Raw genomic sequence first — 57,671 nt, forward strand, 5'->3', positions numbered from 1 at the left:
TCGATACCGAAGTCACGCCGGCAGAAGATGAAGTGCCGATCCATGAGCAGCAGGAGACACGCTTAATCTTCAAGAATCCTTACGGAATTCAGTTGCTGCGCGAACCGATCGACGACCAGCAGATGGCCTGCGACGACGCATTGACCCGTAACGGCTTCACCTTGGTCGGGCGTCCTTCGCGCGCAGCGATTCGTTTTTTGGCAGAACACTTTGGCTACGCGACCAGCCAGTATGACTGGCCCAAACACTTTCTCGCCAACCCGGCACATGCCGAAGCAATGCACGACTATCACAAGGGCTGGCGAGAAACGTTTTATTTGCGCAAGCCTTGACCGTCTACAGCGCTAACGACGCCATCGGCCGGACGGCCTGCTCGGTGACATAGCATACGTCGCCATCCCAGGAAACAAAGCCGACCGAGCGGATGTGCCATTTGAAAACGCCGGCAGCCACCTGGTCTTCGGACGTCACGACCGGCGCGTGGAACCGCACTTCGGAGGCGAATTCCTGGGTGAACTGAAGCACCCCGTCGACTTCGCCGCACTTGGTCAGTACGCGCCATGGCAAGGGATTGTCATTGTCGTTGCGGTTATTGAAGCGGATGTGGATCTGTTTCTTTTCCATGATTATTCTTCTTTCGGTTGAAATGCGGGCCACGCGGCCGGCAAGCCTGGCGCCACAGCGATAAAGAACGGATTCAGCACTTCCGGTTTGCCATAGCGCAGCGCCTGGCCGGACAAGGTGCGCACCGCGCCCCCTGCCGCTTCAAGCACGGCCTGCGCGGCGGCGGTGTCCCATTCGCAGGTCGGTCCCATGCGCGGATAGAGATCGGCCGCACCTTCGGCAATCCGGCAGATCTTCAGCGAACTGCCCGCCTGCACCACTTCACAAGCGCCAAGACCGGCGATGAAGGCCTGGGTCTCTCCGTTCATATGGCTCTTGCTGGCAACGACACGCAGCGGCTGGCCGGCGACCGGATGCGCGGCCTGGATCGCAGCAATCCCGCCGGCATCGGCGCGCCAGGCACCAATCCCTTCCGCCCCCCAATAGGTCTGCTCCAGGGCCGGCGCGACAACCACCCCGAACACTGGCTGGCCGTCATCGATCAACGCAACATTGACCGTGAATTCATCGTTCCGCGAGATGAATTCCCTGGTTCCATCCAGCGGGTCAACCAACCAGAAGCGGCCGCTGTTCGGGCGCCTACCTGCCGCATCGCCATCCTCTTCCGACACGATGGCCAGGTCCGGCGTCAATGCCAGCAGGCCACTGCGCAGCATTTCATGCGCCCGCAGGTCCGCCTGGCATAGTGGACTGCCATCGCCCTTCAACGTCGTTGCCAGCGAGTCTGCCCGGTAAATATCCATGATGGCCATGCCTGCTCTTCGCGCCAGAGCAAGCACAGATCTCATCATGCTTTCGGACAGATTTTGTCGCATTGTGCAGTTTGTCGGAATTTGTTTCTGATATGCTATCATCAGTCACGAAAAAAACAAGCAAAAAAGCAATACGATGCAAATTGCGACAAACGAGGAGTGCATGAGCACATCACCGACCCTGCTGTTCAACCTGGATGCGGATGGCCCCTGGGATACCGCACGCGCCTACCGTCACCTGCAAGAGCTAGGCGCTGCCGACACCAAGCGCACAGCGGAGCGTCTGTTGCACAAGCTGGAGTTGCTGCCGGAATCGCTTGCGCCGGCAAAACTGCGCGATGAAGAAGGCTGCCAGCCTACCCCGGCGGTACTGGCATGGGAAATCAACCAGGCGCGCAGCAAGCGCATGCTGACCGTATTCGCGCAACTATCCCGCCTGCCAGACGGACAATGCTGCCTGCACTTCAATGACGCGCGCGGCGCCCGCTACTGGCTGCCGCTGGGCCACAGAGAAGCCGATGCGGCCACGGTGGCAGCCGGCATGGCCAGGCTTCAGTCGCATATCGGCAAACCCCTGGCATTGTTCCCGCATGGCTGCCTGGCCGCCATCTGCCGGGACTTGCCAAGCAGCCAGGCGATCCAGTTCTGCCTGCTTGGCTACCGGGCAGCCAGGCCAACGGTCAGCCGCGGCCCCGTGCTGGGCGTATCGCCTCACCTGAAGCGCCTTGAAGCCGAAAGCATCGAGATCATCCGTGAAGCCGTCGCGGCCGGCGGCAATCCCTGCATGCTGTACTCGCTTGGCAAGGACAGTTCCGTCATGCTGCACCTGGCGCGCAAGGCTTTTTATCCGTCGCTGCCGCCGTTCCCGCTGCTGCACGTCGACACGCGCTGGAAGTTCCAGGAAATGTATGCATTCCGCGATGCGATGGTGCGCGAGAGCGGCATGGAGATCCTGGTCCACACCAATCCCGAGGCGATCGAAAAGAATATCAATCCATTCGACCATGGCTCGACGCTGCATACCGACATTACCAAAACGGCCGGTCTGAAGCAGGCACTGGACCAGCACAAGTTTGACGTCGTGTTCGGCGGCGCGCGCCGGGATGAGGAAAAGTCGCGCGCCAAGGAACGCATCTTTTCATTCCGCTCGGCCAGCCATTGCTGGGATCCGAAAAACCAGCGCCCGGAACCGTGGAACCTGTACAACACCAACAAGAACATGGGCGAAAGCGTGCGCGTGTTTCCGCTTTCGAACTGGACTGAACTCGATATCTGGCAGTACATCCACCAGGAAGGCATTGCCGTGGTCCCGCTTTACTTTGCCAGGGAACGGCCCGTGGTTCAGCGCGACGGCATGTGGCTGATGGTGGACGATGCCCGCATGCCAATCGGCCCGGACGAGCCGATCTATAGGAAGCGCGTCAGGTTCCGCACCCTGGGCTGCTACCCGCTCACCGGCGCGATCGAATCGAGCGCGACGACCTTGCCGGAGATCATCATGGAACTGGTCCACGCGCGCAACTCGGAACGGCAAGGCCGCGCCATCGATAACGACGCAGCGGCCAGCATGGAGAAGAAAAAACAGGAAGGATACTTTTGATGGCCCGCCCAAGGAAAACGCCTGCCACGCCCGGCCAGCCGCACCGCAGCGCCAGCCCGCTCACCAGCCTGGAAACGCTGCAACGGCAACAGGACGGCCAGGACCTGCTGCGTGTGATCACCTGCGGCAATGTCGACGATGGAAAAAGCACCCTGATCGGACGCTTGCTCTGGGAATCGCAGCAACTGCTCGATGACCAGCTTGACGCGCTGCAGCGGGAGTCCAGGAAATTCGGCACGCAGGGCGGCCAGATCGACTTCGCGCTGCTGGTCGATGGCTTGTCGGCCGAACGCGAACAGGGCATCACCATCGATATCGCCTACCGCTTCTTTGGCACCAGCCGGCGCCGCTTCATTATCGCCGACACCCCGGGCCACCAGCAATACACCCGCAATATGGTCACGGCAGCATCGACTGCCGATGTCGCCGTGCTGCTGATTGACGCCCGCAACGGCTTGCAGACCCAGAGCCGCCGCCACGCCTACCTCGCCTCGCTGATGGGCGTGAGCCACATTGTGCTGGCAATTAACAAGATGGACCTGGTCGGCTACGCGCAGGACGTCTTCACCAGGATCAGCGAGGACTTCGCTGCGTTTTCCGCCCCGTTCAAGTTCGCCAGCCTCACCGCCATCCCGCTCAGCGCGCTCAAGGGCGACAACCTGAGCGAGCGCTCGCTGAACATGGCCTGGTACGCGGGCCCGACCCTGCTTGGCTGCCTGGAGACGGCAAAGATTGAACTGCCTGCAGGCGACAACGCGGTATTCCCGGTGCAGTGGGTTAACCGCCCGGACGCATCGTTCCGCGGCTTCAGCGGGACAGTGGCGCAGGGATCGTTTGCTGTCGGCGATGAGATTCGCGTCAGCGCATCGGGCCAGACCAGCCACATCGCCGAAATCGTCACCATGGACGGTTCGTTGCCGCGCGCCGCGCGTGGCGATGCGGTCACGCTGCGCCTGGCGACCGAAATCGACGCCTCGCGCGGCGACGTGCTGTCACTGGCCAGGGCGCCGCTGGACCTGTCCGACCAGCTGGAAGCCACGCTGATCTGGACCGATCCCGAACCCGGCCTGGTCGGCCGCAGCTACCACATCAAGCTGGCGACCCAAAGCGGCGCCGCCTCGGTCACCAAGATCAAGCACGAGATCGACGTCAATACGCTTGCGCACCACGCAAGCAAACAGCTGACGCTGAACAGCATCACCGTCTGTACGCTCGCGCTCAGCAAGCCGATGGTGTTCGAGAACTACGGGAAATCGAAACCGCTCGGCAGCTTCATCCTGATCGACCGCCATACCAACGCGACCATCGCTATCGGCATGGTGCGGCACAGCCTGCGCCGTGCGCAGAATGTGCACCGGCAGGCATTGTCGATCAACCGTGCCGCACGCGAGAAACTGAATGGCCATCGCGGCAAGGTGATCTGGCTTACCGGCCTGTCCGGCGCGGGCAAGTCGAGCATCGCCAATGCACTGGAAGTGGCGCTGCACGCGGACGGCAAGCGCACTTACCTGCTGGACGGCGACAATGTGCGCCAGGGCCTGAACCGCGACCTGGGATTCACCGATGCCGACCGGGTCGAAAACATCCGGCGCATTGCCGAAGTTGCCAAGCTGATGCTCGATGCGGGCATGATCGTCATCACCGCCTTCATCTCCCCGTTCCGCCGCGAACGCGAGATGGCGCGTGAGCTGATCGGCAGCGATAATTTCGTGGAGGCGTATATCAGCACGCCGTTGGCGGTGTGCGAACAGCGCGACCCGAAAGGCCTGTACCGGAAGGCACGCGCCGGCCAGTTGCCGAACATGTCGGGCATCGGCAGTCCTTACGAAGCGCCGCTGGTCCCCCAAGTCACGATCGACGGCAGCGAACAGACCATCGATCAGAGCGTCGCGCTGTTGCTGAAGGCGGGCCTGTCCTGAGGCAGTCCCATGCTGGCAGCGGCCGCTGCGGCGACGGCCCTGCCCGCCATCGCGCTCGCTTCTGATTCCCCAAGCGTGCGGCGAATAGCCTGCAGCCGGTCAACATACTTCAATCCGATCGGGCGGTAGGCAAACCGGTTCTGCATGTGCTGGCGGGCCAGCGCGCCCAGCGCCCGCCCCTTCCCCGGCGAGTCGACCAGTTCAACCATGTAGCCGACGGCCTGCTCATAATCCGGCTCGGCCCAAACCTGGTTTTCATGATGCGGATACTCGCCTTCCTGTACTGGAATCAGCCTGTAATCAACGCCGAACGAGACTTCCGGCGCCATGAAGTCCATATTGCCGGAATAGGCGGTGGCAATCACCGGGTGGCCGAGCGCCATGGCCTCGGCGCAGCCGAAGCCATAGCCTTCCGAACGGTGCAGCGACAGGAAGCAATCGCAGCAACGCACCAGATTCTTCACTTCATCGCCGGTCATGACGCGCTGGATCAGGGTGACGCGATCGTGCAGGTCGGCCACTTCCTGCTGCAGTTCGGCAAATGCGGCCGGGTTGGTGTCGACGCCGTTGACCTTGATGACCAGGTGCGCCTTGGCGTACGGGCGCCTGGCCAGCAGGCCGCGGAAGGCTTTCAGTACGCCGGCCGGATTCTTGCGCGTCGAGTAGGAGCGCAGGTCGTAGAAGAACAGGAAGGCGTAATCGGCTTCCGGGATGCCGAAGAAGCGGCGGCCAATGAAGCTGGTCAGCGCCACTTCGCACGCCATTGGCATGTAATGGATCGGCTTGCTGCACGCCTGCTGCAGGCTCTCCTGGATGAAGCGGGTCGGTGCCCAGATCTCGTCGAAGCGGTCCAGCTGCCGCGCCCACACTTCCGGATAGCGCGGCAGTTCCCACAGCGGGTAGATGACGTTGTAGCCCTCCCATTGGCCGTGGTAGCTCAGGTGCTTCCACACCTGCTCGACTTCACCGCCATTGATATGGAAGACGTTGATCGGCGACAGCGTGTTCCGGCACGAAGGCCCCATTTCTGACTGATCGGCCGCCGACGGCTGTTCCAGCTGGAAGATATCGAGCAGCTGCGGCGCCTGGCCAGCTGCGCGCATGGCGCGGAACGTGGCACGCACATGCTCGCCCATACCAATCGGCGTGTAGGGGTGTCCGACCAGGCAAACGTCGTTTTGTGTGGATGTAGTCATGCTTACATGGCCTTCCTGTTTTTGCGCAGCAAACGACCGGCCTCGCGCGCATTGCGCACCGCTTCCAGATAGGTGTGACCGAAGCGGCGGTCCGGTTCCAGGTATGCGCCTTCCGCCCATTCGTTCCAGGCGTTGACGAAGACCAGGCGCTCATCGCCGTAATGCTGCTTGCGCGTCTCGTCGATCGTCTCTTCCAGCCAGCCCTGGAACGCGCCCGGCGTGGCATGTTCGAAGCAGAAACTGTTGCCGGCACGGCGGGCAGTATTGTCCCAGCCCGGCATCACGCCTTTGAAGCGGGTATAAGCAGGCGCCTCACGGGTGGCATAGCGTAACGCAAGGTCGCGGTAGTCGGCTACACTGCCGGCGAAGGCCGGGTTCAGGATGTCGCCGCTTGGCCCCTTCTGTTCGGCCAAGCCCTGCGGTGGGAACTCGACAGCCGCATCGCAGCCATACTTCGACGGATGCGTGTTGGCATGCACCATCTCGAACGATTCGACCATGGCCAGGTAGATTTCACCGATACCCAGTTCGCGGCAGACGCTGCGCCAGCGCTCGGCCGTCGCGGCAAAATCCGGGAACAGCGTCACGCGGTAGATCAGCAACAGCGGCTTGCCATCGATGCGGATATAGCGCTGGTCCCTGAAGAAGCGGATCAGGTCCTTGATCACTGCAATATCATCGTCGACCGAGTGCGACTGCGCCATCAACACCTCGTGCTCCTGGCCGTCCCAGCGGCGGCTCCAGTTCTCGTTTGCCCAGCACAGACAGAACGGCAGCTTGGGTTCGTCCGACAGCAGCAACTGCTCGACCGGACGCTCGAGCAGGCGGTGGCCATCGAACCAGTAATAGTAATAGCAGAAACCGTGCACGCCGTAACGCTGGGCAAGTTCAGCCTGCTGCTGCATCACTTCGATCAGGCGCAGGTCGTAATATCCCAGGTCGGCTGGAACGCGTGGCTGGTAGTGGCCGACAAAGTTGGGTTGCGCCTTGCTGACGTTGGTCCATTCCGTGAAGCCCTTGCCCCACCACTGGTCGTTCTCCGCGATCGGGTGAAACTGTGGCAGGAAGAAGGCGATCAAGCGCGGGTCCATCTGGCTGTCCAGCTTGCTTGTCCATTTCTGGCGCAGCGTGACCAGGTTGGCGTTGATGGCGCGCTGCTTGAAGCTGTCATCGACGTTCGCCGTGGTTTTCGACAGGTGATGGATAATCGTGGCGGCCGGGTTGTAGTAGATGTCGAAACCGGCATCGCGCACGCTCAGGCACAGGTCCGCATCTTCGCAATAGCACGGCAGGAACTCTTCGGAAAAGCCGCCGATTTTCATGACCAGCTCGGTCGGCAGCAGCAGGCAGGCCCCCGATACGTAGTCGACGCGGCGCAGGTAGGAGTAGCGTGGCTGCTGCGGATGTTCGTTCAGGCCAATCATGCTGGCTGCCCCGTCCGGCGTGAATGCCACGCCGGCTTCCTGCAGGTGGCCGCTCGGGTAGACGAAGCGCGGGCCGACTGCGCCGACATTGGGCTTCTGCGCGAAGGTTGCCAGCAGCGCGCCGAGCCAGCCGGCGGTCACCTGCACATCGTTGTTCAGGTACAGGACGTAACGACCGCTGACCTCGCCCAGGACCCGGTTGCAATTGCGCAGGAAGCCCAGGTTGTTGTCACTGCGGCTGTAGCGGATGTTCTTGACCAGCGCCAGCAACTGTCCAGTTTCATCGGTCGAGCAATCGTCCGCCACGATGATTTCAAACGTATGCGCCGGCTCCGCGTGCTTGGCGATCGAGGCCAGGCACTCCAGCGTCAACGCGATATTGTTAAAGACCGGGAGGATGATCGACACCTCCGGGCTGGCTACCAGCGGCGGGAATGCCAGCGCTTCGGCGGCGCGCCGCAAATTGCCTTTGGCGATCTTGATCATGTCGTATGGCGTGACTTCGGCATTAGCCAGCCGGTTCGCCTTGACCTGCGCGATGTTCGCTTTGAGCGGCGCATAGTCCTGCCATTCCCAGACGCCGTCAGCCGCCGGCAGCGGCGGATTGACGGCTGCGCCATGCACCGCCAGGGCAGGCATCTGGACGGCGAGTGCATCAGGCTGTGGAATGCTCAAGTTACGCTGGATCGCCTGGTTCTCCATCCAGCGCTGGTAGGCCGGCGCGCGCTTGAGGGCAAATCCGAAGTACTTGAACACGCCGCCTTTCAGTTTTTCTTTGCCCGATGGCGATACCGGCAGTGCGCGGTAGGATGCTATCGCAGCGCCGAACAAAGCCCGCCCGCCAACGCGTGGCACGGCGCTGATCATGCGCAGCGGCGCCGTAACGCGCCAGCTGTTGGAGGCGTACAGGCGTTCGATATGGCCTTTCATTGCCAGATTGCCGGCACGCATGGCGTTATGCTCCGACTGGAGCACGGCATACTCCGCCGAGAGGGCATCCACGCGCTGGCCAAGGGCCTGGTGTTCCTTCGCCAGCAACTGGTGCTCGCCGGCGAGCGCCTGGTACTCATCGGCACGCGCCTGCGTATGCTGCTCCAGGTGTATGATGTGCGCACTCTGCGCCATCAGGGAACGCTCCATTTCCATGCACCGCTGGTCATAATCGGCGCAGCGCTGGTCATAGTCCGCACAGCGCTGGTCATACTCCGCGCAGCGCTGGTCGTAATCCGCGCAGCGCTTTTCCAGGACAGATATGATGCCCTGCAGATCCGCCCCGCGCTGGTGCAGCGCGCCGATTTCGCCTTCGCGGTTCTTGACGTCGGCCAATGCGGTCTGCACGCGCACGCCCAGGCGGTCCACCAGTTGCATGACCACGTTCATGCGGTCGAACTCCCGCGACCAGCGCCCGATCTGTTGATCCAGGCCCGCTTCCTCGAAGCTGCGGCGGCCGAGCGCCAGGTCGTTCAGTACGGAATAGATCTCGTACACCAGCGGCGGGCAACGAACGTCTAGCAACAGGTCTTCCGGCGCATAAACCGTATGGCGCAATTTGGGGTCGAGGAATTCGTTGCGGTAGTCCGCCATCGCTTCCGGGCTGAGCTGCAGGCCGAATGCGTCGGCCACGCGTTGCAGCTCCCGTTCCGGCGCCGCCATGATCTGGTCGTAATCGGTAACGATGCGCGGCTTGCCGGCGCTCAGGACCAGCGCAGGAATAATGTGTCCCAGCCAGAGCAGGTAGCTCTGCTCGATATCCATGGCATCGCGCTTGACCAGCGACTGCGCGACACTCATCGGGTGGCGCAGCGCGACGACGTAGGAAACATCGAGTTCGCAGTGGGCGAAGACTTCGCGCCAGAACGGCAGCAATTTGGCCACGCGCGGGTCCTTGAAGCCAAATACCGGCGCGTCGCCGATCTTCGACCCCAGCAGTTCGACAGCACGCAGGAAGTAGCCGTGCTTCTTCAGCGAGGCGATGTCTGGCTCGTCAAGGGCTGTCAGGCTGAACCAGCTCTGTCCGAGGTGCGCGAGAACTTCATTATCGAAAGCGTTGAGGTCGATGTCTTCCCAAAAGCCCTTGTCGTTATTGCCTTCGATCGGAGGAATGAGCCGGTTGCCCAGTTCCACACCCATTACGCGCAGGCCGCGCGTAATGGCACTGGTACCGCTGCGGTGCATGCCCAATACGATCAACAGCTTGTTTTTTTTAACCTCTGGCATAACTGTCTGCTTTCCCCCATTTGGTGATTACTGCAGTTCTATTTCCGGATAGCAATTGAAATCCACAATGCCCGTTGTCATGTCATGCTCGCTTGCCTGTACGCGGAACATGGAAACGTCGACCAGGCGATGCAGATAGCCTTCTTCGCCATTGATGGCGCCGGCGACACCGGCATTCAGGAAGTAAACGCCCGCGTTAAGCGAGCAGGCAAACCGGAACTCCACTTTGCAGACTGCGCCCGCTGCGACGCTTTCCATCGCAATCCGGGTTGCCGGCGACGACACCGCCCCGCCCAGTTCGATGCCGTTCAGCGTCTTGATCATCATGCCGAACCGGACGTTGCTGGCCGATGCCAGGAACCGTACCGAATACACATAACGGTATTCCCGGCCGCGCACCAGGATGTTGACGCGGCGGTCGCCGAGCGTGCGGATTTCCACCGATTCGATCAGGGCACCATGCGATTCGTACGCAATAGTGCTGGTCGGCTTGAGGCCGCTGTCAAACCTTTCCTGCTCCTCGGCATCCGGCGGCAGCACCTTGGCATGCTCGTTGTGCGCATTATCCACGCCCAGGTTCAGCCTGCACTCTTCAGCCCGCTGAATCTGCTCACGCACTTCCGCCTGCTTCTCAGCCGGGGCGTACAGCAGTTTCTGGTAGCGCCCGACGATCTGCTTGGGCACGCCTTCCAGCAATTTTTCGCCGGCATCCATCAAGATCGCGGTATCGCACAGATCGACGATCGTGCTGCCCGAATGCGAGACAAACAGGATGGTCGCCCCCCTGGCGCGAATCGCTTCGATGCGCGCGAAGCACTTACGTTGGAACAGTTCATCGCCGACCGACAGCGCTTCGTCCACGATCAGGATTTCCGGATCGACGTTGATCGCCACCGCGAATGCCAGGCGTACCAGCATGCCGCTGGAATAGGTCTTGACCGGCTGGGAAATGAAGTCGCCGATATTAGCGAACGCGACGATTTCGTCGTAGCGTTGGTCGATTTCGGCTTCGCTCAGTCCAAGGACCGAGGCGTTCAGGTAGACGTTCTCGCGGCCGGTGAACTCGGGATTGAAACCGGAACCCAGCTCGAGCAGGGCAGCGATCCGGCCATGCGTGGTCACGCTGCCGGAAGTCGGGTTCAGGGTGCCGCAAATGATCTGCAGCAAAGTCGACTTGCCGCTGCCATTGCGGCCGACGATACCGACGGTTTCTCCGCGCCGGATGTCGAACGAGACATTCTTCAGTGCCCAGAATTCGCGATAGTACTTCTTGTGGCCGCGCGCGAACATCTGCAGCAAACGGTCACGCGGCTTGTCATAGATCTCGAAACATTTGCTCAGGTCCTTGACCGAGATGGCCACATCGTCACAGGACATCGGCAAAGCCTTTCCCCATCTTCCGGGACCCGGCCAAACCAGGCATGGCCAGGTATGCCGCTGCTGCCGGATGAACCGCCAGCAGTGCCGGGCCGGACGGAATCGAGGCGCGATTCCGCGCGCTTCCCGCCAGATGGCGGGACGAAGTCGACATTTGTTGCATTAGTCAGCAACCCTGTTTCTGCCTGGGCTGGGGTTCTTGCGCGCTTCCCGTCACTAATATCATTCCGTATCCCTCGAAAAGCCACTGGACATTCACCTCGCCCCATCAGCTGGGGGCGGGCACGCTTCAACCGCACAACGCTGGAATTCTAACCGAAGTTACTTGGTACGGCAGACACATTGGTATTTTATTATTATCACCGTGTCATGTGCCGGCAACACATGCGCGCGGCAAACGTGATAGCTCATACGGCTGAGAATGATGTTGCTTCTTATGCCATATGCTGCTGGAGCATCCGGCGCAGAAGACTGGCCAGCGCCTGTGGTTGTTCAAGGGGAATCAGGTGCCCCGCGTCCGGCACCGTCACCAGCTTCGCGCCGGGAATGCCGTCGGCCAGTTCGCGCGCTTCTTCTGCGCTGCGCAACTGGTCTTCGGCTGCCGCCACCACCAGCGTCGGACATTGAATGCCGGACAAGCGGTCCGCGTCGGCCTCGCGCACAATCAGCGACTGTCGCACAAAGACTTCGCGGCCTAGGCGTGCGCCCATGGTACGCACCTGCGCCACCAGCGTTTCATTGGCAGCATTGTCAGGATGCAGCGATTGTGCGATCGCGGCGCGCCCCAGGCCCCGGAAAGGGCCGAGAGGCGTGGCCCGGGCAGCCCTGGTGCGCTGCTCAACCTGCAATGGCAGGTCGGCACGGCTGGAGGTGGCGACCAGTGCCAGTGACTGCACGCGGCCTGGCGCCAGGCGCACGACTTCGCGCGCGACATAGCCGCCCATCGAAAAGCCAAGCAAACTGAATTGCGGCGGGCACCTGGCCAGCACGGCGTGCGCCATGGCGGCGATGGAATCGCCTTCGGCCAGGCTGGCAAAATGCAGCGGGAGTTCGGAAGGCAGGAACGGCAGCATGCCATCCCATAAGGCGTCGTCCAGCATATAGCCGGGAATCAGGACCAGCGGTGTCATGCCGCCAGTATATCCCCCTGCACCATGACAAAGCTGGCCAGCCCGCTGCTCCAGCAGCTCATGCCGCTGCCATCGTCAACGGCCGAGCATCGGTTCCAGCGTCTGCCACACCTGGCCGGCGCTGATGCCATGCATGCAGTTCTGGTGGCCGAGTGGGCATTCGCGCTGGCGGCACGGCGAGCATTCCAGGCGCAGCGAGATCGAGGCAGCCAGGTCGGAGAATGGCGGCGCGTGATCGGGATCGGTCGGTCCGTAAATGGCAATCACCGGCCGGTTCAGCGCGGAAGCCACATGCAGCAGGCCGGAGTCGTTACTGACCACGGCTGCCGAACGGGCGATCAGGGCCACGGCATCGGCCAGGCTGGTCTTGCCGGCCAGGCTGGTCAGGCCGGCGGGCGCGCCGGCGGCGGCGATGACTTCGTCGCATGTCGGACCATCCTTGGGCGAACCGAGCAGCGCAACCTGGGCTTGCGGGTCGCGCGCCAGGATGTGCTGCGCCAACTGGCCGAAATGCGCGGGCGGCCAGCGCTTGGCGCCGCCGAATTCGGCGCCTGGCGCAAACACCACCAGCGGGCGCGCCGGGTCCAGGCCGGCCTTGGCGCAGGCAGCGGCCACCTGCTCGTCGCTGGCTACCATGCGCGGCTTGGCCGGGCTGCTGCGCAGCGGCGCTGCCGGCGCGTCGGCCAGCGCCGCGTAGAACGGCACCATCGGCCGCGGCGGCGTGTCGTCATGGTGCATGACGTTAATCAGCCCATAACGGCTTTCGCCCTTGTAGCCGACCCGGCGCGCAATGCCGGCCAGCCAGGGGATCAGGGCAAATTTCAGGGTGTTCGGCAGGATGTAGGCCTCGGCATAGCCGCGCTGGCGCAGCAGGCGCGCATAGCGCCAGCGCTCTTTCAACTGCAGCGAACCGTGGCGGAACGGCGTTTCCAGCACTTCGGCCACTTCGGCCATCTGGCGCCAGACCGGGGACACCGCAGGCGGCGCCAGCACGTCGATCGGGCGCTCCGGGTGGGCTGCCTTCAGGCGCTGCAACAGCGGCTGCGCCATCACGGCATCGCCGATCCAGTTGGGAGAGATCACCAGGGTCCTCATGGACACCCCTCCCGTACCGGGCAACCGGTGCCGGGAAGCCGGCGCTGGTATACTGCTGGATTGGCGCCCGCCAGCAGGACGGCATTTCTTATTAATTTTTTGGCATCCATGCAACAAGCTTCAACCATCTCGTTAATTATCACCACGTACAATCGTCCTGACGCCCTGTCGGCCGTGGTGGAGGCCTGTTTTGCGCAGGACGATCGGAATTTCGAGATCATTATCGCCGATGACGGATCGACCAACAACACGCGGGAAACCGTAGCGGCTTTGCAGGCGCGCTCGCCGGTGCCGATGAAGCATGTGTGGCAGGAAGATATCGGTTTCCGCGCGGCGCGCGCGCGCAACCTGGGCACCCTGGCGGCACAGGGCGAATACATCATCTTCATCGATGGCGACTGCGTGCCGCAGAAGGATTTCGTCGCCAACCACCGCCGCCTGTCCAGGCGCGGCTACGTGGTGACCGGCAGCCGCGTGCTGCTCAGCGAGGGGTATACGCGGCGCCTGCTGGAGCAGCACCTCGACATCCAGCGCCTGGGCGCGCTGGAAAAATTCAGGCTGTACCTGGCCGGCCACGCCAACAAATTCCTGCAGACGATGCTGTCCCTGCCCGACCTGGGCCGTGAAAGCAGGCGCTTTACCTGGCGCCGCATCAAGAGCTGCAATATGGCAGTGTGGCGCAGCGACCTGGACCTGGTGAACGGCTTCGATGAGAGCTTCACCGGCTGGGGCCATGAGGATTCCGACCTGGTGGTGCGCCTGTTCAATGCCGGCGTCATGCGCAAGAGCGGCGCTTTCGCCACCGAGGTGTACCACCTGTGGCACCGCGAAGCAAAACGCGACCAGGAATCGAGCAACCGTTCGGTGGTGCTGCAGCGGGCCAGGGACAAGACGACGCAGGCCACTGCCGGCCTGCGCGAGCTGCGCGCGGACGCCGCCTAGCCGCGCATCGCGACGCGCACCAGGTCGGCCACGTTATCCACGCCCAGCTTGGCCATCAGGCGCGCCTTGTGCACTTCCACGGTGCGCACGCTGATGTTCAGCTGCGGCGCGATTTCGCGGTTGTGGCGCCCCATCACCACCAGCTCGAACACTTCGCGCTCGCGCGGGGTCAGCTCGCCCAGCAGCTGGTCGCGCTGCTGGCGGCGGTCCTGGTCCTGGCGCTGGCGCAGCTGCATCGAGAACGCTTCCTCGATGGCTGCAATCAGCTTATCGTCGTCAAACGGCTTTTCCAGGAAATCGACCGCGCGCGCCTTGAAGGCTTCGCGCGCCGAACTGACATCGCCGTGGCCGGTCACGATAATCACCGGCAGCAGGCAGTTCATGTCCGCCAGCTTGCGCTGCAGGGCCAGCCCGTCCATGCCGGACATGCGGATATCGGCCACCAGGCAGCCGGCCCATTCCGGCAGCCAGGCTTGCAGGAAGGCTTCGGCGCTGGCAAATACGGCGGTGCGGTAGCCGCGCACGCTCAGCAGCAGGCCAAGCGCATCGCGCAGCGAAGGGTCATCGTCGACAATGAAAACGGTAAGGTTTGACAAAGCTATTCTCCAGTGTCCAGCGCCGGCAGTATAAATCGAAAGACGCCGTGGTCGGCCACTTCTGCCCATAAAGTCCCGCCGTGCGCCTCCACGATGGAGCGGCTCAGCACCAGTCCCAGGCCCATGCCGCTGGCCTTGGTCGAAACAAATGGCTCGAACAGGCGCCCGGCCGCCTGCTGGGTCAGGCCATCGCCACTGTCTTCCACGGTAAAGCGCAGCCTGCCGCCGACATTTTCCGCCGTGAGCCGGATGCTGCGCTGGCCTGCGGGACGCACGCGCACCGCATCCAGGGCATTGGCCAGCAGGTTGCGCAGCACCAGTTCCACCTGCAGGCGGTCGACCTGTACCGCCAGCGCCGGCGCTTCGACGACGGTGACGTCCACCCCGAGTTCGGCGAATTGCGGGCGGAACTGCTGCACGATGCCGGCCTGCAGGGCGGCCGCGCCGACGGTTTCAAGCTGCATCGCACCAGTGCGGAAGAAGTCGCGCAGGCGGCGCACCACTTCCGCCGCGCGCGCCGATTCATTGATCATCTGGCCGATCGCGTTCTTCAGCAATTCACCGGCCTCGCCGCGCGCCAGCAGGTGCTCGCAAGCCTTGCCGTATACCGCCAGCGCCGTCATCGGCTGGTTCAGTTCATGCGCCAGCGCGGCCGCCATTTCGCCAGCCGCGGCCAGGCGCAAGGTCTGCTTCAGTTCCTCCGCCGCCTGGCGCCGTTCGTCGACCACGATGCCGATGAAAAAGCCCACCAGCGCCAGCACCGCATCGAGCATCTGCAGCTCGGAGACCGTGATGTTGTTGGCGCTGTTGGCCCTGACCAGGGCCACGATGGCGAGCTGCAGCACGAACACCACCAGCGCCGCACCATGCACGCCCTGGCGCGAAGCGGCCCAGATCAGCGGCAGGAACAGGAAGTAGAAGTGCTTGAATTCGGCCGTCATGATGTAGCCGAACACCGCCCACAGCACGCAGATCGCCAGTGCCAGGTAACCGAGGGTTTCCGGCTTCCAGGTCGCTTCGCGCAGGCGCGCCCGGTCCTGCGGGTTGGCCAGCTTCCACAGCAGCGGCATGCTGACCACCACCCCTACCATGTCGCCGAAACCGAAGCGCCACACGGCGCGCAGCCAGTCGTCCCAGGGCACCAGCCCGAGCCAGGCCAGCAGGCTGATATGGCCAATGGCGTTCAGCATGGTGCCGGCCGCCACCAGCAGCAGCCAGCGGTAGAAACTGCTGCGCGAGCTGAAAATGGTGCCGCCGCCCAAGGCACGGCGCAGGGCTTCGCCCAGCAGGCCGTAGCCGCAAAGCAACCATCCGGACGTGAGCAGGGTGCCGGCCAGGCCGCCCGGCAGGCCACGCACCAGCACATCGCCCGCCACCAGGGCCGCCAGCCAGGGCAGCGCCGCGCGCCGGCCATATACCAGCCAGAACACCAGGCCCAGCGCGGTATCCGGGTTCCAGGGGGTAATGTTCAGGCCAAGCAAGGGCTCGACATAAGTGAGCCAGTCGAACAGCAGGTAGGCCGCAATGAACCCGGCAGCCGGCAGCAAGAACGGAAAACGCATAAGGAAGTTCGCAGGCTTCACGGCAATTTGTTGATCCAGGTTAATTCTACTGCCTTGGGTGCCGCGGCACGGCAATCTTGCATGGCCAGCGCCACTCAAGCGGAGTAGAATCAAAGCGTTACGCCAGCCTGTGCGTAGGACTAGTTGAAGGGAGATGAAGATGCGCCTGGATATCTATCGTCGTGCCGAACATGACGGCATTTTTTCCTACCTTGCCGTGCCCGAGGGCAAACCCATCCCACAGGAAGCCATCAACACCGACTGGCTGCCAGCCGAGCAGTCGCTGGAAGTCGACGATGATGTGCAAGTCCTGCCCGACTACCACATCGACCGGCTGACCCAGCAGATGGGCAGCAAAGGCTACGCCATCACCGGATTGAAAGACATGTAAATTGAAAGTCGGGGTCAGCTCTGGCAATCGGACATTTCGCGCTGCGCGCAGCGCAAATTTCCTCGAGAAGCCGGAGCTCGACTTTCAATCAAACAGCTCATCAAGGCCGGCGGGACGCGTTCCCGCCTGCGGCTTGGCGCGTCCTTTGCGGCCGGTGAACTCCTCCTCGATATTGTCGCGGTAATAGCTCCACGCGCTGCCCGAGGTGGACAGGCGCTGCCAGACGTCCCGGCCGACGCCCTCGTAATCGATGGCGCTGCCGTCGTCGAATTCGACGCGCAGCTTGCCTGCGTTGATGCGCTTCATTTCCATGTCATTGCCCCTTTTCCAGGCGACGCGCAGCGCGCGCCACCAGCTCCTGTGCTTCGGCGAACAAACCCGGCTGCGCGGCCGCGCAACTGGCTCGCTCAGCGGCAATGCGCTGTCGGTCCTGCTCCAGGTTCTGCAAGGTCAGCGCCATGCCAAAGCCGTGCTCCGGCGTAGCGGACAGCATGCGCCGCATCATTTCCTCGCCCAGCGCTGGCTTCTGGTGCCCGGCTTCCCAGTACCAGCGGGTTGCGCCTTTCTCATCCGGTCCCGGAATCGCCTCGCAATTGAATTCGCCGAAACCGCTGAAGTCATGTACCACGATGCGTGCCTGCGGATGGCGGCCGCGCGCCGCCTCCGCCTCTTCCAGCACAATGCGCTTCCATTCCTCGAAGCGCGGCCACATGCCGCTCGCCTCGTACAGCGCCAGCAACTGCGCATGGTAAGCGTACACCATCAGGCGCACGTCGACGCCGGGATTATCGCTCGCCGCAGCGTCGACCAGGGTACGCAGTTCTGCCCGCAGCCCGTCGCGGTCAAGGCCGCCTGCCGCTTTCTTGACCAGGGAAGCTGCGTTCTCCTCCGCGCGCTGGCGGAAGATCTTGTAATAGCCGTCATAGCGGGCGAATTTTTCATACTGGTTCAAGGGATTGAGCCCGCGCTCGGTCATGGTCTCGGCCTCGCGGTCGCCCTGCATGGCAAATGTAGTTGCCGCATCGCGCAAGGCGGCCAGCGAGAACAGGCTCTCCACACGCCAGCCCAGATTGCCGGCTCCGGCTACCGGCGGCTTGCGTGCGCCGCCACGCTTGCCCGGCGCCAGCAAGGCGTCATGGAAATCGACGCCGGCAATCACGCGCACAGGCCTGACGCCCAGGCTTCGCAAATACCGCAACTGTCCGACTGCCACCATGGTGCCGGTTCCCGCCAGTCCCAGGTTATAGGCCCCCCCTCCCAGCAGCGGGCTTTCGGGATCGAAGCCGACTTCAACCCGCGAATTCCCGAGCAGGAATTGGGTGGCGCCCAGGCGCTGGGCACCGGACAGCTTGATCTCGTTGCGGAAGTGCTGCGGCACCGGCTTTTCCGCATTCAGGCCGGGCTTGCGCACCACGCCGTACAGGCCATAGGGGTCGGCCAGCACCACCACGCTGGTCACCAGCAGGACGCCCGCCAGCATGGCCAGGCCCAGTTTGCGCAGATAATGGTGGTGCGAAGCGTTGGACATGGTCAGAACTGGAAGTAAAGGAATTCGCTCGGCCGCGACAGCGCCAGCAGGCAAAGCACGGCCAACATGCCGGTCGCCAGTGCCGGGCGCGGTGCCGGCAGCCAGGCCAGGCGCGCCGGGGCCGCCGTCCCGTCATGGTCCAAAGCGGGCTCGAAGCGATGCATGATCTGCTGTGTATTGGGCGCGCAGAAAGCCACCAGCGCGGCGACAACGACCCAGCACCATGTCTCGATGAACTGCGTCGCGCCGCCCAGCGTCCACTTGATTCCCAACGGCGCCAGCGCCTCGCGCAGCCCGCCCAGGCGCGCGCCGATTGCGTCCGGCAGCGCCACGCCATACTGGCCCGACATGCCGGCCACGATGCGCAGGGCGGAAGGCAGGTCCGCCGCCCGGAAGAAGACCCAGGCATAGGCCACGGCAATGAAAGTCAGCGCCCATGCGGCGACCTTGCCGGCCTTGCTGCCGCCTTGCCAGCCGAGGCGCGCCCTGAGCATCTGCCATGCATGTGCAATCACCAGGTAGGCGCCGTGCAGGCCGCCCCACAGCACGAAATTCCAGCTCGCGCCGTGCCACAGTCCGCCCAGCAGCATGGTCACCATCAGGTTCAACTTGGCGCGCACCGCGCCGTGGCGGTTGCCGCCCAGGGGGATGTACAGGTAGTCGCGCAGGAAGCGCGACAGGGTCATGTGCCAGCGGCGCCAGAATTCGACGATATTGAGCGATTTGTAGGGCGAATTGAAGTTCAGCGGCAGGTTCACGCCGAACATGCGCGACAGGCCGATCGCCATGTCCGAATAACCTGAGAAATCAAAGTAAAGCTGGAAGGAATACGCCAGCACGCCGCCCCACGCCGTCAGCAGCGTGGGCTCGCCCGGCGCGGCAAACAGCGCGTTGGCGTAAGGCGCCAGGGTGTCGGCCAGCAGCGTTTTCTTGGCCAGGCCGATGATGAAGATGGTGGCGCCGACCGAGAAGTTATCCGCGCGCGGCAAGGCATTTCGCGGGTCGGCAAACTGCGGCATCATTTCCTTGTGGTGCAGCACCGGCCCGGCCACCAGGTGCGGGAAATAGGTGACGAACAGCAGGTAGTGGACGAAGCGCCCTTCCTGCACGAAGCCTCGAGCCGTATCGACCAGGAAGGCGATCTGGGTGAACGTGAAGAACGATATGCCGATCGGCAGCACCACCTGCAGCACGTCCGCATGCTGGCCGGTCAGGCTGGTGTAGAAGAAGTTGGCATATTTGTAGTAGCCAAGCAGCACCAGGTTGGCTGCCACCGCGCCACCCAGCCACCAGTTGCGCGCCCTGCCCTGCGCGCTGCGTATGGCCTGTGCGCAGCCGTAGTTGGCAACGATGGAGCCGAGCAGCAGCGGCACATAGCGCACGTCCCACCAGCCGTAGAAGAACAGCGAGGCCAGCGCCAGCCAGGCCACCCCCCAGGCGGGGTCGCGCCGGGCGAGCAGGAAGTAACCGATCAGGACGACCGGCAGGAATCCGAACAGGAAGCTGAATGAGTTGAATAGCATGGTTGGAAAATGTTATCACCCATGCAACAACACTTCAATACTCGATGGCGACTTCCTGTGCTCCCAGGCCCTGTTCCAGCGCGATTTTGAGTGCATCGGACGGCGCCACGCGCCATTCGTCGCCAAGTTGCAACACGCAGTCGATGCCTTGCGGCTTGACGCGCATCGACACCGGCAAGCCGTACTCGTCGCGGTGCGGGCCCAGGATTTCGGCCAGCTTGGCCGACGGTACCGCCTTCGGCAGCGCCAGGCCGATCTGGCGCCCGAACTGGATGCGGGCGACGGTGATGTTGTAGACCTTTTCCGCCGAAATGCGCAGGCCGCCCGAAAAGCGGTCTTCCGACACTTTGCCCGTCACGCACAGGAATTCGTCTTCCTTGAACATATGCTTGTTCGGCTCGAAGACTTCGCTGTAGACGGTGACTTCGACCACCGCGGTCTTGTCATCCAGCGTGACGATCAAGAGCTTGCCGCGCTGGGTCATCTGGGTACGGATGCCGGAAATCACGCCGCACATCATGCGCGGCTCACGCGACGGCTCCAGCTCGGACAGCTTGGTGCGCGCAAAGCGGCGCGCCTCCTGCTGGTAGGAATCGAACATGTGGCCGGACAGGTAATAACCGAGCGCGATCTTCTCTTCCGCCAGCTTTTCGCGGTCTGTCCATGGCGTTGCCTGCACATAGTCCGGGGGCGCCACCAGGTCGGAATCATCGCCGCCGAACAGGCTGACCTGGTTGGCCGACTTGGCTTCCTGGTCCGCGTATTCCATGGCGAAGCTGACCGAGGCAAACAGGACGGCGCGGTCCACCCCGAAGCCGTCAAACGCTCCAGCGCGGATCAGGGCCTCGATGGTGCGGCGGTTCATCTGCTTCTTGTCCACCCGCTTGCAGAAGTCGAACAGGCTGGTGAAAGGGCCGCCCGCAGTGCGCGCGGCGATGATGGCCTCGATCGCGTTCTGGCCCGCGCCCTTCACGCCGCCCAGGCCGTAGCGGATCTTGGTCGCCTTCTTGCCCGGCTCCCCGTCCGGGCGGAAGTGGTAGGCCGACTTGTTGACGTCCGGCGGCAGGATGGTCAGGCCGCAGACGTCGATCGAGTCCTCGACCAGGATCTTGACCTTCTCGGTATCGTCCATGGCCAGCGACATGTTGGCTGCCATGAACGCTGCGGTGTGGTGATGCTTCAGGTAGGCGGTGTGATACGACAGCAGCGCATAGGCGGCAGCGTGCGACTTGTTGAAGCCGTAGCCTGCGAACTTTTCCATCAGGTCGAAGATCTCGTCGGCCTTCTCGATGGTCAGGCCGCCCTCCTGCGCGCCCTTGCGGAAGATCTCGCGGTGCTCCGCCATCTCCTCGGCTTTTTTCTTACCCATCGCACGGCGCAGCATGTCCGCGCCGCCCAGCGAGTAGCCGCCGATGATCTGCGCCATCTGCATCACCTGCTCCTGGTAAACCATGATGCCGTAGGTTTCGGACAGAATGCCCTCGGTGCGGGGGTCGGGGTAATCGAATTTCTCGCCGTGCTTACGCTTGCAGAAATCCGGGATCAGGTCCATCGGGCCCGGACGGTACAGCGCCACCAGCGCAATAATGTCCTCGAAGCGGTCGGGACGCGCATCTTTCAGCATGCCCTGCATGCCGCGCGATTCAAGCTGGAACACGGCGACGGTTTTCGCCTTGGTCAGCAGCTCGTACGTCGGGCGGTCGTTCAGCGGCAACTTGGCCAGGTCGAAATCCCTGGCCCCTTCCGGATCGAGGTCCTTGATGTAGTTGACGGCGCGGTCCAGGATGGTCAGCGTGGTCAAGCCCAGGAAGTCGAACTTCACCAGGCCAATGGCTTCCACGTCGTCCTTGTCGAACTGCGACACTACGCCGGTATCGCCGGACTGGGTGTACAGCGGGCAGAAGTCGGTCAGCTTGCCCGGCGCGATCAGCACGCCGCCGGCGTGCATGCCGATGTTACGGGTGATGCCTTCCACCTGCTGCGCAAGGTCGAGCAGCTGGCGCACTTCCTCTTCGTTCTCCTGGCGCTCTTTCAGCAGCGGTTCCTCCTCGATCGCTTCCGCAATCGACACCGGCTTGCCCGGTTTGAACGGGATCAGCTTCGACACACCGTCGCAGAAGTTGTAGCCGAAGTCCATCACCCGGCCCACGTCGCGGATCGCGCCCTTGGCCGCCATGGTGCCGAAGGTGGCGATCTGCGAAACCGCCTCGCGCCCGTACAGGTCCTTCACGTGCTGGATCACCAGCTCGCGCTTTTCCTGGCAGAAGTCAATATCGAAGTCGGGCATCGATACGCGTTCCGGATTCAGGAAACGCTCGAACAGCAGGTTGTACTTCAACGGGTCCAGGTCGGTAATCTTCAGCGCGTATGCCACCAGCGAGCCTGCACCGGAGCCTCGGCCCGGTCCGATCGGTACGCCATTGTTCTTGCCCCACTGGATAAACTCCGCAACGATCAGGAAGTAGCCCGGGAACTTCATCTTGATGATGGTGTCGTTCTCGAACTTCAGACGCGCCTCGTAGCGTGGGCGCTCCTTCTCGCGCTTCTCCGGATCGGGGAAGAGCTGCACCAGGCGCTCTTCCAGGCCCTTGGTCGTCTCCGCGACCAGGAATTCGTCGATCGTCATGCCCGGCGTCGGGAAGTTCGGCAGCTGCGGCTTGCCCAGCACCAGCGACAGGTTGCAGCGCTTGGCGATTTCCACCGAGTTTTGCAGCGCAGCCGGCAAGTCGTGGAACAGTTCCGCCATTTCCGCCTGGGTCAGGAAGCGCATTTGCTCATTGAAACGCTTGACGCGCTTGGCGTTAGCCAGCATCTCGCCTTCCGCGATACAGACGCGCGCTTCGTGGGCGATATATTCTTCCTTCGACAGGAACTGCACCGGGTGCGTCGCCACCACCGGCAGGCCAAGCCTGGCCGCGATCGCTACCGACTGGCGGACCTGCACTTCCTGGTTGGCCTGGCCCGCGCGCTGGATCTCGACGTAGAAATGGCCGTTCGGGAAAATCTCCGCCCACTTGCGGGCATTGGCTTCCGCCAGGTCCAGGTTGCCGTTCTCGATGGCCTGGCCGATATCGCCGAAATGGGCGCCGGACAAGGCGATCAGGCAGTTACGCGGATCTTCGTCCGGCAGCAGCGGATACTGCTTGTTCGGCAAGTCGCGCAGCCACTCGGTGCGGATCTCCGCGCGGCCCTTCCACTGGTTGTTCAGCCACGCTTCAGACAGCAGTTCGCACAGCTGCAGGTAGCCCATGCGGTTCTTTGCGAACAGCATGATGCGGTGCGGCTTGTCGCGGTTTTCGTCGTTGGTGATCCAGGTGTCGACGCCGACGATAGGTTTGATGCCCTTGCCGCGCGCCGCCTTGTAGAAGCGCACCATGGCGAACATATTGGCCAGGTCGGTGATGGCCAGGGCGCCCTGGCCATCCTTGACCGCCTTCTTGATCATGTCGTCGTAGCGCACCAGTCCATCGACAATCGAGTATTCCGTGTGCACGCGCAGATGGACAAATTGCGGTCCGACGGGCGCTGCGGCTGGCGTGGCGTCTACTGGCTGGTCGATTGTTTCAATGCTCATGGGGGCAGGCAGATGGTAAGTCGAATATCCCCCTATTTTAACGCCTGAGCTGGCTCCGCTCCTATTCCACAAGCTGCACGCCCGCCTGCCGCGCCGCCGCAAGCAACTGGCAGTCGAAGGCGGCTCCCTGCCAGGCCAGGACCACGGACGCGTCGGGCACGACGTTCACTCGCGCCGCTCGCGGATCATGGCTGCAAGCTCCGCGCCGCCCGCGCCCTTGACCTTCGGGAGCTTTCGCAAAGCGTCCATGGCGAGCTGGGCATCGCCCTGCGGCCTGGCTTGCGCGGGAACGAGATCCGCCACTGGCTTGCCCCGGACCGAAATCGTATAGCGCTGCCCTTCACTGACGCCGCGCAACAACTCTGAAAATATTGCCTTTGCGTCAATGGGCCAACCTCTTTATACATGGGCGCCTCCGGGTGAACTAGATGGCTGGCTAGAATGCAGCATATTTGCTTACAAATGAGTCGGTTGCACCCGCGCAGCAAGGCTAGAATCACCCTTACCAATTCCCCTGGGAGATGAAGATGAAAATTATTGCTGCTGCCCTGCTGATGAGCGCCTCGCTGGCGGCGCATGCGGAAGGACCTGAGCAGTTGGCCAAATCGAAGAGCTGCTTCGCCTGCCACGCCATGGCGAAGAAGCTGGTCGGGCCATCGTTCAAGGACGTCGCGGCTAAATATAAAAACGACAAGGGCGCTGAAGACAAGCTGGTCCTGAAGGTACTACAGGGCGGCTCCGGTGTCTGGGGCGCTGTACCGATGCCGCCTAACCAGGTAAGCGATGCCGAAGCACACCAGCTGGTGCGCTGGATCATGGCTCAGAAATAAGCGCCAGCCGGGGCTGTCGTCCACCGCCATTTGCCGACAGCCCATCCTGCTGGCCGCCCGCCGGCTTGGCGCGCAGCATTCGAGCCTGCCTAATATTTGAGCATTAAGACGAGTGCGGCTATAATGTCGGCTGTTCTGGATTCAATCGATTACCAATCCCATGCAAGCAACCATTGAGAACGCGCCTGCAGTGCCCGGCGCGGCACCAGCCGTTTACGTCAACATCGCCGCCTACAAATTCATCACGCTCGACAAGCTGGACGAATTGCGCCCGCAATACCAGGACATTTGCGCTCGCCTGGGCCTGAAGGGCACCATCCTGCTGACCCCGGAAGGCATCAATATGTTCCTGTCCGGCACCCGCGCACACATCGACGAGTACCTGGCATGGGTGCGCAGCGATGCGCGCCTGGCGGACCTGGAAGTGAAGGAAAGCCTGTCGGCCGAGCAGTCGCACCGCCGCATGCTGGTGCGCATCAAGAAAGAGATCATCACCATGCGCCACCCGCTGATCCGTCCGGAAGACGGCCGCGCGCCGCATGTGGAAGCCAAAACGCTGAAACGCTGGCTGGACCAGGGCCACGACGACAACGGCAAGCCGGTTGTCATGGTCGAAACCCGCAACGATTATGAAGTGGACGTCGGCACCTTCAACAACACGGTCGATTACCGCCTGACCAAGTTCACCGAATTCCCTGAGGTGATCGAGAAGCACAAGGCCGATTTCGAAGGCAAGACCGTCGTGACCTTCTGCACCGGCGGCATCCGCTGCGAGAAAGCCGCAATCCACATGCAGAACATCGGCTACGACAATGTGTACCAGCTGGAAGGCGGCATCCTGAAATACTTCGAGGAAGTGGGCGGCGCACACTACACCGGCGATTGCTTCGTGTTCGACTACCGCACCGCGCTGAACCCTCAGCTCGAGCCAACCGAAACCAAGCAATGCTTCGCCTGCCGCGCCGTGGTTACCCCGCGCCAGCAATTGGCGCCGGAATACGTGCCTGGGGTTTCATGCCCGGCCTGCTTCGGCAAGCATTGAGCGAGTGTCAGACCCCGTGGGTCTGACACTGCCTTGCCGGTTCTCCTGCGAAAACCGGTGTCCGACCCGCAGGGTCAGACACCACCGTCCACGATAAAAAAAGGCCCGTTGAACAACGGGCCTTTTTTCGTCTTAGCCTTTCGGCAGGCCGCCCAGCAGGGCAGCGATTTTCTGCTTCGGCTTGACCGGCGCAACTGGCGCGGCAGCGGCCGGAGTGCCATTGCTGCGGCTTGGCTCGTACGGCTTCAGGAACCATGGATCGACTTTCTCGCGGCGCGGCGGTGGTGCCCCTTCGCGACGCTCGCCACTGCGCGGCGCACGATCACTCTGCGTGCGGTCGCGGCGACGGTCGCCGTGGCGTTCATCGCTACGGAAGCCGCCCGGCACGAAACCTTCCAGCGTACCGCGCGGGACGGTCTGCTTGATCAGCTTTTCGATGTCGGCCAGCAGGCGTTCATCCTTGTCGGAATAGATCGAGATCGCGTCGCCCGATGCACCAGCGCGGCCGGTACGGCCAATGCGGTGCACATAGTCTTCCGCGTTGTACGGCAGGTCGAAGTTGATCACGCAAGGCAGATCGGAAATATCCAGGCCGCGCGCCGCCACATCGGTAGCCACCAGCACGTCGATCTCGCCCTTCTTGAAAGCATCCAGCGCCTGCATGCGCTCCTGCTGCGTCTTATCGCCATGGATGGCCGCAGCCTTCATGCCTTCGGCCGCCAGGCCACGCGCCAGGCGCGAAGCACCGATCTTGGTATTGGAGAACACGATCACCTGCTTCAACTCGCGCTGGCGCAGGATGTGGGCGACGGCATCGCGCTTATGGTCTTCGTTGACCTTGTATACGACCTGGGTTACTTTTTCGGCGGTTGCGTTGGAGCGTGCCACTTCGATCGTGATCGGGTCAGTCAGGAAGCTGGAGGCCAGCTTCTTGATCTCCGGCGAGAAGGTGGCCGAGAACATCAGGTTCTGGCGCTTCTTCGGCAGCAGGTTGATGATGCGCTGCAGGTCCGGCAGGAAGCCCATGTCCAGCATGCGGTCGGCTTCGTCCATGACCAGCATCTGCACCTGGCCCAGCGAAATATTCTTCTGCTCCACGTGGTCCAGCAGGCGGCCCGGTGTGGCAATCACGATTTCCACGCCGCTGCGCAGCTTTTCAGTCTGCGGCTTCATGTCCATGCCGCCAAAGACCACGGTGGAACGCAACGGGGTGTGCTTGCAATATGCCGCCACGTTTTCCGCCACCTGCACCGCCAGTTCGCGGGTCGGCGCCAGCACCAGGGCGCGCACCGGGTGGCGCGCCGGGCTCATCGACGTATTCGCATGGGCCAGCAACAGCTGGATGATCGGCAGGGAAAAACTGGCCGTCTTGCCGGTACCGGTCTGGGCGGCACCCATCACGTCGCGGCCCTGCAGCAGGATCGGGATCGCTTTCGCCTGGATCGGCGTTGGGTGCACATAACCCTGGTCGGTCAGTGCGCGCTGGATTTCCGGCGCCAGGCCGAAATCGGCGAACTTTACTTGCTCAGGGGTGTTCTCAATGTCAGACATACAATTCTTTAATTAACAGCGGCCAACCCCGCATGATACCTGAGAACTGTGGCAAAGCGCATGGATTGGGACTCTGTAGCGGAAATTATTGCCGAGTTGGAAGCTATAATGTCACTAAATGAATGCTATCCACGCTCGCGGCTGGCAGCTGGGCCGCTTTTTCCTGCTGCTTGTCCTGGCCAGCAGCCTGTTCGCCGCTGCCGCCCAGGCCGCCGCGCCATCGCTGCGCTTCCGCAAACTCGGGCCGCTCGGCAATGACGAGCCGTCAATGTTATCTCTGCTGCAAGACAAGCGCGGCTTCATGTGGATCGGCACCCAGTCGAACGGCCTTTACCGCTACGACGGCTACCGTGTCACCAAATACCGCAGCCAGGCCGGCGACCCGCGCAAGCTGCCGCATGACCGCGTCGCGGCGCTGTATGAAGATGGCCAGGGCCGGCTTTGGGCCGGCACCCAGAACGGCTTGGCGCGCTTCAACCCGGAAAGCAATGATTTCACGGCCTTTGCGCCGGCCAATGCGCCCAGTAATGGCCGCATCATCCGCGCTATCGTGTCGGACGGAAAAAGCGGCATGTGGCTCGCGACCTGGGGCGGGCTGCAGCACTTCGAACCGGACAGCGGCAAGTTCACCATTCACGTGCACGACCCGGCCCGCCCGGCAAGCCTGGGCGGCAACGACCTGAACGCGCTGGCAGTCGATAGCAACGGCGGCGTCTGGGCCGCCACCTGGCCCGGCGGCCTCGACTACCTGCCGGCCGGCGCCAGCGAATTCGAACACTACCGCGTGGACAAGGGCCAGGACCCGAACGCGCGCGCCAATATCGTACGCGCCCTGCAGTTCGACCGCCATGGCGTGCTGTGGATCGGCACGGAAGGTGGCGTCTGGCGCTGGGACAGCAGCAAGCCATGGGATACGCGCGAAAGCGTGGCCGTGCCCGACAGCCGCGTCACCAGCTTCTACTTCGACCGCGACGGCACGCTGTGGGCCACCACGCTGTCGGCCGGCCTGCTGCGCTGGGATGCGGCGGCGCAGCGCTTCGAGCAGTACAGCCACAGCAGCGACGACCCGTATTCCCTGCCGGGCGATAACCTGCGCGCCATGATGCAGGACCGCGGCGGCATGCTGTGGATTGCATCGTTTACCGATGGCATTGCCCTGGTCAACCTGAGCAGCAGCGGCTTCACGCGCTACCTGCCCTACCGCCTGGACGGGCGCCACGGCCGCGCCAATAATGCCTTGCTCAGCCTGGCGAACGGCCCAGACGGCACGGTCTGGATGGGCGGCAATCTCGGCATCGGCCAGTTCGACCCGGGCAACGGGCAAGTGCTGCGGCGCTACCAGGCCGACGGCCAGGCCGGCTCGATCAACAGCAATATCGTGTACAGCCTGTACCAGCAGCAGGACGGCCCCTTATGGGTGGGCACCGCGAACGGCCTGAACCGGCTAGATACGCCAAACGGCAAGTTCAAGCTGGTCCGCTTCGGCAACACCGCCAGCGACTTCATCAACTCCATCGCTCCCGGCAAGGACGGTGTGCTATGGCTGGGCACGGGCAACAGCCTGGTACGTTACGACACGCAGCGCGACCGCTCCCTGCTGTTCTACCACGACCCGCAAAACCCGGACAGCCGCAGCGTGGGCGGCACCAGCGTAGTGCTGGAAGACCGCAAAGGCCGTGTGTGGATGGGTTCGGAGTTCAATGGCGGCGGGCTCGACCTGCTGGAACCTGCCACCGGCAAGTTCCGCCACCTGCGCGCCGGCGGCCCGGAAGGCATGATCGACGATAACGTCACCGCGCTGCACGAAGATGCCCAGGGCCGGTTATGGATCGGCACTTCGCGCGGCCTGGTGCAACTGGAAGAAAGCGCGCGCGGCGGCTTGCGCCTGCGCTCGCACGCCGCCGCCGTGCAGCACCTGAAAACGCTGTCCATCCAATCCGACGCCAAGGGCAAGATCTGGGTCAGCACGCTGGCCGGCCTGTTCCGCCTGAACCCAGGCAATGGTTCGGCCCAGCTGTATACCGTAGCCGACGGCATGACCGACGGCTTTACCACCAATGCCTCGGCGCCCGGCGCGAACGGCAAGCTGTACTTCGGCGGCGTGCACGGCATGACCAGCGTCGAGCCGGAGCAGGTGCGCAGCGACTCGGTGCCGCCCCAGGTGGCAATCACCGACATCAAGCTGTTCAGCCACTCGCTGAGCGAAGGCCGCTTCCGCGACCAGGCCTGGCTGGAAGGCCCGCTGACGGCGCCCACCGGCCTGGTGCTGTCGTCCCAGGCGAGCGCCTTCACCATCGAGTTTGCCGCCTTGCATTTCACCGAACCGACGCAGAACCGCTACGCCTACCAGCTGGAAGGGTTCGACCCCGACTGGCAGGAAACCGATGCCGAGCGCCGCGTCGCCACCTACACCAACCTCGACCCGGGCCGCTACGTGTTCCGGGTGCGCGCCGCCAACCACCACGGCAGCTGGAGCGAGCATGCCGCCACCCTCGACGTGACGATCACCCCGCCGTTCTGGCAAACCTCCTGGTTCCGCATTGCCGCCGCGGCCGTGATCCTGGGCGGACTGTGGAGCCTGTACCACTGGCGCATCCGGCGCCTGACGCGCCTGCAAGCCGTACTCGAGCAGCAAGTCGCCGCCCGCACGGTCGAGCTGGAAGACTCCAACCGCAAGCTCGAAGCGCTGAGCCAGACCGACGGCCTGACCGGCGTCGGCAACCGGCGCGGCTTCGACCTGGCGCTGGACACGGAATGGCGGCGCGCCCTGCGCACCGGCCAGCCGCTGGCGCTGTCGATGCTGGATGTGGACTACTTCAAGAAATACAATGACCGTTATGGACACCTGGCCGGCGACGCCACGCTGCGCGCGGTGGCGCGCCTGATCACCGAGCACGGTCGGCGCAGTTCCGACCTGGTGGCGCGCTACGGCGGCGAAGAATTCGCCCTGCTGTCGGTCGCCACGCCAGGCGCCGACGCAATCGGCGTCGCGCAAACCATCTGCAGCGAACTGGCGCGCCTGCAGCTGGCGCACGACGCCTCCCCGCTCGGCCACGTAACCATCAGTATCGGCGTCGCGGTGCTGGTGCCAACCGAACACAGCCGCCCCGAGCACCTGGTGCGCCTGGCCGACGAAGCGCTGTACCGCGCCAAGCAGCGCGGCCGCAACCAGGCCCTGCTGGCAATGGAAGAGTGAGGCAGGCACCATGGCAGCCCAGGACGATCCCCAGCCACAACCGCCGGCCGAACCCGGCCCTGACGACTGCTGCCACAGCGGCTGCACCTGGTGCGTGCTCGATCTCTACTACGAAGACCTCGAGCGCTACCGCAGCGCCCTCGCCGCCTGGGAAGCTCGCAGGAAAAAAGTCGGGGTCAGCTCCGGCAATCGGACAAAAGTTTCGCAAAGTTCATGACAAGCCCAGTCGGCCCCGACTTGCATGTTCGTGACTTAACGGAAGGCTGGCCCCGCTCCCGCTAGCATCGGGACATGGAACAGCAGAGCCAATCCTGGCTGGACAAGCTCGGTCCCGGCCTGATCTCGGGGGCCGCCGACGATGATCCCAGCGGCATCGCCACCTATTCGCAGGCCGGAGCCCAGTTCGGCCTCGGCATGCTATGGCTTGGGCTGTTCACCTATCCCCTGATGGTCGGCATCCAGGAAACCAGCGCCCGCATCGGCCGCACCAGCGGGCGTGGCCTGGCCTCCAATATGCGCCGCTGCTTTCCGGCCTGGCTGTTGTACGGCGTGGTCAGCCTGCTGCTGTTCGCCAACACCATCAATATCGCAGCCGACCTGGCCGCCATGGGCGATGCGCTGCAGCTGGTCGCGGGCGGCCAGGCGCAATGGTATGCACTGGGCTTTGGCCTGCTGTCGGTACTACTGCAGGTTTTCATCCCCTACCAGCGCTACGCACGCCTGCTGAAGTGGCTGACGCTGGCGCTGCTGGCCTATGCCGCCACCGTGCTGGTGATCGATGTGCCCTGGCGCGAGGTGGCCAAGCGCACCTTTTCGCCCTATATCGAATGGAACAAGGAATACCTGACCACCATGGTGGCGGTATTCGGCACCACCATCAGCCCCTACCTGTTCTTCTGGCAGGCAGCGCAGGAAGTGGAGGAACTGCAGGCCGACCCGCAGGCCCAGCCGCTCAAGCGCGCGCCGCGCCAGGTGCGCCCGCAACTGCGCCGCATCAAGCTCGATACCGCGATCGGCATGGGCTTTTCGAACCTGGTGGCCTGGTCGATCATGCTGACCACTGCCGTGACGCTGCATGCGCACGGCATCTTCGATGTCGGCTCGTCGGCCCAGGCGGCTGCGGCGCTGCGGCCGATCGCGGGAGAGCTGGCGTTTGCGCTATTCGGGCTCGGCATCATCGGCACCGGCCTGCTGGCGATTCCCGTGCTGGCCGGTTCGGCTGCCTACGCCATGGCGGGCGCCTTCAACTGGCGCAGCAGCCTGGAGCTGGAACCGCATGCGGCGCGCAAGTTCTACGCCATCATCGCCGCGGCCACGCTGGCCGGCGTCGGTATCGGCTTCCTGCCAGTGGACCCGATGCGGGCCCTGTACTGGAGCGCGGTCATCAACGGCGTGGTGGCGGTGCCGGTCATGGTGGTAACCATGCTGCTGTCGACCCGGCGCGGGGTGATGGGCAAGGTCGTCCTGTCGCGCCGTTTGCGCGTGCTGGGCTGGTCCTGTACAACAGTAATGGCCTTGGCAGTGTTGGCCATGTTCGCCAGCATGGTAAGCTAGCGCGCATGAACAAACGACACTTCCTGCTGGCCCTTGCGGCCGCAATCGCCCTGCCATCGCTGCCTGCGCTGGCCGCCGAGCCGCGCCCATTCCCGCCAAACGCCAAACGCGGCAAGATTACCTTCGGCTATGCGCCCGACATCGTCGTCGACGGCAAGCCGCGCCAGCTCTCGCCGGCCGCGCGCATCTTCAGCGATGAAAACCTGACCGTTGTGCCGAACTCGCTGGCCGACGGCACCTTCATCGTCAACTACACCGAAGACATGAACGGCAATCTCAACCTGGTCTGGATCCTGACGCAGGAAGAAGCGCGCCTGCCCGCAGCCAACAAGCGCTGACCGATGCTGCGGCGCCGCCTTGCCTTCGCCCTGCTGCTTGCGGCCGCGGCGCCGGCCGGCGCCGACACGCTTGTCAAAGCCTACAACAGCTATCGCGGGCCGCCCTACATCGACGGCAGAACTGGCCTGGCGCCGGAACTGGTGCGTTATGTGAACCGCAAGCTGGAAGGCCGCTACACGCTGCAACTGGTGTCCTTGCAGCGCCGCCAGCTGAACCAGTTAATGGAGGCGCCCGGCGGTTTCGACGGCGTAGCGCTGTTCCTCTCCCCCGCCTTCATCGGCGATGTGCCGCGCAAGCGTTTTCACTGGAGCCCGGCCTTCCTCGACGACAGCAATGCCATTGTGTCGCGCATCGACAACCCGGTACGCTACCAAGGACCTGCTTCGCTGGTGGGCCTGCGCTTTGCCGGCATCTACGGCAACCGCTATCCCGGCATCGATGAATACGTCGGCAAGAGCCTGACGCGCGCCAACGCGCCCGATGCGATGGCCAACTTGCGCAAATTGGCCGCAGGCCAGGCGGATTTCACCGTCATGCCCCTCAGTTCTTTCCGTTACCTGCGGCGCCAGATGGACAAGGAACAACTGCCGGTGGGACAGCTGCATGTGGGCGACAAACCGTTCAACCAGTTCGGCCGCCATTTCGTACTGGCGCGCGATGCCGGTAAGCTGGCGGCAGAACTGGACAAGATCGCTGCCGCCATGCCCTGTGATCGCGAGTGGCGCCGCATCGCGCTGCGCTACCACTTTACCGTCGTCGCCGCTTCCTCCTGCCGCTGAAACGTGCCGCCGCACGGAAGGCCAACAGCACCACCAGGCTGATGCCGCATAAGGCTGGTGCCGAAGGCCTGGCCGCGGCATCGTCGACGATCTCGTATTTGCTGCCCAACAGGACATTATTGGCCAGGGCCGGATCGACGTCCAGCATCATCCTGCCCAGGCTGGCCCGGCCATTGCCCGCCTGGCCCGGTGGACTGAAGGGGAATTCCGGCGGCTCGGCCAACCCACCCTGGAAATGCGGGGCATCGTTCTCGCTGACGAAATTCTCGAATGGGTCGGGGCCGGCGACGGGGGCCGCGTTACCACTGCCAGATGCCTCCGAGCTGGACAGCAACGCAGCAGACGCAGCTTGGCTCGCGGACAGCAGCAGGGCGCAAGCGCCCAGCCCCAATCTGCCCATACATTTCCTCCAGTTAATTTTGATTAACTGAAATTTAAGCAATAATCGCACCAGGCAATATAAGTTGCTGATTTCAAATGCGGGCTGCTTCTGGCTGTAAAGAATTCCGACAACTTCAGGGCTTGACCAGGCTATCGATAAAGGCCTGCACGGCACCGGTATAGGCAGGGTCAGCGCCAAGCTGCAGGTTGATTGCGCGGTGGCTCCCGGCCTGCTCCAGCACTTCGGCGCGGCTGCCGCCGGCGCGCAGGCGCTGCGCAAAATCGTGGGCCTGGCGGCAGGCGCCGTCACGCCGGGTGGAGCAAACCAGCAGCATCGGCTGCGCGCCGGGCACCAGCGCGTGGGCTGGCGACACCTTGCGCCAGAAGGCCGGATCGCTGCCAAACGCTTCGTCGTACAAGCGCATGTGGCGCTGTTCCATAATCGCAGGCACGTCGAGCGCCCCGCTATCGAGGGCAATGGCGCCAAGCCAGCTGCTGCCTGCTGCCAGCGACGGCTGGGCCGACAGCAGCGCCACCAGGTGCGCTCCGGCCGAATGGCCCATCAGGATAAAGCGGCGCGGGTCGGCGCCCCAGCTCGCGGCCCTGCCTTGGGCTGCGGCCAGCGCCAGCGCCACGTCCTGCGCCTGCACTAGCGGATCGGCATCGGGCAGCATGCGGTAATCGATCGAGATGAGCAGGTAGCCGCGCCCGTTGAAATAGGGAACCTTGTTTTCCACCACAGCCCTTTCGGCCTTGTCGCCGGTGCGCCAACCGCCGCCATGCACCATGAAGATGACAGGCGCATTGGCTGTCGCCGGCTTGGGCAGGTAGACGTCGAAGCGTTGGCGGTGATCGCTGCCGTAGGGGATGTCGCGCAAGGGCCCCGCGCCGGCGGGGAGGATGGTGGCGCCCAGCACGATGGCCAGGACGCCGGCGGGGAACCGGTGGCGCATGCTGCCTCCTTGAAGCGAGGCAGCGCCGGGCTGCCTCAGATGAAGTAGATTGCTGCTGCGAGGCCGATGATAAGGCCAAACTTGGTGATCTTGTAGACGGTCTTGTTCCAGGCCTTGAAAGCGCGGCGGTATTTGCCGGCATAGAAGGACACGCGGAACAGCTTCGACACCAGGCCCACCTGGTCGCCTTGCTCGTTGGGGGAAGCGGCAGCGGTCATCATGGTGCGGCCCAGGAAGCGGTTGATCGCCTGCGCCCAGCGATAGCGCATCGGACGTTCCACGTCGCAGAACAGGATGATGCGGTCGCTTTCGGAACCGTTGATGGCCCAGTGAATATAGGTCTCGTCGAAGATCACACCCTGGCCGTCGCGCCAGCTGTGGCGTTCGCCGTCGACATCGATGAAGCAGCGGTCGTCGTTTGGTGTGGCCAGGCCCAGGTGGTAGCGCAGCGAGCCGGCAAACGGATCGCGGTGCGGATTGAGCTTGCCGCCCGGCGGCAGCTCGGCAAACATGGCGGCTTTTACCGACGGGATCGCGGCCAGCAGTGCATAGGTTTGCGGGCACAGTTCCTGCGCCGATGGGTGGCTGGCGTTGTACCACTTCAGGTAAAAACGCTTCCAGCCGTTCTTGAAAAAGGAGTTGAAGCCAGCGTCGTCGTTCTTTTCCGAAGCCTTGATCTTCTGCAGTCGCAGCAGATTTTCCGCTTCGGCCCGGATTACCTGCCAGTTGTCTTCCAGCGGCTTGAGCTCCTTGAAGGTATCAACCGGCAGGTAAGGCGTGGACGGCACGCGCGAAAACCAGTGCATGAAGATGTTGATCGGGGCCATGAACGACGAGTGATCGAATAGTTGGCGGCCGATCGGGAGGCGTACCTTGCCACGGAAGTGGATGTGCAGGACGGACAGGATGTAAAAACCGACAACAGCCCATTTCATTGCGAAAACCTCGGAAAGATCCAAACCTGCGATTCTACCGCAGTCTGCAAAGTGAGTATTTGTGAATATCGCAACAATGTAAGCATGCTATCGTGGCGCGCATGACTTGTATTATTTGCTACGCCCCATTGAAGACCGGCCTCTCAGGCTGGCACCGTACCTGCCCTGGCTGCGCCTACGAAGGCGCGGACCATCCCGTCACACCCGACGCAAGCGAAGAGGACCTGCGCGAAGCGTCGCTGAATGCGCTGCGCCAGGAGAACTGCCGCACCATTGTCGCCCTCACACGCCAGTTCGCGGCGCCGCGCGCCAACACCCTGCTTGACGTTGGCAGCGCCCACGGCTGGTTCCTGGAGGCCGCCGCATGCGCCTTCGACGTGCTGGGTGTCGAGCCGGATGAAGTGCTGGCGAGGCAGGCCGCAGCGCGCGGACTGCCCGTGCGCATCGGCTATTTCCCGCAGGCGCTGGCCGACGGGGAGCAGTTCGACATCATCGTTCTGAACGAAATAATCGAACATATTCCCGACATCCGCGCCGCGCTGCGCGACTGCCACCAGCGCCTGGCGCCGGATGGCACCCTGGTACTCAACCTGCCCAGCAGCCGCGGGCTTTGCTACCGGCTGTCCAAGCAGTTCGCCCGCTTTGGCCTGCATGGACTGTTCGAGCGGCTGTGGCAGAAGGGCATGCCGTCGCCGCATGTGCATTACTTCAATCCGACCAACCTCACCAGGCTGGTGGAGCGCGAAGGCTTTGTCCTGCGCCACAGCACCGAACTGGCTGCAGTGAAGAAGGAAGGCATGTGGCGCTGGATGACGGTGTTTGGCCCGGTGACGCCGCTCAAGGCGCCCCTGCGCTACCTGGGCATGCGCTGGGTGGTGCTGCCGCTGATGCGGCTCTTCCCCAGCGATATCATGGTCTGCATCTACCGCAAGCGCTAAGCATCAGGCGCTGCGCCACAGCGCCAGCGCTTCCTGCGCCACCAGGTCAGGGCGTTCTTCTGGCCAGAACAACTTGCTGCCTTCGATGCGGCGCACACCCTTGCTGTTGCCGAACGCTTGCTCCAGATAGTCGGCGCCACGCGGCAGGAAGATATCGTCCGCCATGCCCCACAACACGCGCACCGGTGCCCTGCTGGCTTTCAAAGCCGGTTTGATGCCGTGCAGGACGTTTCGCTCCAGCGCGGTGATGTAGCCGTGCAGGCGCTGCGGGTTGTCGACCAGGGGGCGCAGGTAGGTTTCGAATACCTCGTCGGCCAGCGCGGCGGGGTGGGCGTAGCAGATGCCGCCCAGGCCTTCCGGCGAGCGGGCCTTGTCCTTGTCGGCCAGCCAGGGCGCCAGCCATTCCCGCGCGAACTTGCCTTGCTTGGCCAATTCGATCACCGGCCGCATGGCAGGCGGCGGGCAATCGATTTCGGTGTCGCAGTTGGCAAGCAGCACGCTGCGCACGCGCTCCGGATGCAGCACCAGCAATAGCTGAGCGACGGCGCCGCCGCTGTCGCTGGCCACCACGTCGACTTGATCGACACCCAGCTTGTCGAGCAGTTCGGCCAGCATGGCGACCTGCCCTTCCGGATCGAGCCTGGCATCCGGCGCCGGTTCGCTGTGGCCAAGACCGAGAAAGTCCGGCGCGATGCAGCGGCGATGCGGCGAAAGGCGCGCCACCGCGCCGCGCCATTGGAAGTTGTTCAGCGGCAGGCCGTGCAGGAACAAGGCTGCCTGCGTGGCGCGACCACGTTCCACAACTGCGACGCGCCCGAAGCTGGTCGCAACAAAGCGCCGCGCCGCCTTCCATGCCCTCGCATCACGCGCAGCTTCGGCCCGCAACACCGCGTCACCCGGAGTCACGCCCGCAGCGCGGCCCGGCGCAGCGCTGGCGAGGCGTCCAGCGCCCGTCATGGCCGCGAGCGCGGTGGCGGCAAAACCCAATTTCAGAAAGTCCCGGCGAATCATGCTCATCTCCTTAAAGACTGGTTTTCGATGGAATGCATGATCGGTCCGGGACCGGCGCGAAGCAATGACCTCCGAGGTCATGGAAACGCGGCGCCAAACCTTGCTAATATCGCCACATGAACGCAAACCCGACCCCGATCGCCCATGTCGGCGCCCTGCTGCGCGAATGGCGCTCCGCCCGCCGCATGAGCCAGATGGACCTGGCGCTGGACGCCGGCCTCTCCACGCGCCATTTGAGCTGCATCGAAACGGGCAAGGCCCAGCCCAGCCGCGACATCCTGGCCCGCATCGCCGACACGCTGGCAATGACGCTGCGCGACCGCAATGCGTTGCTGGTGGCCGCCGGCTACGCCCCGCGCTACGCGGAATCCGCGCTGGCCAATCCCGAACTGGCGCCAATGCGGCGCGCCATCGAGGCGATGCTGAAGCAGCAGGAGCCCTATCCTGCCTTCCTGATGAACCGCCATTGGGATATCGTCATGGCCAACGACGCCGCCATCCGCATGAACCGCTGGCTGCTCGGCGGCCGCGACAGCCCGCACCGCAATATGCTGCGGCACGCCTTCGACCCGCAGGACCTGCGCTCGGTGCTGGTGAACTGGGAAGAGATTGCAGGCACCCTGTTGGCCCACCTGCACAAGCTGGTCGCAACGGCGCCGAACGACAACAAGGCACGCGGACTGCTGGACGAAGTCCTCGGCTATCCCGGCGTGCCCGAGAAATGGCGCCAGCGCGACCTGCGCGCGGTTCCGGCGCCGCTGCTTGAAACAGTTTTCGAGCGCGACGGCCAGCGCGTGGCATTCTTCTCCACCATCACCACCTTCGGCACCCCGCGCGACGTCACGCTGGAAGAACTGCACATCGAATCGTGCTTTCCCGCCGACGAGGCCAGCGCGGCGTTTTGCCGCGCTCTCGTAACGGTTTAAGCGCTTTTTTTTCTGCGCAAAGAGGCAAAGCCGGCGAAGCCGATACCAAACAACGCCAGCGTGGTGGGCTCGGGAACTTCCACCATCTCCATCTTCCCGTCCCATCCTTCGCCTGCAATGGGTATTTCCTCCCCGGTTTGACTGTCAACGCGGTCGTACATCCATTGAGTCGAAAAGCGCGTGTAACTTATCTTCTCATTGCGCCACAGCTTTTCTGCCAAGGCGCTGTCCATGACGGTTTCAAGCGCCATTCCCGCACCACTGAAATGAAACTGATAATTGGTGACGAAACCTCTGTGATAACTGCCGGCCGCATCGCCGGTGTACTCGTCACCGATTTGACCGAAGGTAAAGCGCCCCGAATAGCCGCCGTCCCGCTCCACCATCAAGGTGACCCTGAGCCACTGAAAGTCCGGGTCGGCCTGCCGCCCGATGCGGGCAAGATACTCATTGTCGTAGGGCGAATAGAAATCGGATAATCGAATCTGCAAGACGTAATGCGGTAATCGTCGTCGTCGGTAATGCAGCGCTGTGAAGTCAGGCTTGAGCGCAACGTGCCACCAAAGGGTGTGATCGCCTTCGAATCCTGGGACCGGTTTTGCCCAATGCTAGTCCAGTGAACGGCGGAATTGACGCTGAAGGTCACGGCCAAGCCTGCATGCGCCGACCCGGCGAGAGCCAGCATCAAGACTGGCAGCGCGGTATGTTTCATACTTCACAATTTTTAAAAAGAATAAAGTATACAACTTAATTTGCATAAACAGCAACAAACGGGACAAGATTCCGATGTCATTTGCAACAAGACGTTCATCCGCAACACAAGGTTTCCGCGATGCCCTGCACGCCGGGGCTTAGCAGCAAGACGGAGCCGGGCCAGCCGGCGCCGTTGCCGGGGTCGATCGAGGTGACCAGCAGCGTGGACAGGTCGGGACCACCGAAGCTGCACATCGATGGCTTGGCGAACGGCAGTTCGATCTCGCGATCGAGCACACCGGCTGGCGTGTAGCGCTGCAGCAGGCCGCCGTCGTTGGCGCAGGTCCAGTAGCAACCATCGGCATCGACTGCGGCACCATCGGGCCGACCTAGCTGCCCGCCGAGGTCGAGGAAAATGCGTTTATTGTGCGGCGTGCCGCTGTCGCTATCGTAATCGAAGGCCCACACCATGCGCCGCTTCGGGTGCGAATCTGACAGGTACATCACATCGCCGCCCGGCGAGAAGGCCGTGCCGTTCTGGGTCAGCAAGCCGGACACAAAGGGCCCCGACAACCCTTCGCCAGCGCTGTAGCGATACAGCTGGCCGACCGCGCGCTCCGCAGCCATATCCATAAACATGGTGCCGGCCCAGAAGCGGCCCTGCCGGTCGCAGCGCCCATCGTTGAAACGCATGCCTTCACCCAGCTGAGACTCCGGCGGTGCCGCCAAGCGTTCGGCCAGAACACTGCCGTCTTCATGCAGCCACAGATGGAATATGCCGCTTTCCGTTCCCGCAATGAAGCCGCCGCGGGCGGCCGGCGCCAGGCAGGCCACCATCTCCGGCGCCTCCCAGAAGCGTGTGGCGCCGCTGGCGTAATCCAGGCGCCAGATGCGGCGCGCCGGAATGTCGACCCAATACCAGGCGCCCTCGCCCGCGTGCCAGGCGGGGCTTTCACCCACCGTGCAATGAACACCGCTTATTTTTTCCATCAGAGATCAGTGATTTCCTTGTGCGCCGGGACCAGCGCTTTCATGATGCACCATGCGAGCAGGTAAGCCAGCGCGCAGAAGGTGAACATGATCATATAGCCGGTCTGGATCTGGCCCAGCGCGTTGTAGTGGTCGAACAGTTTTCCGGCCACTTTGGTAATCAGTACGCCGCCCAGGCCACCGGCCATGCCGCCGATGCCGACCACGGAGCCGACACTGTGTTTCGGGAACATGTCCGACACAGTAGTGAACAGGTTGGCCGACCAGGCCTGGTGCGCGGAAGCGCCGATGCCGATCAGGATCACCGGCACCCAGATGCCCAGGTAGCCAAGCGGCTGCGCCAGCAGCACCGCCAGCGGGAAGAACGCGATGGTCAGCATGGCGCGCATGCGGCCGTGGTAGACGCTCGCGCCGCGGTTGATGAAGAAGGTAGGGAACCAGCCGCCGCCGATGGAACCGAACATGGTCATTGAGTAAAGCACCGCGAGCGGCACCACCATTTCGGTTGCCGATACGCCGTACTGCGCCGACATGAACTTGGGCAGCCAGAAAAGAAAGAACCACCATACGCCATCGGTCAGGAATTTGCCAACCGTGAAAGCCCAGGTCTGGCGGTAGGCCAGCAGCTTGAACCAGGAAGCCTTGCGCGGCGCTTCGTCAGCCGTAGGCGCCGGGGCATCCGCCGCATCACTGTTGATGTAATCCAGCTCGGCGCGCGACAGGCGTTTTTGCTTCGACGGCACGTCGTAGAGATATAGCCAGAAGCCCATCCAGACAAAGCCGACCGCACCGATGATGATGAAGGCTGCTTGCCAGCCCCACAGCCCGGCGATCAGCGGCACCGTGATCGGCGCCAGGATCGCGCCGATATTCGCGCCGGAATTGAAGATGCCGGTGGCGAAGGAGCGCTCCTTCTTCGGAAAGTATTCGGCAGTAGCCTTGATCGCGGCCGGGAAGTTGCCCGCTTCGCCCAGCGCCAGCACCGCGCGGCCAACCATGAAGCCAGCCACCGATACCGGCACGGCGGCAATGCCGACGGCGGCCAGGATATTTGTGAACGTGGTACCGATCGCCACCGAGTAAGCATGCAGGATCGCACCGAACGACCACACCACGATGGCCAGCACGAAAGCGCGGCGAGTGCCCATCCGGTCGATCACACGGCCGGCGAACAGCATCGAGATCGCGTACACGAACTGGAATACCGCGGCGATGTTGGCGTAGTCGGTATTGGACCAGCCGAATTTCTTCGACAGCGCGGGTGCCAGCAGCGACAGCACCTGGCGGTCAAGGTAGTTGATGGTGGTGGCGAAGAACAGCAGGCCACAGATGGTCCAGCGGTATTTTCCGATGGCGGCGACCGGTTCTGCGGCCAGGCCGACAGCTTGCGGGTTTGGTTGATTCATGGTTTCTTATAGTCGAGAGCGGCCGGCGTCTCCTCCGGCCGTACTACTTGATCAAACTGCCGTGCGCAGCTCCCCATCCACGAGGCGTGCCAGGCGCAGTGGATTATCGTCCTGCAGGGCGGCAGGCAGCAAGGCTGCGGGCACATTCTGGTAGCCTACCGGACGCAGGAAGCGTTCAATCGCCGTGGCGCCGACGGAGGTGGACCGCGTGTCCGAGGTGGCTGGGAACGGCCCGCCGTGCACCATTGCATGGCACACTTCAACGCCGGTAGGGAAGCCGTTGAACAACACGCGGCCAGCCTTGCGCTCCAGCGTCGGCAACAGCCTAAAAGCCAGCGGATGGTCGTCGGCAGTACAGTGCACGGTGGCGGTCAGCTGGCCCTCCAGGCTGGCGGCCAGTCGCTGCACTTCGGCTTCATCGCGGCAGGCGACCAGCACCGAGGCCGGGCCGAACAGCTCTTCCTGCAGTGCGTCGCTGGCAAGGAAAGTCTGCGCGTCAACGCGGAACAGTGCAGCTTGCGCAGCGCAGCCGGCACCCTCTTCCTGCCCAAGGGCCAGCAGCTTGACACCGGCGGCATCGGACAGACGGCCAACGCCGGAATCATAAGCCTTGTGGATGCCCTCGGTCAGCATGGTCCCGGCCCCCTTCGGCTGCAGTGCTGCGGCTGCGGCAGCAGCGAAGCGGTCGAAGTCCGGACCGGCCACGCCGATCACCAAGCCTGGGTTGGTGCAGAACTGGCCCACGCCCATGGTAAGCGATTCGACGAAAGCGGCGCCCAGCGCTTCGGCATTTGCCGCCAGAACGGCTGGCAGCATAAAGACCGGATTGATGCTGCTCATCTCGGCGTACACCGGAATCGGCTCATGGCGCGCGGCGGCCGTGCGCATGAGCGCTGTGCCGCCCTGGCGCGAACCGGTAAAGCCGACAGCCTTGATCGATGGGTTGGCGACCAGGGCCTGGCCCACCACGCGGCCGTCGCCGTGAATCATGGAGAACACACCCTCCGGCATGCGGCAATCTGCTACCGCCTTCTGCACGGCGCGCGCCACCAGTTCCGATGTGCCCGGGTGGGCGGCGTGCGCCTTCACCACTACCGGGCAACCGGCAGCCAGCGCGGAGGCGGTGTCGCCGCCCGCGACGGAAAACGCCAGCGGAAAGTTGGAGGCGCCGAACACCGCGACCGGCCCGATGGCGATCTTGCGCAGGCGCAGGTCGGGGCGCGGCGGCATGCGCTGCGGCAGCGCGGAGTCCAACGTGGCGTGCTGCCAGTGGCCGTCTCGCACCACCTTTGCAAACAGGCGCAACTGGTTGACGGTGCGGCCGCGCTCACCTTCGAGGCGGGCTTGCGGCAGGCCGGTTTCGGCCATCGCGCGCACGGTCAGGGCCGCACCCAGCGCATCGATATTGTTCGCCACCGCCTCCAGGAAAGCGGCGCGCGCTTCCGGCTCAGCCGCACGGTAGGCATCGAAAGCCTGTTCAGCCAGTGTACAGGCACGCTCCACGTCGGCCAGCTCCGCCTGCCCGAACGCCGGCTGCAGGTTCTGCCGCGTCGCCGGGTTGAAGGCCAACTGCGTGCCGGCTGCACCGCGCACCAGTTGTTGGCCGATGATCATTTCACCGGTGACCTGCATTACTGGGCACCTTGCTTCTTGATCAGCGCCAGCAGCATGGCGTCTTCTTCCGCGGTGAGGTCGGTCAGCGGAGCGCGCACCGGCCCGCCCGAGTGGCCGACCAGGCGCGCACCTGCCTTCACGATCGACACGGCATAACCCGCCTTGCGATTGCGGATCTCAAGGTATGGCAGGAAGAATTCGTCGAGCATGCGGTCCGTTTCGGCGGTGTTGCCGGCGGCGGTGGCATGGTAGAAGTCCATTGCCAGCTTCGGCACGAAGTTGAACACGGCCGACGAGTACACCGGCGTACCGAGCGCCTTGTAAGCGCCGGCATAGACTTCTGCAGTGGGCAGGCCGCCCAGGTAGGAGAAGCGCTCGCCCAGCTTACGGTAGATCTGCACCATCAGTTCGATCTCACCTACCCCGTCCTTGAAGCCGATCAGGTTCGGACAGCGTGCGGCCAGAATGGCCAGCGAGTTGGCGTTCAGGCGGCAGTTGGCGCGGTTGTATACGATCACACCGATCTTGACCGATTCGCACACCTGGGCCACGTGTTCGATCAAGCCATCCTGGCTTGCCTCGGTCAGGTAATGCGGCAGCAGCAGCAAGCCGTCGGCGCCAAGGCGTTCCGCCTCCTGCGCCAGCGCGATGGCCTGGCGGGTCGGGCCACCGGTACCAGCTAGCAACGGCACCTTGCCGCGGCAGCTTTCCACGGCAACCTTGATCACCTGCGAATACTCGGGAGCGGTCAGCGAGAAGAACTCGCCGGTGCCGCCGGCGGCGAACAGCGCGCTTGCGCCGTAAGGAGCCAGCCAGTCCAGGCGCTCGGCATAGGTCCTGGCATTGAAGTTGCCTTCGGCATCAAAGTCGGTGATCGGGAAGGACAGCAGGCCGGACGACATGACTTTCTTGAGTTCTTGCGGGGAGAGGGACATCGTTGACTCCTAAATGTGGTTTTTGCACGAATCGAGCGCGAGCTCAGTTGTAAGTCATCGTACAACCTGGCTTAAATGAACGCAAGCGAAAAAATGGGGACGTACCCCATTTTTATACCGCGTTCTCGAAACGCTGCTGGGCTTGCAGCAGGCGTTCACGGGAATTGGAGAGGTGGGTGCGCATGGCCGCACGGGCCGCGTCCGGGTCCTGGCGCTGTATGGCGCGGAAGATGTCCTCGTGTTCACGGTGCACGCGATCGAGATAGTCGGCCGGGCGGTCCTGGGAAAGGTTGGCGGTGTTGACGCGCGCGCGCGGAATGATCGCCTGGCCAAGCTGGCCGAGGATGTCGACGAAATAGCGGTTGCCGGTGGCCTTGGCGATCACCAGGTGAAAGCGGCGGTCGGCCTCCACCGAAGCGCGGCCCTGCTCCATCGCCTGTCGCATATCGGCCAGCGCCTGCGCCAGTTCAGCCACTTGCTCTTCGCTGCGGCGGGTAGCGGCCAGGCCGGAGGTCTCGGTTTCCATGCTGATGCGCAGCTCGAGGATGGCCAGCACGTCGCGCACGGTGACGATGCTCTCGGCGTCGATGCCAAGGCCGCCGGTGCTGCGCGGCTTCTCCAGCACGAAGGTCCCGATGCCATGGCGTGTCTGCACCAGCCCCGCCGCCTGCAGGTGCGAGATCGCTTCGCGCACCACAGTGCGGCTGACGCCATGCTGCTCCATGATGGCCGATTCGGTCGGCAGCTTGTCACCGGGTTTCAGCACGCCGCTGTTGATGCTGCTGCTGATCTGTTCGACCACGCCCTGGGCCAGGGTGTGTCGCTTGCGAGGGAGGATAGTCATGCCCCATTATACATGTGAAAAAGATGTCAGACATCTTATCAGAGATATCTTCGGCGCTTCCCACCGCCTGCTTTCTTGCGAAATTGGCCGGACCAAATTAAAATCGGGCGACCATCTTCCCTCTATAGAAGGCCCTGGCCGCATGAACAAAAAAATCGTTGCAACGGAGCCGAATCCAGCAGCCGAACAACGGCTGTACCGCGTGGTCGCCGCCAAGATCCAGGACCTGATCCGCGAAGAGAAAATCAAGCCCGGCACCCGTTTGCCAGCCGAGCGCGATCTGGCAGCCAAACTGAGCGTCAGCCGCGCTTCGCTGCGCGAGGCACTGATTGCCCTGGAGTTGTCCGGCATTGTCGAAGTGCGTGGCGGTTCGGGCGTGTACGTTAGTGAAAAGGGGGCCTCCCCTTCCGACGTGACAGAAGGAGGCCCGGGTCCCTTTGAAGTGCTGGCGGCGCGCCGCCTGATCGAATCCGAGGTCGCCGCAATTGCAGCGAAGATGGCGACCGATTCGGCGATCGATGCGATCCTGCGTGCGGCAGCGGAAATGGAGCAGCACCATGCCGACCGCGCCACCAACGAACAGGCCGACCGCAACTTCCACCTGGCGATCGCGCGCGCAACCGGCAATACAGCGCTGGTGGGCGTGGTTGAAACGCTGTGGAACCAGCGCGGCACCATGTGGCACAAGCTGAAAGAGCACTTCCAGACGGAAGAACTGCGCCAGAACACGCTGGATGACCATCGCAACATCGTGGCAGCCATCGCAGCGCACGATGCGGCCGGCGCCCGCCAGGCCATGCGCGCCCACCTGGAACGGGTTACCAAGACCTTCTCGCGCGGCTGAAAGAAACTTGGCCTGACCACTTGATTGTGCGGTCAGGCCAAAATAAAATGGGGCGAACTTCAGGGGAGCCTCATGCTGCGCCACATCCTTTTGTCCCTGGCCTTCGTCGCCAGCTTGCCTGCCTATGCCGCCGACCGCATCATCCTGGTCGGCGATTCGACTGTCGCCAGCGGCGGCGGATATGGCGACTACCTGTGCCGACGCCAGCGCGCCGGCACGACCTGCCTCAATCTCGCCAAGAACGGCCGCAGCTCGGGCTCCTTCCGCGCCGAAGGCCGTTGGAGCGAGGTGCAGGCGCTCCTGCGCGACAGCGTCGGCTTGGGTAACACCTATGTACTGATGCAGTTCGGTCACAACGACCAGCCGGGCAAGCCAGGCCGCTCGACGGACCTGGTCAAGGAATATCCTGCGAACCTGGCGCGCTACATAGCCGACGTCAAGGCAGGCGGCGGCGTGCCTGTGCTGGTAACTTCCCTCACCCGCCGCAGCTTTCGCAACGGCTATGTATGGAATGACCTGGCGCCGTGGGCAACGGCGGCCCGCGAGGTCGCCCAGCGCAATAGCGTAGCCGTCCTGGACCTGAATGCCTTGTCCCTGGCGGCCGTGCAGGCGATGGGGCCTGCCCAAGCCGACACGCTGGCGCCGCCCAAGGGGGCCGGCTTCGACTACACCCACCTGGGCTCGAAAGGCGGCCGCTTCTTCGGCGACATGGCAGCCCGCGAACTGGTGCGGCTGTTCCCGGCCCTCGGGCCGCTGACCGATCCTGCCACGACCTCGCAGCAAGCTGCACGCGAACATGCGCCGATTGATGGTTGGGCCGGCATGGAGGGAGGAACGCATGGCGGCGCGGCAGCTCCCGCTTCCGCCGTGTATACGGTTGCCACGCCCGCCGAACTGCGAGCCGCGCTTGCCGCTGCTGTCGATGCGAGAATCATTCAGGTGCGCGGCACGCTCGACATGACCAACGGCGCCAGGCCGGGCGTGCTGCGGCTGCCGTCCCAGACCACGCTGATCGGCCAGGGCGAAGACGCAGGCTTTGTCAACGCAAGCATTGTGGTCGGCGACGTGAGCCAGGTCATCATCCGCAATCTCTCGATCAGCAACCCTTGCGACCCCGAACCGAAATGGGACCCGGAGGATGGCCCGCACGGTAACTGGAATTCGCTTTACGACGGTATCACCGTCACGGGTTCGCATCATGTCTGGATCGACCATAACAGCTTCAGCGATACGCCACGCACCGACGGCCAATCGCCGAAGGAGAACGGCATGCTCAAGCAATGCCACGATGGCGCACTCGATATCACGGCCGCTTCCGACTTTGTGACGGTGTCGTACAACCATTTCGCGCTGCACGAGAAAAACACGCTGGTCGGCGCCAGCGACCGTGCTACCGGCGACGAAGGCCACCTGCGCGTGACGTTCTCGAACAACCTTTTCGAACACATCACGGCGCGCAGCCCACGTGTGCGGTTCGGGCAAGTCCACTTGTTCAACAATTTCCATAAAGGCTCGCGCAAGCACGCTGAATATGCGCATGAATACAGTGTCGGCATCGCCAAGGAGGCGCGCGTGATCATCGATGCCAATGCTTACGATATCGAAGGCGCGCGAGGCTGCGGAGATGTGATGCGCAATCCTGGCAAATCAGGGCCAGGCTTCGCGCTGGATCGCGGCTCGCAGTTGAACGGCAAGGCGCTGGCCGATTGCGGCTTTGCAGCCGATGTCGGCTGGACCGTCCCCTACCCCTTCACCGCACTTCCCGCTGCCGACGTGCCGCCCAATGTCATGGCCAACAGCGGCGCCGGTCACCTCGGCAAGCTCCGGCCCGCGCCGCGCTAAGGCGTGATGCGCAGATAGTCGATGTCGGCGTATGCGCCCCTCGCGCCAGTGGCGAAGAGGCCGACCTGGGCGCCAACCCAGCGGCCCATGGCGGCGGTGAACGGCGTGCCAATCCGTGTAAAAGTCACGCCGTCGGGGCTATAGGAGAAAACGGTTTGAGCGCCCGCACCAACCTGCATGCGCAAGTGGACGAATGTATTCAACGGCAACCGGGACGATGCTTCTTCACGCTCCCTGCATTTGTCATCGGCTGCCTCGCAACGCACGTAGACCACCTGCGTTTCGCCCCTGTCGCGACGCAGGCCCAACCAGGCGTAGCTTTGACCGTACATGGCCAGGCCAACGGTGTCGCCATCGGCGACCGCATGCAGTTCCAGCTTTGCGACTGCGGAGAAGACTGGTGCCGGCGGTTTCTGCGTCAGTACGGCGGGCAGGGAACGCATCGGTGCAACGCCTTCTTCGCCGCCATCCTGAACCGGCTGCGCGTACAGGCGCAGGAAACCGGCGCGGCCGGTCAACGAATACCATTCCGGTGCAGGATTGGCAACCCATTGCCACTGCGGCCCGAGCCGCGGCGCAAGGAACTCGTCGCCGATGGCCGGCCAGACCGGTGCCTGGGCGGGCGCCGCGGCGTCCACAGCTATCGGCTTCGTGAATTCAGGCACCGGCTGGCCCACGCCCGGCCTGCCGGAGAGCTCGCCGATCATGGGCCAGCCATCTTCCAGCCAGCGCATCGGCTGCAGATGCACCACGCGTCCGAACGCTCGCTTGTCCTGGAAATGGTAGAACCAGTCGCTTCCATTCTCCGCGCGCACCCAGGCGCCTTGGTGCGGTCCGTTGGTCGCAGTGGCGCCCTGCTCCATCACGATGCGCGCTTCGTACGGACCGTCGATATTCCGCGAACGGAACACCGATTGCCATCCCGTCTCAACACCGCCAGCAGGCGCGAATACGTAATACCAGCCATTATGTTTATGGAGCTTTGGGCCTTCCAGCGTCTTGTAGCCCGGCAGCGTATTGCCGTCGATGACCACGCGGCTCACATCGTCCAGCATGCGGCTGCCATCCGGCGCCATCGGCCGCAAACTCAGGACATTGTTGAAGCCAGCACGCGACTTCGCCCATCCGTGCAGCAGCCACGCCCTGCCGTCGTCGTCCCACAGCGGCGTTGGATCGATCAGGCCTTTGCCGGCCATAAGCAACCGGGGCTTACTCCAGGGCCCCGCAAAGGCCTTCGCCGTGATGACGTAAATGCCCGAATCAGGGTCTGGATAGAAGATCCAGAATTTGCCGTCATGGTAACGCAGGCACGGCGCCCATACGCCTTTGCCGTGCTGCGGCGTGCGGAACGCCTCCTCCGGCTCCAGCCGTGGCAATGCATGGCCGACCAGCCGCCAGTTCACCATATCGCCGGACTCCAGCAGCGGCAGGCCGGGCACGTTGGTGAAGCTCGAAGCAGTCATGTAGTAGCGTTTGCCGACACGGATCGCGTCCGGATCAGAATAGTCGGCATGCAGGACCGGATTGCGGTAGCGGCCATCGCCCAGGTCAGGCGACCACGGCGCACGCAGCGATTGCGGCGCTCCCAGCGTGCGTTCCAGGAAAGCCTGCATGGCATCGGCGGTCGGCGCCAGCCACGGATCGAACAGCCAGAAAGAATGCGGCGTGCCGGGCAGATGAACGTGCTCGGCCGGTATTTTGTATCGGCCCAGCCGTTCCACCAACGCCTCCCGCCCAACGCTGAAGCGCGGCTGCCCGCTAGTGATGAACAATATCGGCGCGCTACCGGCGCTAGCGTGCGTCAGGGGCGAAGCATCGCGCCACCGGGCTTCCTGTTCCGCGTACCGGCCTCCCAGCCAGGCGCCGGCCGCTGACGGATTCTTGGCCGGATCGTCCTCGTACCTGCGCGCCTCTTCCGACGTGAAATCGGACAGGCCATCGATGTTGATGACCGCCTGTACGGCATCGGAGGGGTCACGGCCGTTCTCCATGCCGACCAGCGCCGCAATCTGGCCGCCGGCCGATGCGCCCGCGACCGCGAAACGCTTGTGGTCAACGCCGTACTGCGGCGCCTTGGCGCGCAGCCAGCGTAATGCTTCCCTGACGTCGTGGACCGCCGCTGGATATTGCGCTTCTCCGGAGAGGCGATAGTCGATCGTAGCCGCCGCAAAGCCCCTCGCCGCAAGACGCGCTGCCAACGGCGCCATATTCTGGCGCGTGCCGCTGCGCCATCCCCCACCGTGGACCAGGACGACCAGCGGCAAAGAGCGCTCGCGGTCTGCGCCGTCCGGCCCTGGCAAGTAAAGGTCAAGCTTCAATGCACGCTCGCCGCGCCGGGCGAACGTAAGGTCTCGCAGCAAGCGCACTGGCGCTGGCGCCTCCGCACTGGCAATGGCGATATACGGATACTGGCCGACCAGCCTGGCGAAAGCTGTTTCGGCGTTGTACGGCAGTTCGTAAGCTGCCAGGGGGCTCGCGCCCACGGCAAGCCATCCTGCACCCAGCACGAATTTCGTCCTTCTCATGCAATCTCCCCAACCGCAAAGCGGACGGTGCGGCGTAACGACTGCCCCGGCACCAGCACGCTCAACCCATTTGCGGCCGCACCACCCGGCAGGTTGTGCGCGTTGACCGGATGGTCGACCGGCTCAAAGCAGAAAAAGTCTTTGCCCGGGGGGACGTAAAGAACGTAATAGCCCATGTCCGCCTGAATGCTCAGGCGCAGGCGGCGCGACGGCCAATCGATTTGCGCCCTGCCGTTCCATCCGGTGAAGGCATTGTCGACACCCTCGTGCGGCAAGGGCTTGGGCACCGCGCCGCCGAAATCCCATTCCCGGGGCAGAGCAGCGCGCGCGGCGGGCAGCTTGTCGGCGCCGGACAGCCACACCCCGTCCGCCACGGCCCGAAGGCGTGCATCTTCCGGGTAAGGCATCCATGGATGCAAGCCCAGGCCGAACGGCAGAGGATAGCTGCCGTTGTTGGCAACTTTGAGCGTCACACGCAAAGCGTTGTCCGACAGCGTGTAAGCCATGTGGGCGGTGAACGCAAATGGCGAGCCGTCTCGGCGGAATAGCGAGAGCACCACGCTGCCTTCGTCCCGTGCCTCGACGTGCCATGGCATGCGCCAGCCGTCGCCGTGGATCGGGCATGGCTCGCCTTCACGGGTTGGCGCAGGAATGACGCGACGGCCTTCGAAATCGAAGCCGTCCGGGGCGATCCGGTTGGACCAGGGGACAAGAGGAAAGCAGGCCAACTGGCCGGGCAGCGGCTGCGCCACGCCGTCGGGAACGGGACGCAGCACCGGGACAGCAGCGTTGGCGCCGGCATCGGCGCGGCCAGGGCCGCCCAGCCAGTCAAGCCGCGCCAGGCCGCCGCCGGCATCTGGCAGCACCACTGCCCGCAGGCAGCCGCCGCGCAGCTCGATCATTTGAACATCGGACCGTCGAGCAGGAACTTGCCGCCCTGGTAGATGGTGGTGACATCGTCCTTCTCCGGGAACTCGGACGTATCCGGAAACAGGTGCGCGAACTTGGCGGATGAATCCTTCGGCCGATAGCCCAGGTGCGCGGCTTGACGGTTATCCCACCACACCGAATCATTGTCCGACATGCCAAATACGATGGTGTGTCCCACGCGCGGCGCAAACAGCGAGCAGCGCAACAGCTCCGTCAAATCGTCATACGACAAATAGGTCGACATCATGCGCTTGTTGGCAGGCTGAGGGAAGCTCGAGCCAATGCGGATGCAAACCGTCTCGATGCCAAAGCGGTCGTAGTAGTAGCGCGACATCTGCTCGCCGAACACCTTCGAGATGCCGTACATGCTGTCCGGCCGGGTCGGCATGTTCGCATCGAGCATATCCGTGGTTTTGTAGTAGCCGATCGCATGATTCGAGCTGGCAAACATCAGCCGCTTCACGCCGTGCTTGTAGGCCGCCTCGTAGAGGTTGGCCACGCCGAGGATATTGGCCTGCATGATCGCCTCGAAGGGAGCCTCGGTCGAGATGCCGCCGAAGTGCAGCACCGCATCCACGCCCTCCATCAGCTTCATCACCGCCGCCTTGTCGGACAGGTCGCACTGCATCAGCTCCTCGCCGGGCCGCGCCTCGCCCATATCGGCGATATCGCTCAGGCGCACTACTTCCGCCCACGGCTTGATGCGGTCACGCAGCACTTTGCCCAGGCCGCCGGCGGCGCCGGTCATGAGGATGCGCTTGAATGGTTTTGCCGCCATGTTTCTTTCTCCGTCATCAGGTAACCGGCGCTGGATTGAACAGCGCCAGTGAATTATGGATCTTCCAGTGTTCCGCCCAGGTTTCCTTGCCGCTCGCCACCTCCAGCATCAGGCGGAACAGCTCCCAGCCGACATCCTCGATGCTGGCCTCGCCGCTGGCGATGCGTCCCGCGTTGACGTCCATCAGGTCGTGCCAGCGCTGCGCCAGGTCATTGCGCGTCGCGACCTTGATGACAGGCACCGCCGCCAGGCCGTAAGGCGTGCCGCGGCCCGTAGTGAAAACGTGGATGTTCATGCCCGCCGCCATCTGCAGCGTAGCGCAGATGAAATCGCTGGCCGGCGTTGCCGCATAGATCAGGCCTTTTTGCGTCAGCTTATCGCCGGGAGACAGCACGCCGTGAATGGCGCCCGATCCGGATTTCACGATCGAGCCCATGGCTTTTTCCACGATATTCGACAGGCCGCCCTGCTTGTTGCCCGGCGTCGTGTTGGCGCTGCGGTCAACGCCGCCGCGTTTCAGGTAATCGTCATACCACTGCATCTCGCGGATCATTGCCGCTGCCACCTCCGGCGTTTCGGCGCGTGAGGTAAGCTGGTCGATGCCGTCGCGCACCTCCGTCACTTCCGAGAACATCACGGTGGCGCCAGCACGCACCAGCAGGTCGGTGGCAAAGCCCACAGCCGGGTTGGCCGTCACGCCCGAGAATGCATCGCTGCCCCCGCATTGCACACCCACCACCAGCTCGGAAGCAGGCACCGTTTCGCGCTGGCGCCCATTTAGCACCTTCAGGTGATGCTCCGCCGTGCGCATGATCGAATCGATCATCGAACTGAAGCCGACGTGTGCGCCATCCTGCAGGCATACCACATCCGGCTCACCGGGCGCCGAATTGAGGTTGGCCGATGCGATCGGGATGCTCCCGGCCGGGAACAGGCGCGTTGGCGGCAATTTTTCGCAGCCGAGGCTAACCACCATCACCTGGTTGCCGAAGTTCGGGTTCTTGCTGATATTGCGCAGCGTGCGGATCGGCACATCGGCGCCCGGCGCATCGATCGCCACGCCGCAGCCGTAGATATGCTCCAGCCCCACCACGTCATCGACGTTCGGGTAGCGCGGCAGCAGTTCTGCCTTGATGCGCTTGACCGCGTGGTCGACCACACCCGAAACGCATTGAACGGTAGTGGTCAGCGCCAGGATATTGCGTGTGCCGACCGAGCCATCCGCATTGCGGTAGCCCTGGAAGGTAAAGCCTTCCAGCGGCGGCAGCGGCGCCGGTTTGCGGGTGCCGACCGGCAGGCCGTCCAGCGAACGGGCGCCCGGCATGCGCAGCAGCTTCTCCGACACCCAGGAGCCGCGCGCAATCGCCTGGTCGGCATAACCGATGGTCACGTTATAGCGCGTTACGGGATCGCCTTCGGCCAGGTCGACCAGCGCGACCTTATGCCCTTGTGGCACGCCCTCGGCCAGCGTCAGGCCGTCCGGGAATACCGACCCGGCCGGCAAGCCGCCGTCATTGACCACGATGGCGACGTTGTCTGCCTCGTGCATCTTGATGTAGCGTGCAATTGTCATAGAAATCCTTTGGGTACCTGCATTGTTCCTTGCCTTCGTTTTCAGTATGCCACACAAAAATCCCGATTGGCTAGTCCACCTTGCATATTTGGCCTGACCAAATTAGAATGGCCTGACCAGATGACGCACTTTCACCACACTTAAAACGTCGCACCGGAGACCCATGAAGCCGACATCGTCCCTGCTGGCAGCCGCCCTGGCATGCCTGTTCGCATTCAGCCCGGCCCACGCGGAAGGCCCGTACCGCAATCCCGACAACAACAATCCCAACGATGCCGGCGAAGGCAGCTACCCGGTGCCGTACAAGATGCCAAGCGTGGCGGAGATCACCGCCACGCTGCACAAGGTGCGCAGCTATATGGACAGCGTGACCCCGACCCGCATCATCAGCAAGAAGAGCGGCGAACCGGTCACCGACCTGAAGAACCCGGTGGCCGATGCGATTTTCGAACCGAGCAACGGCGACTTCGGCATCCAGGTGTACGAGATGGGCGTCGTGCATTCCGGCCTGCTGCGCGCGGCCGAAGCGACCGGCGACCGCAGCTTCCTCGCCATGAGCGAACGCCACTTCAACTTCTTCAAAACGACCAGGCCGTATTTCGCCGCGCAGGAACAACGGTTCAAGCTGGAGCGCGCGAACAGCTTCTCGCGCTTCCTCGACCCGCGCTCCCTCGACGACTCGGGCTCGATGTGCGCCGCCCTGATGCGCGCCCGCGCCGCCAGGGTCGGCCCCGACCTGTCCGACATGATCGCCACCTGCAGCGACTGGGTCGCCAACAAGCAGTTTCGACTGAAGGACGGCACCCTGGCCCGCAAGCGCCCGCAGGCCGAATCGCTGTGGGGCGACGATTTGTACATGGGGGTGCCGGCGCTGGCCGAAATGGGCCGCATGAGCGGCAAGCGCGCCTACTACGACGATGCGGTGAACAATGTGCTCAACATGTCGGGCTATCTGTTCAACCCGCAGGTCAACCTGTACACCCATGGCTGGCACGCCGGCATGCAGGACGCGCCGAACTTCTACTGGTCTCGCGCCAATGGCTGGGCGGTACTGGCCATGTCCGACCTGCTCGACGTGCTGCCGAAAGACCATGCGGGCTATCCGAAAGTGCTGGCGCAACTGCGCCTGGCGCTGAAGGGCATTGCGCAGCGCCAGTCCGGCACGGGCCTGTGGCACCAGATGATCGACCGTAGCGACTCCTATCTCGAGACGTCCGCCTCCGCCATCTTCACCTACGTGATCGCGCACGCCGTCAACCAGGGCTGGATCTCACCGGCGCCATACGGCAGCATCGCGCAGGCCGGCTGGGCGGGCCTGCAGACCAGGGTTACGGATAAAGGCGAAGTGGAAGGCACCTGCGTCGGCACCACGCTTGCCGGCGACCAGGTGTACTACTACAACCGCCCGACCAGCAAGCACGCCTTGCATGGCTACGGCCCAATGCTGTTGGCCGGCGCCGAGATGATCAAGCTGGTCACCAATCCAAGGTTCGACATCCAGCACCGCGTGCGCACCTATCACTACCTGCCGAAAGGCGGCGAGACCGACTATCGCGAACACCACTAAGGAACAGCCATGAAGACCACCCGCATCCTTGCCGTACTGGCCACCGCCCTGCCGGCGATTGCCGCCGGCGCAGCGGAGCGCCTGACCATCACGCTGCAGCACGACCTCGACATCGCGCGCCCGTCGGAAACCGTGGCCATACCCTGGCCGGAAGTGAACAAGGCCCTGCCGCATGCGCTGGTTCAGAAAATCGCCGTACGCGATGCCTCCGGCCGCGTGGTGCCGCACCAGGTCACCAATGTCGCGCCGCAGGCCAAAGACCCGCAAAACGTCGGCATCGCCTACGGCGAACTGATTTTCCAGCATAGTTTCAAGGCCGGCGAAAAGTCCGCCAGCTACACAGTAGAAAAGATCGACAGCGTTGCACCGGTCTTCGCAGCGCAGACCTTCGCCCGCTACGTTCCCGAACGCCTGGACGACTTCGGCTGGGAGAACGACAAGATTGCGCACCGCACTTACGGCCCCGCCCTTGCCGCTCCAGCCCCGGCAGGCGTCGTGAAAGAAGTGCTGGTAACGTCCGGCCTGGACCTGTGGTTCAAGCGCGTGCCCTACCCGATTGTCGACCGCTGGTACAACAAAGGACACGACCACTACCACCATGACGAAGGCGAAGGCATGGACATGTACAACGTCGGCCGCTCGCGCGGCGCCGGCGGTACTGGCGTGTGGGACGGCGGCAAGCTGTATGTCTCCACCAACTACGCCACCTGGAAAGTGCTGGCCAATGGCCCGGTACGATCGATATTCGAGCTGTCATACGCCGCCTGGGACGCAGCCGGCCTGCCGGTGACTGAAACCAAGCGCTTCACCGTCGACGCCGGCCAGCAACTGGACATGATCGAATCCACGTTCACGTATGCAGGCGACAAACCGCTGACCATCGCCGTGGGCCTGAACAAGACGCCAAGCGACAAAGGCCAGAATCCGCAGATCGTCACCAGGCGCGAAGGCAAGGTACTGCTGCAATGGATCGAACAAGCCAGCAACGGCGCCTTCGGCACGGCCGTCATCTTACCGGCCGCACAAGGCTTCGCAAGCGACGCCTTGAACGAGCTGATCCTCGCTCCGACGACGGCCGGCAAGCCATTGCGCTACTACGCCGGAGGCGCCTGGAGCCGCGCCGGCGACATCACTACCGGCGAGCAATGGGAAGCCTACATCGCCCACGCAGCCGAGCGCGCCGCCAATCCCGTGCGCAGCACCCAGGCGGCCAGCAAATGAGCACCCCACGCGACACCCTCCGGCAGAGCCCGTGTCACACCATGGGGTCACACCCCAAAAGTGACACGAGCCCGACAGTACCTAAGCGCCGCGCCTTGCTCCGCGCAGCGGTTGCCGGCGGCGCCCTGATCGCATCGCAGCCTGCCCTGGCCCGCGTCGCAGCGGCGGTTGGCGGCGACCCATGGCTGCGCGCGCGCGAGATCGCCGCGCGCTTTGCCGCTCCACTTTTCTTCCGCCAGCAAGACTTCCCGGTGACGAAGTATGGGGCAAGGCCCTGCAAGCTGGTCGACGTGCAAGGCCAGGTGGCATCGCAGGTATCGGGCAAGCTGCAAACGCCGGCCAAAGGCAGCCATGACTGCTATCCCGCCATCACCGCCGCCATTGCCGCCGCACACACAGCCGGCGGCGGGCGCGTAGTCATTCCCGAGGGCGTGTGGTACATCAAAGGCCCGCTGGTACTGCGCTCGGGGGTCCACGTGCACCTGGCAAAAGGCGCGCGCCTGATGTTCAGCGCCAACCCGGACGACTATGCAAAATACGGCGACATGGACTGCGGAACGAATGGCAAGCTGGTTCGCAGCCGCTGGCAGGGCAACGACTGCCTGAACTTCTCGCCATTGGTCTACGCCCGCGGCCAGAAGAACATCGCGCTTACCGGTGAAGACTGGACCTCCGTTCTGGACGGCCAGGGCGGCGTCCCCTTCGAAAACAAGCCGGGCGAATGCTGGTGGGACTGGAAAGGCCGCGGCAAGCCAGCACGCGCACGCACTGAAATCGCGCCGAATCCGAAAAACGCACCACTTGCCCGGCGCGCACCGGACCTCGCCGCAGAAGAACGCGCCCTGATCGAAGGCCAAGGCAACCGCTGGCAAACCGACTCGCGCTACCTGCCCGCGCTGTCCGAGGCTGGCATTGCCCCCGACGAACGCATATTCGGCCACGGCCACTTCCTGCGCCCCTGCATGGTCGAACTGATCGAATGCGAAAACGTGCTGCTCCAGGGCTACCAGATCGTCGGCGCGCCGTTCTGGCTGCACCATCCGGTCGCCTGCCGCAACGTCCACTTCAAGGACGTGAACATGGAAAGCCTTGGTCCGAACAGCGATGGCTTCGATCCCGAAGCCTGCGACGGCGTGCTGGTCGAAGGCTGCACCTTCAACAACGGCGACGACTGCATCGCCATCAAGGCCGGTAAGAACAAAGACACCCACTATGGCCCCACCCGCAATATCCTGATCCGCAACTGCGTGATGAACAGCGGCCATGGCGGCGTCACGCTGGGCAGCGAAATGGCCGGCGGCATTGAACACATTTACGCCGAGCAGATCGAATTCAAGAACCTGCACTGGGCCAGCGACGCGCTCAACACCGCCATCCGCCTGAAGACCAATATGAACCGTGGCGGCTTCCTGCGCCACCTCTACGTCCGTCACTGCACGCTGCCAAACGGCGTGCAGACCAGTCCCGGCTACTACCAGCCGCTGCCCGGCACCGCCAGGCCGTCCGGCCAGATTGCCTCCAGCGCCGGAGCCGTCATCACCATCGATTGCGACTACGCTCCGGCCGACGACTCGGTGCGCACTCGCCCGCCTCAAGTATCGGACATCGAAATCTCCGGCCTCAAAGTCGGCAACGTCGCCACGCCAACCGGAACCGCCTCCTGTTACCAGGCCATGGTGCTGCTCGGCCCCGTCGCCAGCAGCTACAACGGCACTGCCGGCGTGGCGATCCCGCCAATCACGCGCGTGCGCATCCGCGACTGCGACTTCGGAACGCCCCGCAATGCCGAACAACCGTGGTTTCTGCACAACGTCCGCGGGCTCATGCTTGACAACGTCACCATAGGCGACAGGCGCTATAGCGGGGAAGTCTCCACCGACAGCTGATCTGGACAGGCCAATTTTGAAAATAATTATATTTGGACTGACCACATTGCAAAAACATTAGCATAGAATAGCGAAACCGGCCTGACCAATTACAAGAGCCGGCGGAGATAATAGAACAGGAGATGGCATGAAGTTTAC

General features: G+C 63.5%; 49 protein-coding genes (2 of these 49 only partly in view). 20 read left to right on the plus strand and 29 right to left on the minus strand.

All coding sequences use genetic code 11. From position 1 onward, the window contains the following. On the plus strand, positions 1–332 hold the final stretch of the coding sequence (locus ACWBU6_RS25235) for a class I SAM-dependent methyltransferase (protein WP_452646077.1). The gene continues 418 nt to the left of window position 1, outside the view; the window shows 332 of its 750 coding nt (coding positions 419–750); its start codon lies beyond the left edge, outside the window; it ends in the stop codon at positions 330–332. A gap of 4 nt (positions 333–336) precedes the next feature. Here the strand turns inward: ACWBU6_RS25235 and ACWBU6_RS25240 are convergent, their stop codons facing one another. Together ACWBU6_RS25240 and cysQ are read right to left on the minus strand one after the other, a co-directional pair. After that, on the minus strand, positions 337–624 hold the full coding sequence (locus ACWBU6_RS25240) for a hypothetical protein (protein ID WP_452646078.1): 288 nt from the start codon (positions 622–624) through the stop codon (positions 337–339). A 2-nt stretch (positions 625–626) separates the two neighbouring features. Then, positions 627–1,439 carry a 3'(2'),5'-bisphosphate nucleotidase CysQ gene (gene cysQ / locus ACWBU6_RS25245; RefSeq protein ID WP_452646079.1) on the minus strand — a complete coding sequence of 271 codons (813 nt, stop codon included), beginning with the start codon at positions 1,437–1,439 and terminating at the stop codon, positions 627–629. Positions 1,440–2,073: 634 nt separating this feature from the next. Between cysQ and cysD the strand changes: the two genes are divergently transcribed. Beyond that, entirely contained in the window at positions 2,074–2,976 is a 903-nt protein-coding gene (cysD, locus tag ACWBU6_RS25250; protein WP_452649617.1) for a sulfate adenylyltransferase subunit CysD, read from the plus strand. Then, complete coding sequence (cysC, locus tag ACWBU6_RS25255; protein ID WP_452646080.1) at positions 2,976–4,895, plus strand: adenylyl-sulfate kinase; 1,920 nt, start codon at positions 2,976–2,978, stop codon at positions 4,893–4,895. Before cysD ends, cysC begins: the two co-directional genes overlap by 1 nt. Here cysC and ACWBU6_RS25260 read toward each other — a convergent pair. The 5 genes from ACWBU6_RS25260 to waaF form a co-directional block, all read right to left on the minus strand. After that, complete coding sequence (locus ACWBU6_RS25260) at positions 4,856–6,091, minus strand: glycosyltransferase family 4 protein (protein WP_452646081.1); 1,236 nt, start codon at positions 6,089–6,091, stop codon at positions 4,856–4,858. The two genes, cysC and ACWBU6_RS25260, sit on opposite strands and share 40 nt — an antisense overlap. 2 nt (positions 6,092–6,093) lie before the next feature. Next, positions 6,094–9,732, minus strand: a complete 3,639-nt coding sequence (locus tag ACWBU6_RS25265) for a glycoside hydrolase family 99-like domain-containing protein (protein ID WP_452646082.1) — start codon at positions 9,730–9,732, stop codon at positions 6,094–6,096. A 27-nt stretch (positions 9,733–9,759) separates the two neighbouring features. Next, positions 9,760–11,109, minus strand: coding sequence for an ABC transporter ATP-binding protein (locus ACWBU6_RS25270; RefSeq protein WP_452646083.1), 1,350 nt, complete (start codon positions 11,107–11,109; stop codon positions 9,760–9,762). Between the two features lie 434 nt (positions 11,110–11,543). Further along, positions 11,544–12,239 (minus strand): alpha/beta fold hydrolase, encoded by a 696-nt coding sequence (locus tag ACWBU6_RS25275; protein WP_452646084.1) that lies wholly within the window; start codon positions 12,237–12,239, stop codon positions 11,544–11,546. Between the two features lie 75 nt (positions 12,240–12,314). Then, positions 12,315–13,334: a lipopolysaccharide heptosyltransferase II gene (gene waaF / locus ACWBU6_RS25280; protein ID WP_452646085.1), complete on the minus strand. Its 1,020-nt coding sequence runs from the start codon at positions 13,332–13,334 to the stop codon at positions 12,315–12,317. Between the two features lie 108 nt (positions 13,335–13,442). Between waaF and ACWBU6_RS25285 the strand changes: the two genes are divergently transcribed. After that, positions 13,443–14,276 carry a glycosyltransferase family 2 protein gene (locus ACWBU6_RS25285; protein WP_452646086.1) on the plus strand — a complete coding sequence of 278 codons (834 nt, stop codon included), beginning with the start codon at positions 13,443–13,445 and terminating at the stop codon, positions 14,274–14,276. On the opposite strand, the gene ACWBU6_RS25290 is transcribed toward ACWBU6_RS25285, so the two are convergent. Then, entirely contained in the window at positions 14,273–14,872 is a 600-nt protein-coding gene (locus ACWBU6_RS25290; protein WP_452646087.1) for a response regulator transcription factor, read from the minus strand. The genes ACWBU6_RS25285 and ACWBU6_RS25290 overlap by 4 nt on opposite strands. A 2-nt stretch (positions 14,873–14,874) precedes the next feature. Next, on the minus strand, positions 14,875–16,434 hold the full coding sequence (locus ACWBU6_RS25295) for an ATP-binding protein (RefSeq protein WP_452646088.1): 1,560 nt from the start codon (positions 16,432–16,434) through the stop codon (positions 14,875–14,877). A gap of 160 nt (positions 16,435–16,594) precedes the next feature. On the opposite strand from ACWBU6_RS25295, the gene ACWBU6_RS25300 reads away from it, so the two are divergent. Beyond that, on the plus strand, positions 16,595–16,825 hold the full coding sequence (locus tag ACWBU6_RS25300) for a DUF6139 family protein (RefSeq protein ID WP_452649618.1): 231 nt from the start codon (positions 16,595–16,597) through the stop codon (positions 16,823–16,825). A gap of 84 nt (positions 16,826–16,909) precedes the next feature. On the opposite strand, the gene ACWBU6_RS25305 is transcribed toward ACWBU6_RS25300, so the two are convergent. The 5 genes from ACWBU6_RS25305 to ACWBU6_RS25325 form a co-directional block, all read right to left on the minus strand. Continuing rightward, positions 16,910–17,137: a KTSC domain-containing protein gene (locus ACWBU6_RS25305; protein ID WP_452646089.1), complete on the minus strand. Its 228-nt coding sequence runs from the start codon at positions 17,135–17,137 to the stop codon at positions 16,910–16,912. 1 nt (position 17,138) lies between these two features. Beyond that, complete coding sequence (locus tag ACWBU6_RS25310) at positions 17,139–18,353, minus strand: hypothetical protein (RefSeq protein ID WP_452646090.1); 1,215 nt, start codon at positions 18,351–18,353, stop codon at positions 17,139–17,141. A gap of 2 nt (positions 18,354–18,355) precedes the next feature. Then, the gene (locus ACWBU6_RS25315; protein ID WP_452646091.1) at positions 18,356–19,876 is read right to left on the minus strand and encodes an MBOAT family O-acyltransferase; all 1,521 of its coding nucleotides are present in this window, start codon (positions 19,874–19,876) and stop codon (positions 18,356–18,358) included. A gap of 34 nt (positions 19,877–19,910) precedes the next feature. Then, entirely contained in the window at positions 19,911–23,450 is a 3,540-nt protein-coding gene (gene dnaE, locus ACWBU6_RS25320) for a DNA polymerase III subunit alpha (protein ID WP_452646092.1), read from the minus strand. Between the two features lie 165 nt (positions 23,451–23,615). Beyond that, complete coding sequence (locus ACWBU6_RS25325) at positions 23,616–23,807, minus strand: type II toxin-antitoxin system prevent-host-death family antitoxin (protein WP_452646093.1); 192 nt, start codon at positions 23,805–23,807, stop codon at positions 23,616–23,618. Positions 23,808–23,977: 170 nt separating this feature from the next. On the opposite strand from ACWBU6_RS25325, the gene ACWBU6_RS25330 reads away from it, so the two are divergent. Together ACWBU6_RS25330 and ACWBU6_RS25335 are read left to right on the plus strand one after the other, a co-directional pair. Continuing rightward, on the plus strand, positions 23,978–24,280 hold the full coding sequence (locus ACWBU6_RS25330; protein ID WP_452646094.1) for a c-type cytochrome: 303 nt from the start codon (positions 23,978–23,980) through the stop codon (positions 24,278–24,280). Positions 24,281–24,440: 160 nt separating this feature from the next. Next, positions 24,441–25,322, plus strand: coding sequence for a sulfurtransferase (locus ACWBU6_RS25335; protein ID WP_452646095.1), 882 nt, complete (start codon positions 24,441–24,443; stop codon positions 25,320–25,322). Positions 25,323–25,454: 132 nt separating this feature from the next. Here the strand turns inward: ACWBU6_RS25335 and ACWBU6_RS25340 are convergent, their stop codons facing one another. Beyond that, positions 25,455–26,873 carry a DEAD/DEAH box helicase gene (locus ACWBU6_RS25340; RefSeq protein WP_452646096.1) on the minus strand — a complete coding sequence of 473 codons (1,419 nt, stop codon included), beginning with the start codon at positions 26,871–26,873 and terminating at the stop codon, positions 25,455–25,457. Positions 26,874–26,991: 118 nt separating this feature from the next. On the opposite strand from ACWBU6_RS25340, the gene ACWBU6_RS25345 reads away from it, so the two are divergent. The 5 genes from ACWBU6_RS25345 to ACWBU6_RS25365 all read left to right on the plus strand — a co-directional run bounded on the left by ACWBU6_RS25345 (position 26,992) and on the right by ACWBU6_RS25365 (position 32,741). Next, positions 26,992–30,069: a two-component regulator propeller domain-containing protein gene (locus ACWBU6_RS25345; protein ID WP_452646097.1), complete on the plus strand. Its 3,078-nt coding sequence runs from the start codon at positions 26,992–26,994 to the stop codon at positions 30,067–30,069. Positions 30,070–30,079: 10 nt separating this feature from the next. Further along, positions 30,080–30,286: an oxidoreductase-like domain-containing protein gene (locus ACWBU6_RS25350; RefSeq protein WP_452646098.1), complete on the plus strand. Its 207-nt coding sequence runs from the start codon at positions 30,080–30,082 to the stop codon at positions 30,284–30,286. A gap of 74 nt (positions 30,287–30,360) precedes the next feature. Further along, positions 30,361–31,623, plus strand: a complete 1,263-nt coding sequence (locus tag ACWBU6_RS25355; RefSeq protein ID WP_452646099.1) for an NRAMP family divalent metal transporter — start codon at positions 30,361–30,363, stop codon at positions 31,621–31,623. A 5-nt stretch (positions 31,624–31,628) separates the two neighbouring features. Beyond that, positions 31,629–31,961 carry a hypothetical protein gene (locus ACWBU6_RS25360; RefSeq protein ID WP_452646100.1) on the plus strand — a complete coding sequence of 111 codons (333 nt, stop codon included), beginning with the start codon at positions 31,629–31,631 and terminating at the stop codon, positions 31,959–31,961. Between the two features lie 3 nt (positions 31,962–31,964). Next, on the plus strand, positions 31,965–32,741 hold the full coding sequence (locus ACWBU6_RS25365) for a substrate-binding periplasmic protein (RefSeq protein ID WP_452646101.1): 777 nt from the start codon (positions 31,965–31,967) through the stop codon (positions 32,739–32,741). Here the strand turns inward: ACWBU6_RS25365 and ACWBU6_RS25370 are convergent. From ACWBU6_RS25370 to lpxO, 3 genes are all read right to left on the minus strand, one after another. After that, positions 32,710–33,141 (minus strand): hypothetical protein, encoded by a 432-nt coding sequence (locus tag ACWBU6_RS25370; protein WP_452646102.1) that lies wholly within the window; start codon positions 33,139–33,141, stop codon positions 32,710–32,712. The two genes, ACWBU6_RS25365 and ACWBU6_RS25370, sit on opposite strands and share 32 nt — an antisense overlap. 115 nt (positions 33,142–33,256) lie before the next feature. Then, positions 33,257–34,075: an alpha/beta hydrolase gene (locus ACWBU6_RS25375; protein WP_452646103.1), complete on the minus strand. Its 819-nt coding sequence runs from the start codon at positions 34,073–34,075 to the stop codon at positions 33,257–33,259. 35 nt (positions 34,076–34,110) lie between these two features. After that, entirely contained in the window at positions 34,111–35,010 is a 900-nt protein-coding gene (gene lpxO, locus ACWBU6_RS25380; protein WP_452646104.1) for a lipid A hydroxylase LpxO, read from the minus strand. Between the two features lie 101 nt (positions 35,011–35,111). Here lpxO and ACWBU6_RS25385 point away from each other — a divergent pair, with 101 nt between their 5' ends. Then, positions 35,112–35,948, plus strand: a complete 837-nt coding sequence (locus tag ACWBU6_RS25385) for a class I SAM-dependent methyltransferase (RefSeq protein WP_452646105.1) — start codon at positions 35,112–35,114, stop codon at positions 35,946–35,948. 3 nt (positions 35,949–35,951) lie between these two features. Here ACWBU6_RS25385 and ACWBU6_RS25390 read toward each other — a convergent pair whose 3' ends face one another. Next, on the minus strand, positions 35,952–36,959 hold the full coding sequence (locus ACWBU6_RS25390; protein ID WP_452646106.1) for an alpha/beta fold hydrolase: 1,008 nt from the start codon (positions 36,957–36,959) through the stop codon (positions 35,952–35,954). Between the two features lie 116 nt (positions 36,960–37,075). On the opposite strand from ACWBU6_RS25390, the gene ACWBU6_RS25395 reads away from it, so the two are divergent. Then, positions 37,076–37,885: a helix-turn-helix domain-containing protein gene (locus ACWBU6_RS25395; RefSeq protein WP_452646107.1), complete on the plus strand. Its 810-nt coding sequence runs from the start codon at positions 37,076–37,078 to the stop codon at positions 37,883–37,885. On the opposite strand, the gene ACWBU6_RS25400 is transcribed toward ACWBU6_RS25395, so the two are convergent. From ACWBU6_RS25400 to ACWBU6_RS25425, 6 genes are all read right to left on the minus strand, one after another. Continuing rightward, on the minus strand, positions 37,882–38,376 hold the full coding sequence (locus ACWBU6_RS25400) for a PEP-CTERM sorting domain-containing protein (RefSeq protein WP_452646108.1): 495 nt from the start codon (positions 38,374–38,376) through the stop codon (positions 37,882–37,884). The two genes, ACWBU6_RS25395 and ACWBU6_RS25400, sit on opposite strands and share 4 nt — an antisense overlap. 316 nt (positions 38,377–38,692) lie before the next feature. Then, positions 38,693–39,568: an SMP-30/gluconolactonase/LRE family protein gene (locus ACWBU6_RS25405; protein ID WP_452646109.1), complete on the minus strand. Its 876-nt coding sequence runs from the start codon at positions 39,566–39,568 to the stop codon at positions 38,693–38,695. Next, a complete protein-coding gene (locus ACWBU6_RS25410) occupies positions 39,568–40,974 on the minus strand; it encodes an MFS transporter (protein ID WP_452646110.1) in 1,407 nt (468 codons plus the stop codon). Before ACWBU6_RS25410 ends, ACWBU6_RS25405 begins: the two co-directional genes overlap by 1 nt. A gap of 51 nt (positions 40,975–41,025) precedes the next feature. Next, positions 41,026–42,606 carry an aldehyde dehydrogenase (NADP(+)) gene (locus tag ACWBU6_RS25415; protein WP_452646111.1) on the minus strand — a complete coding sequence of 527 codons (1,581 nt, stop codon included), beginning with the start codon at positions 42,604–42,606 and terminating at the stop codon, positions 41,026–41,028. After that, positions 42,606–43,523, minus strand: coding sequence for a 5-dehydro-4-deoxyglucarate dehydratase (gene kdgD, locus ACWBU6_RS25420; RefSeq protein WP_452646112.1), 918 nt, complete (start codon positions 43,521–43,523; stop codon positions 42,606–42,608). The genes ACWBU6_RS25415 and kdgD overlap by 1 nt, the downstream gene beginning before the upstream one ends. Before the next feature lie 112 nt (positions 43,524–43,635). Further along, a complete protein-coding gene (locus tag ACWBU6_RS25425) occupies positions 43,636–44,367 on the minus strand; it encodes a FadR/GntR family transcriptional regulator (RefSeq protein WP_452646113.1) in 732 nt (243 codons plus the stop codon). Positions 44,368–44,509: 142 nt separating this feature from the next. Between ACWBU6_RS25425 and ACWBU6_RS25430 the strand changes: the two genes are divergently transcribed. Next, positions 44,510–45,211 (plus strand): FadR/GntR family transcriptional regulator, encoded by a 702-nt coding sequence (locus tag ACWBU6_RS25430; RefSeq protein ID WP_452646114.1) that lies wholly within the window; start codon positions 44,510–44,512, stop codon positions 45,209–45,211. A gap of 72 nt (positions 45,212–45,283) precedes the next feature. After that, positions 45,284–47,053 carry a pectate lyase family protein gene (locus ACWBU6_RS25435; RefSeq protein WP_452646115.1) on the plus strand — a complete coding sequence of 590 codons (1,770 nt, stop codon included), beginning with the start codon at positions 45,284–45,286 and terminating at the stop codon, positions 47,051–47,053. On the opposite strand, the gene ACWBU6_RS25440 is transcribed toward ACWBU6_RS25435, so the two are convergent. From ACWBU6_RS25440 to garD, 4 genes are read right to left on the minus strand one after another with little or no spacing between them, the layout of a single operon-like run. Continuing rightward, positions 47,050–49,578 (minus strand): family 43 glycosylhydrolase, encoded by a 2,529-nt coding sequence (locus tag ACWBU6_RS25440; protein WP_452646116.1) that lies wholly within the window; start codon positions 49,576–49,578, stop codon positions 47,050–47,052. The two genes, ACWBU6_RS25435 and ACWBU6_RS25440, sit on opposite strands and share 4 nt — an antisense overlap. Continuing rightward, complete coding sequence (locus ACWBU6_RS25445; protein ID WP_452646117.1) at positions 49,575–50,480, minus strand: aldose 1-epimerase; 906 nt, start codon at positions 50,478–50,480, stop codon at positions 49,575–49,577. The genes ACWBU6_RS25440 and ACWBU6_RS25445 overlap by 4 nt, the downstream gene beginning before the upstream one ends. After that, complete coding sequence (locus ACWBU6_RS25450; protein WP_452646118.1) at positions 50,477–51,286, minus strand: NAD-dependent epimerase/dehydratase family protein; 810 nt, start codon at positions 51,284–51,286, stop codon at positions 50,477–50,479. The genes ACWBU6_RS25445 and ACWBU6_RS25450 overlap by 4 nt, the downstream gene beginning before the upstream one ends. A gap of 16 nt (positions 51,287–51,302) precedes the next feature. Continuing rightward, positions 51,303–52,859: a galactarate dehydratase gene (gene garD, locus ACWBU6_RS25455; RefSeq protein ID WP_452646119.1), complete on the minus strand. Its 1,557-nt coding sequence runs from the start codon at positions 52,857–52,859 to the stop codon at positions 51,303–51,305. Positions 52,860–53,022: 163 nt separating this feature from the next. On the opposite strand from garD, the gene ACWBU6_RS25460 reads away from it, so the two are divergent. The 4 genes from ACWBU6_RS25460 to ACWBU6_RS25475 form a co-directional block, all read left to right on the plus strand. After that, positions 53,023–54,426 carry a glycoside hydrolase family 88/105 protein gene (locus ACWBU6_RS25460; RefSeq protein ID WP_452646120.1) on the plus strand — a complete coding sequence of 468 codons (1,404 nt, stop codon included), beginning with the start codon at positions 53,023–53,025 and terminating at the stop codon, positions 54,424–54,426. A gap of 9 nt (positions 54,427–54,435) precedes the next feature. Further along, positions 54,436–55,647 (plus strand): DUF4861 family protein, encoded by a 1,212-nt coding sequence (locus ACWBU6_RS25465; protein WP_452646121.1) that lies wholly within the window; start codon positions 54,436–54,438, stop codon positions 55,645–55,647. Between the two features lie 41 nt (positions 55,648–55,688). Beyond that, positions 55,689–57,533: a glycoside hydrolase family 28 protein gene (locus ACWBU6_RS25470; RefSeq protein WP_452649619.1), complete on the plus strand. Its 1,845-nt coding sequence runs from the start codon at positions 55,689–55,691 to the stop codon at positions 57,531–57,533. A gap of 127 nt (positions 57,534–57,660) precedes the next feature. Beyond that, on the plus strand, positions 57,661–57,671 hold the 5' end (the start) of the coding sequence (locus ACWBU6_RS25475; protein WP_452646122.1) for a TonB-dependent receptor. Its footprint extends 2,938 nt past the window's final position; 11 of the gene's 2,949 nt are visible here — the first part of the coding sequence; it begins with the start codon at positions 57,661–57,663; its stop codon lies off the right edge, out of view.

It is taken from the genome of Pseudoduganella sp. HUAS MS19 (assembly GCF_053615455.1).

Bases quoted from the DNA above. Each gene is read 5' to 3' on its own strand.
- ACWBU6_RS25240 (WP_452646078.1), bottom strand. From the start codon at position 624: ATGGAAAAGAAACAGATCCACATCCGCTTCAATAACCGCAACGACAAT.
- cysQ (WP_452646079.1), bottom strand. From the start codon at position 1,439: ATGCGACAAAATCTGTCCGAAAGCATGATGAGATCTGTGCTTGCTCTG.
- cysC (WP_452646080.1), top strand. From the start codon at position 2,976: ATGGCCCGCCCAAGGAAAACGCCTGCCACGCCCGGCCAGCCGCACCGC.
- ACWBU6_RS25260 (WP_452646081.1), bottom strand. From the start codon at position 6,091: ATGACTACATCCACACAAAACGACGTTTGCCTGGTCGGACACCCCTAC.
- ACWBU6_RS25265 (WP_452646082.1), bottom strand. From the start codon at position 9,732: ATGCCAGAGGTTAAAAAAAACAAGCTGTTGATCGTATTGGGCATGCAC.
- ACWBU6_RS25270 (WP_452646083.1), bottom strand. From the start codon at position 11,109: ATGTCCTGTGACGATGTGGCCATCTCGGTCAAGGACCTGAGCAAATGT.
- ACWBU6_RS25275 (WP_452646084.1), bottom strand. From the start codon at position 12,239: ATGACACCGCTGGTCCTGATTCCCGGCTATATGCTGGACGACGCCTTA.
- waaF (WP_452646085.1), bottom strand. From the start codon at position 13,334: ATGAGGACCCTGGTGATCTCTCCCAACTGGATCGGCGATGCCGTGATG.
- ACWBU6_RS25285 (WP_452646086.1), top strand. From the start codon at position 13,443: ATGCAACAAGCTTCAACCATCTCGTTAATTATCACCACGTACAATCGT.
- ACWBU6_RS25295 (WP_452646088.1), bottom strand. From the start codon at position 16,434: ATGCGTTTTCCGTTCTTGCTGCCGGCTGCCGGGTTCATTGCGGCCTAC.
- ACWBU6_RS25300 (WP_452649618.1), top strand. From the start codon at position 16,595: ATGCGCCTGGATATCTATCGTCGTGCCGAACATGACGGCATTTTTTCC.
- ACWBU6_RS25305 (WP_452646089.1), bottom strand. From the start codon at position 17,137: ATGGAAATGAAGCGCATCAACGCAGGCAAGCTGCGCGTCGAATTCGAC.
- ACWBU6_RS25310 (WP_452646090.1), bottom strand. From the start codon at position 18,353: ATGTCCAACGCTTCGCACCACCATTATCTGCGCAAACTGGGCCTGGCC.
- ACWBU6_RS25315 (WP_452646091.1), bottom strand. From the start codon at position 19,876: ATGCTATTCAACTCATTCAGCTTCCTGTTCGGATTCCTGCCGGTCGTC.
- dnaE (WP_452646092.1), bottom strand. From the start codon at position 23,450: ATGAGCATTGAAACAATCGACCAGCCAGTAGACGCCACGCCAGCCGCA.
- ACWBU6_RS25330 (WP_452646094.1), top strand. From the start codon at position 23,978: ATGAAAATTATTGCTGCTGCCCTGCTGATGAGCGCCTCGCTGGCGGCG.
- ACWBU6_RS25335 (WP_452646095.1), top strand. From the start codon at position 24,441: ATGCAAGCAACCATTGAGAACGCGCCTGCAGTGCCCGGCGCGGCACCA.
- ACWBU6_RS25340 (WP_452646096.1), bottom strand. From the start codon at position 26,873: ATGTCTGACATTGAGAACACCCCTGAGCAAGTAAAGTTCGCCGATTTC.
- ACWBU6_RS25345 (WP_452646097.1), top strand. From the start codon at position 26,992: ATGAATGCTATCCACGCTCGCGGCTGGCAGCTGGGCCGCTTTTTCCTG.
- ACWBU6_RS25350 (WP_452646098.1), top strand. From the start codon at position 30,080: ATGGCAGCCCAGGACGATCCCCAGCCACAACCGCCGGCCGAACCCGGC.
- ACWBU6_RS25355 (WP_452646099.1), top strand. From the start codon at position 30,361: ATGGAACAGCAGAGCCAATCCTGGCTGGACAAGCTCGGTCCCGGCCTG.
- ACWBU6_RS25360 (WP_452646100.1), top strand. From the start codon at position 31,629: ATGAACAAACGACACTTCCTGCTGGCCCTTGCGGCCGCAATCGCCCTG.
- ACWBU6_RS25365 (WP_452646101.1), top strand. From the start codon at position 31,965: ATGCTGCGGCGCCGCCTTGCCTTCGCCCTGCTGCTTGCGGCCGCGGCG.
- ACWBU6_RS25370 (WP_452646102.1), bottom strand. From the start codon at position 33,141: ATGGGCAGATTGGGGCTGGGCGCTTGCGCCCTGCTGCTGTCCGCGAGC.
- ACWBU6_RS25375 (WP_452646103.1), bottom strand. From the start codon at position 34,075: ATGCGCCACCGGTTCCCCGCCGGCGTCCTGGCCATCGTGCTGGGCGCC.
- lpxO (WP_452646104.1), bottom strand. From the start codon at position 35,010: ATGAAATGGGCTGTTGTCGGTTTTTACATCCTGTCCGTCCTGCACATC.
- ACWBU6_RS25385 (WP_452646105.1), top strand. From the start codon at position 35,112: ATGACTTGTATTATTTGCTACGCCCCATTGAAGACCGGCCTCTCAGGC.
- ACWBU6_RS25390 (WP_452646106.1), bottom strand. From the start codon at position 36,959: ATGATTCGCCGGGACTTTCTGAAATTGGGTTTTGCCGCCACCGCGCTC.
- ACWBU6_RS25395 (WP_452646107.1), top strand. From the start codon at position 37,076: ATGAACGCAAACCCGACCCCGATCGCCCATGTCGGCGCCCTGCTGCGC.
- ACWBU6_RS25405 (WP_452646109.1), bottom strand. From the start codon at position 39,568: ATGGAAAAAATAAGCGGTGTTCATTGCACGGTGGGTGAAAGCCCCGCC.
- ACWBU6_RS25410 (WP_452646110.1), bottom strand. From the start codon at position 40,974: ATGAATCAACCAAACCCGCAAGCTGTCGGCCTGGCCGCAGAACCGGTC.
- ACWBU6_RS25415 (WP_452646111.1), bottom strand. From the start codon at position 42,606: ATGCAGGTCACCGGTGAAATGATCATCGGCCAACAACTGGTGCGCGGT.
- kdgD (WP_452646112.1), bottom strand. From the start codon at position 43,523: ATGTCCCTCTCCCCGCAAGAACTCAAGAAAGTCATGTCGTCCGGCCTG.
- ACWBU6_RS25425 (WP_452646113.1), bottom strand. From the start codon at position 44,367: ATGACTATCCTCCCTCGCAAGCGACACACCCTGGCCCAGGGCGTGGTC.
- ACWBU6_RS25430 (WP_452646114.1), top strand. From the start codon at position 44,510: ATGAACAAAAAAATCGTTGCAACGGAGCCGAATCCAGCAGCCGAACAA.
- ACWBU6_RS25435 (WP_452646115.1), top strand. From the start codon at position 45,284: ATGCTGCGCCACATCCTTTTGTCCCTGGCCTTCGTCGCCAGCTTGCCT.
- ACWBU6_RS25440 (WP_452646116.1), bottom strand. From the start codon at position 49,578: ATGAGAAGGACGAAATTCGTGCTGGGTGCAGGATGGCTTGCCGTGGGC.
- ACWBU6_RS25445 (WP_452646117.1), bottom strand. From the start codon at position 50,480: ATGATCGAGCTGCGCGGCGGCTGCCTGCGGGCAGTGGTGCTGCCAGAT.
- ACWBU6_RS25450 (WP_452646118.1), bottom strand. From the start codon at position 51,286: ATGGCGGCAAAACCATTCAAGCGCATCCTCATGACCGGCGCCGCCGGC.
- garD (WP_452646119.1), bottom strand. From the start codon at position 52,859: ATGACAATTGCACGCTACATCAAGATGCACGAGGCAGACAACGTCGCC.
- ACWBU6_RS25460 (WP_452646120.1), top strand. From the start codon at position 53,023: ATGAAGCCGACATCGTCCCTGCTGGCAGCCGCCCTGGCATGCCTGTTC.
- ACWBU6_RS25465 (WP_452646121.1), top strand. From the start codon at position 54,436: ATGAAGACCACCCGCATCCTTGCCGTACTGGCCACCGCCCTGCCGGCG.
- ACWBU6_RS25470 (WP_452649619.1), top strand. From the start codon at position 55,689: ATGGGGTCACACCCCAAAAGTGACACGAGCCCGACAGTACCTAAGCGC.